The following is a 55,769-nucleotide window of genomic DNA, read 5'->3' as shown; positions in this document are numbered from 1 at the left end:
CGCCGGCGGATTTCGTGCTGCACAACAGCCTGTTCCTGATCGCGCACTTCCACAACGTCATCATCGGCGGCGTGCTGTTCGGACTGTTCGCCGGCATTGCCTACTGGTGGCCCAAGGCCTTCGGGTTCAAGCTCGACCCGTTCTGGGGCAAGGTCTCGTTCTGGTGCTGGGTGGTCGGCTTCTGGTTCGCCTTCATGCCGCTTTACATCCTCGGCCTGATGGGCGTGACGCGCCGCATGCGTGTGTTCGACGATCCCTCGCTGCAGATCTGGTTTGTCATCGCCGCGTTCGGCGCGGTGCTGATTGCCTGCGGCATTGCCGCCTTCCTGGTCCAGATATTCGTCTCCATCCGAAGGCGCGAGGCCCTGGCCGATCCGACCGGTGATCCCTGGGACGGCCGCACACTCGAATGGTCGACTTCTTCGCCGCCGCCTGCCTACAATTTCGCCTTCACGCCTGTCATTCGCGACAACGACGCCTGGTGGGACATGAAGCAGGCCGGCTACGTCAGGCCGCTCGCCGGCTTCAGGCCGATCCACATGCCAAGCAACACCGGCACCGGCATCATCCTGGCGGCGTTCAGCGTCGCGCTCGGTTTCGGCCTGATCTGGTACATCTGGTGGCTGGCGGCGCTGAGCTTCGTCTGCCTCATAGCCACGGCGATCGGTCATACCTTCAACTATCATCGCGACTTCCACATACCGGCGGCCGAGGTCACGCGGACGGAGCAGGCGAGGACGACGCTCCTCGCCGCTCAGGGTTAGGGTTTGAGCATGGCAATGACAGCAACCACCGCCGGCACCGGACCGGTCTTTCACCTCGAAGAAGAGCATGCGCACGCCGAGGGCGGGTCCACCATGCTCGGCTTCTGGCTCTACCTGATGAGCGACTGCCTGATCTTCGCCATGCTGTTTGCCGCCTATGGCGTGCTCGGCGGCAACTACGCGGCCGGGCCGGCGCCGAAGGACCTGTTCGACCTCGACCTGGTGGCGGTCAACACCGCCATGCTGCTTTTTTCCTCGATCACCTACGGCTTTGCCATGCTGACCATGGACAAGGGCCGCGTGGCCGCGACGCAAGCCTGGCTTGCCGTGACCGGCCTGTTCGGCCTGGCGTTCCTGTCCATCGAGCTCTACGAATTCGCCCACATGATCCATGAAGGCGCCACGCCGCAGCGCAGCGCCTTCCTGTCGTCCTTTTTCACGCTGGTCGGCACGCACGGCCTGCATGTCACCTTCGGCACCGTCTGGCTGGTGACGCTGATGGTGCAGGTCGCGCGATTTGGCCTCATCGAAGCGAACCGCCGCCGGCTGATGTGCCTCAGCATGTTCTGGCACTTCCTCGACGTCGTCTGGATCGGCGTCTTCACCTTCGTCTATCTGATGGGAATGTTGCGATGAGCGCTCATGATCATGCCGAGGGTCACGGCCTCGGCGGAGCAGCACACGGATCGTTCCGGGGCTATCTGACCGGCTTCGTCCTGTCGGTGATCCTGACCGCCATTCCATTCTGGCTGGTCATGACCGGCGCCATCGACGACAAGCAGGCCACGGCCATCGTCATCATGGCCTTCGCGGTCGTGCAGATCGTGGTCCACATGGTCTTCTTCCTGCATATGAACACCACCTCGGAAGGCGGATGGTCGATGCTGGCTCTGATCTTCACGCTGATCCTGGTCGTCATCGTGCTGACCGGGTCGCTCTGGGTGATGTACCATCTCAATGCCAACATGATGCCTGGGCTGCACGACATGCGCGAAATGCCATGAGCCCGGTCCCGGGCTCGGGGAGGACCATCATCGAAGCGACCGGGCGGGCCGGCATCGGTCCGCGTCCCGCCCCGCAGAGGGACGCCGGCCGGTCGTCCGCGTGGCGCTTTGTCCTTGTGCTGCTCGGGCTTGTCGGCGTGCTGGTGTTTGTCGGGCTTGGCATATGGCAGCTGGAAAGGCGGGCCTGGAAGCTCGACCTGATCGCACGTGTCGACCAGCGCGTTCATGCGCCGGCTGTCGATGCGCCTGGCCCGGAAGGCTGGAACGGCATCACCGCGGCCGGTTACGAATACCGCCATGTGCGATTGGCGGGGCGCTTTCTGGGCGGCGCCAACACGCTGGTGCAGGCGGTGACGGAGCTTGGCGGCGGCTATTGGGTGCTGACGCCGATGCGCACCGACCGTGGCTTCGTTGTGCTGGTCAACCGCGGTTTCATTCCCCTGGAGCGCAAGGCGGAGTACGAACAGGAGGGCCGCGGTCCAACCGAGCCGGCCGCCGTAGAGGGGCTGTTGCGCATGAGCGAGCCCGACGGCGGCTTCCTGCGCACGAACGACGCCAAGGGCAATCGCTGGTATTCGCGGGACGTCGCCGCCATCGGAACCGCACGCGGCCTGACGGACGCCGCTCCCTATTTCGTCGATGCGGGAGCGTCCCGCGTCGATAGCTGGCCGCGCGGCGGCCTGACGGTCGTGACTTTCCGAAACAGTCACCTGGTCTATGCTTTGACCTGGTTCGCGCTCGCTGCCATGCTCGCCATTGCCCTGGCCAGGCCGATCATCGGCCGCCGCCAACGGCAAGGACCTGCGAGATGAGCGTTCCCACGCAAGCGCTTCGTCATGACAAATCCCCGATGGCGGCATCCCTTGCCGGCAAGAACGGGGCGGTGTCGCATGCCGATGCGACGAACAGGAAGAACCTGTTCCTGCTGATCCAACTGCGTTGGCTGGCGGTGGCGGGCCAGGTGCTCACCATTCTGGCGACGGAATACTGGTTCGGTATTCCGCTGCCGCTGGCGCAGATGGCCGGCGTGGTGCTTTTCCTGGTGGGCCTCAACATCTTCAGCCTGCTGGTCCTGCGCGGTACCAGTCCTATCAGCAACACCCAACTCTTCGTCGCGCTCATCTTCGACATGGCGGCACTGACGACGCAGCTTTACCTGAGCGGCGGCGCGTCCAATCCGTTCGTATCGCTCTATCTCTTGCAGATCACCCTTGGCGCGGCGCTGCTGACGCCGGCGTTCACCTGGACCCTTGTGGCGGCTGCGTCTGCCTGCTTCGTGTTCCTCATCTTCTTCTTCCAGCCGATCGTGATCCCGCATCATGGCGGCAGCGATCTCCTGTCCCTGCACATCAGGGGCATGTTCATCTGCTTCGTGCTGGCGGCCGGACTGATCGTCATCTTCATGACGCGCATCAACCGTAATCTGCGCGAGCGCGACGCCTATCTCGCCGACCTGCGCCAGCGATCGGCCGAGGAGGACCACATCGTACGCATGGGCCTGCTGGCCTCTGGCGCCGCGCACGAACTCGGCACGCCGCTCGCCACGATATCGGTCATCCTGTCCGACTGGCGCCAGATGCGCACCCTTGCGCGCAACCGCGAACTGGCGGCCGACGTGGCCGAAATGCGGGCGCAGATCGAGCGCTGCAAACGCATCGTGTCCGGCATCTTGATGTCTTCCGGCCAGGCGAGAGGCGAGGGAACGATACGCACGACCATTCGCGGTTTCCTCGACGGTCTGGTCGAGGAGTGGCGCATCAGTCGCCAGCCGTTCAAGCTGGAATACAAGAACGATTTCGACCCGGACGAGCCGATCGTGTCCGACACGGCGCTGAAGCAGGTCATCTTCAACGTCTTCGACAACGCCCAGGAAGCATCGCAGGACTGGGTCGGCGTCACTGCCGAGCGGCACGGCGACAAGCTGATGATCTCCGTGCGTGATCGCGGTCCGGGTTTCGACGAGGCTATTCTGGCGGCACTTGGCCAACCCTATATGTCGAGCAAGGGGCGGCCAGGCGGCGGCCTTGGCCTGTTCCTCGTCATGAACGTGGTCCGGAAACTGGGAGGCGATTTTTCGGCGCTCAACCTGGAGCAGGGCGCCTGTGTCACCCTTTCGTTGCCGCTGGCGGCACTGACCGATGGAGATGATCGTGAGGCCTGATCGATCCCTGTTTATCGTCGAGGACGACGCGACTTTCGCGAAAACGCTGAAGCGCTCCTTCGAAAAGCGCGACTACGACGTCGTCGTCTGCCACGACAGGGAAGCATTGCTCAGCGCCCTCGAGACGACTGTTCCGGCTTACGCCGTCGTCGATCTCAAGCTCGGCGCCGGCGGCTCCGGGCTGGAGTGCGTCAAGCTGCTCGGCGCCCGCGACGCTTCGACGAGGATCGTCGTGCTGACCGGGTTTGCCAGCATCGCCACGGCTGTCGAGGCGATTAAGCTCGGCGCGAGCCATTACCTGGCGAAGCCCGCCAACACCGATGACATCGAAGCCGCCTTCGGCCGTGCCGAGGGCGATGTGTCGGTACCGCTTTCCTCCCGGCCCACCTCGATCAAGAACCTCGAATGGGAGCGCATCCACGAGACGCTGGTCGAAACCGGCTTCAACATCTCCGAAACGGCGCGCCGGCTCGGCCTGCACCGACGCACTCTGGCCCGCAAGCTCGAGAAGCGTGTGGTGAGATAGCAGAGCGCCGTTGCGCTCGTGACCGGCCAAGCCGGTCTGGCCCATCGACCGCCCTCGCGGGCATTCAATGCTTCCTTGCGCGGCCTCGGACACCTATCTTAGAATCGCGGAACCAGAACAGGCAAAAACGTGGCGCAACGATCGGGCAGTGCTGATCTTCCCCTTCACGGCGGGCGTGTGCCGAAATGGCTGGGCGATCGCATGACGCGTCTCGGCGCGGTCATGTGCGAGGCGATCATCCATCACTATGGCCGCAATGAATTGCTGCGGCGCCTGGCGCATCCGTTTTGGTTCCAGTCCTTCGGCGCCGTGATGGGCATGGACTGGCATTCGTCGGGCATCACGACCAGCGTCGTCGGCGCCTTGAAACGCGGTCTCACGCCGCTGTCGGGCGAACTCGGCATTCATGTCTGCGGCGGCCGTGGCGCGCATTCGCGCAAAACGCCGCATGAACTTGCCGCCATCGGCGAGCGTATCGGCTTCGACGGCGTGCGCCTGGCAACCGCCAGCCGGCTTGTCGCCAAGGTGGACAGCGCCGCCGTTCAGGACGGTTTCGACCTCTATTTGCACGGCTTCATCGTCACCGACGACAGCGATTGGGTGGTGGTGCAGCAAGGCATGAACGGCGACAGCAAGCTGGCGCGGCGCTATCATTGGCTGTCCGAAGGTCTGAAGAGTTTCGTCGACCAGCCGCATGCCGCCATCGAGGGCGCCAACCAGGGCGAGATCGTCAACCTGACCGACCGGCGCGCGGAAGCCTCGCGCCAGGGCCAGTTGGACCTGCTCCAGGACCTTGGGCCGGATCGCATCCTGCGGGAACTCGCTGTGCTGGAGTCTGGCACCGCACCGGCTCCGGAGCAGCCGCTGTTGCCGCATCTGGTCATGCCGGCTCACCATGATGTGCGCGAAAGCGATGTCGTGATGCGTCGCCTGCATGGAAACATGGCGGCTGCCGCCGAACGCGGCCCGGCGGATTTTTCCGAGCTTCTTCTGGTTCCCGGCGTGGGCGCCCGCACGGTGCGCGCATTGGCCCTCGTTGCCGAAGTGGTGCACGGCGCGCCGTGCCGTTTTTCGGATCCAGGCCGCTTTTCACTGGCGCATGGCGGCAAGGACAGGCATCCGTTTCCTGTTCCGCTCAAGGTCTATGACGAGACGATCGGCGTGCTGAAATCCGCCGTGCAAAAGGCCAGGCTTGGTCGTGAAGAGGAAATCGGCGCATTGAGGCGGCTTGACGATCAGTCGCGCCAGGTCGAGCGCTACGTCACCGGCCCCAGCCTCAAGGAAATCGTCGCCGGAGAATTCGACCAGTCGCATCTGCTCGGCGGCCGCAGTGTCTTTGGCTGGGAACCGGCACCGGATGAGGCTCCCGCGGAGCCGAGCCGTAAGGCGCGGTAATGTGAGGCAGAGAGCGATCCCGGGCGCCCAGCCCGCCGGCGTTGCCCGGGGGCTGGGATGGACGGATCGACCGGCGATCCGTTTGCGTTGATCGAAGATTCGAGCAAAGAGCCTTCAGGCGACGACGCCGCCTTGGCCAACCTTGGTCCCCGCCATCCAGGGCATCGATGCCGAGACGTCCTCGAGGATCTTGGCCGACCGGGCGAAACCGGCAAAAGCATCGCGCGCCAACGGCACAGGGGCGTCCCCGTCATAGGCCCGCTGACACGCGCGCACGGCGGTTTCGAAAATCGGCCCTCTTCGCTCCTGAGGCCACTTGTGTAGAAACTCGAATGCGTCTTCCAGGCAGCTTATCTCTTCGATCATGAAATGCCCGTTCCTGACCAGAACGGGCCGGTCGAACGCCTTGTCGTTCATGGGTGTCTCCATCTCCAACGGGATAAACCTCTGCTAGGCTGCTTCCGGCTCCGGCAGGGAAAATGCTCCACCGCCGTTCGTTCTGGGCGGTATCGCGGCGCAGACCGGGCTCGGAGGCGGATCGTCGTCGTCGTCGCGTCGCACCCGGGCTATCCAACGGGACCAGTCCCTTCGACGGCCAGGAGAAACCCGCCGTAATGGAGGCGCAGCCCGACGCGGCGGAAGCCGTTGCTCGTCTCCGTCAAGCGCGTTCAGCGCGCGAAGCAACTCGTCCACGTCGATCACGGAACCGTCGTCCAGCCGGCGCAGCGACGGAGCATCTTCGATCGCATGCGCGTCGGAGGCCCATGAGGCGAGCAACGCACGCTTGGCTTCAAGAGTCATGGTCGGGTGGTTGAGAGCCTCGACGAGCTTTTTCGGCAGCGGCCAAACGCCGATGCAAGTCGGCATTCTCGGATCAGGTTGAAAGAAGATATCTTCGCTTGTCATCTCCGTTCTCCGCAATCAGGGCCTCCCGGTCTTGCCGGGAGGCGGGACCGCAGACTGTTTCGATGTGTCAGGCAGCCTTGCGCGGCATCTCCTGGCTTATCGACCTTGAATTCTGACCCTCGGCCTGGCCATCACCGATCTGGATGCGGCGCGGCTTGAGCGCCTCCGGTACCTCGCGCACGAGATCAATGGCGAGCAAACCGCAATTGAGCGTCGCGGCTTCGACCCTTACATGATCGGCCAGCCTGAAAGTCTGTTTGAAATTGCCGATGGCTAGGCCTTGGTGAAGCAGTTGCCTCTGCTCCTGATCGGGCTTCTTGCGTCCGGTGACAGACAGCTCGGCGCCGTTCTGCACGAGTTCGATCTCGTTCAGGTCGTACCCGGCTACCGCCATGGTGATGCGGTAGTCGTTCTCACTCTTCTTTTCGATATTGTAGGGGGGCCAGTCCGGACCGACGCCATTGTCGAGCATGTTGAAAAGACGGTCAAACCCGACCGTCGTGCGGTAAAGGGGTGCATAGTCCACGTTTCTCATAACCATATCCTCCGAAAAGCAACATGGATCACCGACGTCGCGGCCTGTCGCGACGCCTGTTTTGCCGAGCCTTAGCCTCGACGCGAAGCGATTTGGGAATGTGTAAAAACCTCTTCAAGAGGGGGCCCGGGAATTTTTTTCGCCCTCTTTCGCCTAAGGGCCCGCGGGCAGATCCTGAGCGATCGACACGCTCATGCCACGCGACGGTAGCTGTAGCGATCCCGGATGAATTTGTTGAAGAAGCGGCCTTTAGAGGAGGCCTTCCTGAAGGCGGCATAGATTGCCGGCGCGACATCCGCATAGTCATAGCGGTAGCCGCTCGGAACGAACCACACGGAGAGCGTCCTGGTCGCGGCATCGTATTGCGTGTTTCGGATCGCGGTCGACGGCATGGTGGCACCTGACGGCTCAGCCACATAAACCCGCCGGGCATGGTCCGGTTCCGTGCTGCCTGAAGTCGCTACGCCAGTCGGCAAGCCGCCGCCGCTTCCTAAACTACCACGCCGCCACGGCGTTCCGTTGCGCCGTGTCCAAAGGCGGGCAAAGCGTGATTCCTGTATTGCCTTGCGGTCTGGCATGCACCATCTAGGGACAATGTCGCCGCTCAAACCGAAAACAGCCGGGGGTGGGCTCGCTCCTCAGTACGATCTGTTCGATACCGCTCAAGATGATCTGCCGGAGGGTTTCGCATACCAGCCCGGACTGATCACGCCGAAAGAGGAAATCGAACTCGTCCAGCATCTTGAAGGACTGCCTTTCAAGGCCTTCGACTTCCACGGCCATCAGGCGAACCGGCGTGTCGTCGGTTTTGGACTTCGCTACGATTATGACCGGCGCGAAGTCGTCGAGGCACCGCCGATACCTGATTTTCTGTTGCCCTTGCGCGAGCAGGTCGCGGCCTTCGCGGGCCGGCCAGCCGAGGCCTTCGCGCAGGTCCTGATCAACGAATACCGGCCTGGCGCCGGTATCGGCTGGCACCGCGACAAGCCTCATTTCGAAGACGTCGCGGGCGTTTCCCTGCTGGCGCCCTGCGATTTTCGCCTTCGATGCAAAAATGGGTCTGGATGGGACCGCCGGACCATCATTGTCGAGCCGAGATCGGCCTATCTCATGACGGGGCCTTCGCGGTCGCAATGGGAGCACAGCATTCCGCCGCTAGCCGAACACCGCTATTCGATTACCTTGCGGACCTTGCGGTCCTAGAACCCAAGCGCTGGGAAGGCTGTCCGGGGCATGGCTCAACCCGGCCCGAATGTAACGGGGCGGGTTGAGCCATTTCATCTAGGTCAGTATCAGCACGATCTTGTACGTATCCGGATCGACGATGACGATCCGGCCGTCGGCGAGAACGAAATAATCGTAGGCCTCGTACGCCGGGACAATCTTTACGATGCGAGCCGGCAAACGATGCAGCCTGATCTTGTGCCGCGGAACTTCGATGCCGACCGAAACGTCGAAGTCGACGTTGGCTACGGGCTCGACCTTGGTTTCCCTGATCACCTGAGTGATCTTGGTCTTCTGTTCGACGGTCACATTGTTGATGGAAGCCGTCGAGGTCTTGTCCTGTGTGGAGTTCTTGCCCTGAGCCTGCTGATCGGTCTGGATCTTGGTCTTGTCCTGGGCCTGCTGGTCGGTCTTGGTGCCGGCCTTGCCCTGGGCCTGCTGGTCAGTCTGGATCTTGGTCTTGTCCTGGGCCTGCTGGTCGGTCTTGGTGCCGGCCTTGCCCTGGGCCTGCTGATCGGTCTGGATCTTGGTCTTGTCCTGGGCCTGCTGGTCCGTCTTGGTGCCGGCCTTGCCCTGGGCCTGCTGATCGGTCTGGATCTTGGCCTTGTCCTGGGCCTGCTGGTCAGTCTTGGACTTGGTGCCCTGTGCCTGATCCTTCATCTTGGAGCCGCTTTGGCAGTTGGTCGTGCCGGAAGCGCAGTTTGTGTCCGTCCCTGACTGTGTCTGAGCCATCGCCGTCCCACAGCCGAGCCCGACCGCAAGCATGCTGGTAATGAGAACATGTTTCATTGGAAACCTCCTTCGGAGAGTTCGTCCCTTCCCGGGGGAGAACTTCCGCCAAAAAAGTTTGTTCCGAACAGACTGCGTTAATGCACGACCCGATCGCCCTTGGCTGTCCGCCCGAGTCGCCCCGGCCTTCCTTCTCGCTCAGGCGGATAGCAAGGGATCGCGACCGCGAAAATCATCGGTGAGTGGCTCTATTTCACGCCGATGCCGGCGGTGAGGCCGCCATCTATTTTGTAGTCGGCGCCGGTGCAGAAGCTGGCCTTGGACGAGCATAGGAACGCGATGAACTCCGCCACCTCTTCCGGCTCGCCGATGCGGCCAAGCGGATGGGCCGCGCCGAAGCGCCTGTAGGCCTCTTCGACATCGGCGTCGCTGCCGCCGTCGCCGCGCGCGGCCTTCTCCAGGATCGGTGTGCGGATCGAACCCGGGCTCACCGAATTGACCCTGATGCCGAATGCCGCATAGTCGAGTGCCAGCGAACGCGTCAGCGTGTGGATGGCGCCCTTGGTCGTGGCATAGGCGGCGACGTTCTGCTGGCAGGCGAAGCCCTGCACCGAAGCGACATTGACGATGGCGCCGCCGCCCCGCTTGATCATTTCGGGAATGCCGAAATGGGCGGTCAGATAGATCGAGCCGACATTGACGGTCATTGCCCGGTTCCAGGTTTCCCAGTCGGTTGTCGTCGCCGTTCCATAGGGATGCACCGCCGCCGAGTTGACGATCACGTCGATGCCGCCGAATTTCGCGACGCCGGCTGCGACCGCCTCGCGCACCTGCTCGGAAACCGAGACATCCACGGTCTGCACCAGAGCGCTCGCTCCGGCCTTGGCGAGGCTTTCCTGCATGGCGGCGTTGGCCGCCTTGTCGATGCCGCAGGCGACGATCGCGGCGCCACCTTGCGCCAGCCGTTTCGCGGTGGCGAGCGCGATGCCGGTCGTGCCGGTGATCAGCGCAACCTTGTTCTCGAAATCAAGCATGGGGCAATTCCTTGGAAGATGGGATGTCTGAGTGCGGCGCCACCGGCGCGGTGCGTGCATTTTCGAGATCGTCGGGAACGAAGCGCAAGCCGAAGTCGAGATGCCGGCTCATCAGGTAGCTATAGGCGATGCGGTCACGCGCGCGCAGCGCCGCGATGATCTCGCCATGGGCGCGGCGGGTTTCGCCAAGCACCGGCCGGATGGATTTGCCGACGGTCATGATGTGCAGGATGACCGGCGACAGGAACCGGTAGGTCTGCATCAGCATGCGGTTGCCGGCGAGCTTCATCAGCGCAAGGTGGAAATCGAAATCGCGCTGTGCCGCTTCCTGAACGTCGCTGGCGGTCTCGATCAGCCCGTTGACCTCGTCCAGGGCGTCGAGTTCGGCAATGCTGGCATTGAGGATGATGTGGTCGCCGATGCTCACCTCGATGATGCGGCGAAAGCCCTGCACGTCGTGAAAGGACGTCTTCGATATGTCCATTTGCGCGGCGAAGAAGTTCTGGATGGCGACGTTCTGTCGGTCGGCCAGCACCGCGCCGACACGCGGCTTAGGGTCGATCAGGCCATAGGTGCGGATGGTGCGCAGCGCTTCGCGAATCGTGTTGCGGCTGGCGCCGAACAATTCGCCCAGTTCCCGTTCCGTAGGCAGGACATCGCCGACGGATAGCGCGCGATTGCGGATCAGGTCGAGTATCTGCCGCACCGTCTGGTCGACCGCCGAGCGGCTGCTTCCTGCTTCGTCCGACGCCTCCACCGGCTCGTGGCTTGCCTGCTCCAACAGCTAAATTCCTCGCCATTTGTTGGGCCAGAGTTACAGTTTGGCCACGGGAAATCAACTACATGGGGCTAAACGGGTTGTATTGACACTAACATGGTCCAACAATATCGTCCCCGCCAAACAGTGAGGAGACTTCATGGAACAGTGTTGGCGCTGGTACGGTCCCGATGATCCGGTGACGCTTGAGCATGTCAAGCAGGCCGGCGCTACGGGCGTGGTTTCAGCGCTTCACCAGATCTATGACGGCAGGGCCTGGCCCGAGGCCGACTTGCTCGAGCGCAAGCGCATCATCGAGGCGGCCGGGCTGACGTGGTCGGTTGTCGAGAGCATCCCGGTCCACAATTCCTTCAAGATCGGCGCGCCGGAGCGCGATCGCTATGCCGGCTACTATCGCGACAGCATCCGCGCACTCGCCAAAGCCGGCATCCAGACGATCTGCTACAATTTCATGCCCGTGGTGGATTGGACGCGCACCGACCTGGCTTACCGGCTGCCGACGACCGGCTACGCCTTGCGTTTCGACGCCATCGACTTCGCCGCCTACGATCTCTTCGTCCTGCAGCGCGAGAATGGCGCGGCCAGCTACACGCCGGCGCGTATCGCCGAGGCCGAGCAGCGGCTGAAGGTGCTGACGCCGGAGCGGATCGACCAGATCGAACGCAACCTGATCGCCGGCCTGCCGGCGACGGAGCGCAGCTACAACAGGGACAGTTTCCGCGAGGCTCTCGCGGAATACGATGCGATCGGCCCGAAGGAACTGCGCGACAACCTCGCCTGGTTCCTGCGCGAGATCATTCCGGCCGCCGAAGAGGCGGGGGTGCGCATGTGCATCCATCCGGACGATCCGCCGTTCTCGCTCTATGGCCTGCCACGCGTCGTCTCGACGGCCGACGATGCGCGTTTCATCCTCAAGGCGGTCGACAGCGTGGCGAATGGTTTGACGTTCTGCACCGGCTCCTACGGCACGCGCGCCGACAACGACATTGTCGCGATGGTCGAGGAATTCGCCGACCGCATTCATTTCGTCCATCTGCGCAACATCACCATCGAGGAGGACGGCTCGTTTTACGAGGCCGAGCATCTCGAGGGTGGGACCGACATGGCGAACGTCATCCTCACCTTGATGCGGGAAGAGGCTCGCCGCCGCGCGAAAGGCCGCGGCGACTGGCAAATCCCGATGCGACCGGATCACGGGCATCTGCTTGCCGACGACATCGGCAAGCAAAGGATCAACCCGGGTTATTCGCTCATCGGCCGGCTGAAGGGCCTCGCCGAGCTGCGCGGCATCATGCGCGCGGTGGAGCGGTTCGGGCTGGCCTGAGCCGCCGAAAGACAAGCTGTCGTCTGCGATCTTCCGCTGGGATGTCGCGACAAGTCATGCCGAGCGCTTCGCTTCGCCCGGCATCCTGACTGGCTACGAGCACAGGCGGCCCCGACGAGTGGTCAACGATTTCATTGATCTGGCCCGCAAACTTTCAAGACCGGTCGTGTAGTGCTCATCATGCTTGGCCAGCGTCCCATGAGAGCGGGCGACTTTCGCGCTACGGGGACCATGAAAAGGATAACCCGTTGACGATCTTCCCTTTCACCGAAGCCACCCCAATCCAGTTTCAGGCGCCGCTGCCGAAGACGTCGGATGTGGTGATTGTCGGCGGCGGCATCGTCGGCGTGACCGCGGCATTGTTCCTGGCCCGGCGCAACATAGCGGTGACTTTGCTGGAGAAGGGGCGCATCGCCGCGGAGCAGTCATCGCGCAATTGGGGCTGGATCCGCCAGCAGGGCCGCGACGCGGACGAACTGCCCATCGTTATCGAAGCGCAGCGTCTCTGGCGGCAACTGGCCGGGGAGTGCGGCGAGGACATAGGCTTGGCGCAGACAGGCGTTACCTATCTCGCGCGCACCGACAAGGAGATGGCTGATTTCGCCAAGTTCCTGAAGATCGCCGAGGCCCATGACGTCGACACGCGTCTTCTCGACCGGGGTGAGACCGCCAGGCTGATCCCGACCATGGCGCGCTCTTTCAAGGGCGCCATGACCACGCCGTCGGACATGCGTGCCGAGCCTTGGGTCGCCGTGCCTGCGCTTGCCCGCCTGGCCGTTCGCCAGGGCGTCACCATCATCGAGAACTGTGCCGCACGCATGCTCGACATCTCAGCCGGGCGCATCGGAGGCGTCTGGACCGAGCAGGGCCGCATCGCCACATCGAACGTGCTTGTCGCCAGCGGCGCCTGGACGTCGCTGTTCCTGCGGGCGCACGGCGTTTCAATCCCGCAGCTCAGTGTCCGGACCACCGTTGCAGCGACCGCACCGATGCCGGAAATCCACGCGGGTGCCGCCGCGGACGAACACATCGCGTTTCGGCGCAGGCAAGATGGCGGCTACACGCTGGCCGCGGGAGGCAGTCACGTGCTCTATGTCGGGCCGGACGCTTTTCGCCACGCACCGAAATATCTGCCTGCCCTGAAGGCAGATCCATTTGGCACGCGTTACCTGCCGGCCGCGCCACGCGCATACCCGGACAGCTGGTCCACCCCACGCAAATGGGACGCCGACAAGGAAAGCCCATTCGAGCGGATGCGCGTTCTCAATCCTGCCCCTGAGACCAGGGCGCTTCGCGCCATCGACGTGGGCTTTCGGAAACTCTTCCCGCAATTCGGGGCGGTACCGATCAGGGCAAGCTGGGCCGGCATGATCGATGCGATGCCGGATGTCGTGCCGGTGGTCGATCGCGCCGCGGCGGTTCCGGGTCTCGTCATCGCGACAGGGATGAGCGGCCACGGCTTTGGCATAGGTCCTGGAATAGGCCGCGTCCTGTCCGACTTGATCCAGGGCAACGAGACCGGACACAATCTGCAAAGGTTTCGCCTATCCCGTTTCAGCGACGGCAGCCCCATCCAGATGGGACCGTCGCTTTAGACCTCGCCTGCCGTCAACCTTGCCTGCCGGAAGCCGATAGGCTCGTCATCGAGACGGCTAGGCCCTCGCGGTTCCGAACCGGAGCGTGTGAGTCAGCTGAACAGGAACGAATGGCATTTTTCGCAAATCCGGCTGATTTTGGAAAATCGTTCGTCGTATCCGCGGAAGGATCGGTTCAAAAAGGGAAAATCCGTTCGGTGTTCTCCTCCCATTTCGCTGAACGGTGTTCCCCTCTGAAGGTTATGGCCTTCTTTTGGCCGGGCCGTTTGGCGCCCGGCCATTTTTCTTTCCGCCCTGCGCGTTGCCGGTGCGCCGCTGATCCGGCAGACTTCGATAGGTATCAGTCGTTGCAATCAGTGGAAGAAGGAGAGGTCTTATGACATCCAACGTCGCCGTCATTGCCGGGGCGGGCTCCGGCTTGAGCGCCTCGCTCGCGCGCCTTCTCGCCAGGGAGGGGTTTCACGTCGTGCTGGCCGCCCGAAACATCGAGAAGCTCCATGCATTGCAGGCGCAAACCGGCGCGTTGGCCGTGGCGACGGATGTCTCGGATCCAGCGTCGGTGGAGCGTCTGTTCGATGTCGCCGACCAGGCTGGTCCGCTTTCCCTGGTGGTTTTCAACGCCAGCGGCCGCGCCCGTGGTCCGATCGACGAACTCGATCCCGAGGCGGTCCGTCAGTCGCTGCTGGTGGGGGCCTATGGCGGGTTCCTGGTCGGCCAGCAGGCGGCCCGCCGGCTGATCGCGCAAGGGGCAGGGTCGATCCTCTTCACCGGAGCAACGGCAAGCGTGAAGGGGTTCGCCGGCTCCGCCGGTTTTGCGATGCCCAAATTCGCGTTGCGCGGTCTGGCCCAGTCGATGGCCCGTGAACTGGCGCCCAAGAACATCCACGTCGCGCATTTCATCATCGACGGGGCCATCGCCTCGGCCGCTTCCGGACAGGAGCCCGGGCCGTCGGATCGCCGGCTCTCGCCGGATGCTATCGCCGAGGCTTATCTTGCCATCCACCGCCAGCACCGCAGCGCCTGGACGTGGGAAATGGAGCTCAGGCCCTGGGTCGAAAACTTCTGACCGTGTCAGCCATCCATGCGAGCCTTGCATGGCTCGTGTGCACGGGCCTTGAGGAGAGTCGACATCGTAGGAGGATGTCACTATATAGCGGCGGCTTCGATGGCTCGCGCCTTGAAGCGTAACGTCACAAGATGGCTGCAGCGGCAGCCGTGAAGATACGAAACGGACTGGAAGCCGTAAAAGGTAGAAGCAATTGCTCGGAGCGGGCAGATCCCGCCAACGGTACAGTCCTTCAGAATCAGAAAATGCCCTTAACCTCTCGATTTCCTTCGTCTCTGTGGACCCTGGTCGGCTTCGGCTTGCCGGCTGGCCGCGACTCGGCTGGAATGGGAGCATGCGTCCTTCGCGGGAAGCAGACGTTTATGATTACCAACCGGCCTTGCCGCCAGGGAACAGCAGCATGAGTGAACACGCGATCGAGTTCTTGCGGGGATGGATCGGCGAAAAGGTCCATTGCCAGTCCCACGCCAGAATCGAGAAGCAGGCCGAGACGCTGGCCAAGGAATGCGCGGCCAAGGCAGCCGAGGTCGGCATACCGCTGGAGGACATCCAGGAGGAAGTCGGCGATATCCAGGAATTGATCGCTTCCCGGCTCGAGGAAGCGGCCGAGGCCGACGAAGACCAGGCTCCCGGCAAAGCCGCGGAATAATTCCCGTAACCCTGTTGGAGACCCGCGGGCTTCGGCCCGCGTTTTCGTTTCAGCCGTCCCTCTCAGCCAAATTTTTCCCTAAGCCACGCTTTCGGCAGCGCAGGCACGAAATTGCCGTCGCGACCGGTCATATCGTGATTGGCGACAAGGGCGTTGAGGATCGATTCCTCCACCGTCTGGATCACCGCATCGAAGAACGGGTCGATGTCCACATCGGGAATGAAATCGGCGCTGGCGAGGCGGCCAGTCGGCCCCAGCGCCGCGGCAGGATTGGCCGTCGAGAAGGCGAGGAAGATGTCGCCCGAACTGTGATAGCCAAAGCCCCCGGTCATGGCGACGCCGAGCGGTACACGGCGGGCCAGCCGCTTCATCTGGTGTGGCAGGAAAGGCGCGTCGGTCGCGATCACGGCGATGATCGAGCCCTTTTCCGCGCGCGACGTGGCTTCGCGGATAGCCGGTTCGTTGAGTTCGGATTGAGCACGCAGGCCGCGAATGGTGAAATTGTGCCGCTTGCCGAAATTCGACTGTACAAAGGCGCCGACCGTGTAGGTGCGCCCTTGCCATGCGACGATGCGCGAGGCTGTGCCGGACCCCGCCTTGAAGCCGAAGGTGATCATGCCGGTGCCACCGCCGACGCTACCTTCCTCGATCGGTCCGCTGGCGGCGCCGTCAAGGGCTTGGGCGACGTGCTCTGACGTCAGGTGGTGGCCGTTGATGTCGTTGAGAAAGCCGTCATAGGTCTCCGCCGCCACCGGCAAGCCCCAGGCGCTGTCGATCGCGGCCGGCAGCACCTGGTTCATCCAGCGCAGCGTGCCGTCACGCGAAACGCCGCAGGAATGCGTGTTGGTGATGGTGATCGGGAAGTTGAAGGCGCCGGTTTCCTCGATAATATGCGAGCCGGTCAGCTCGCCATTGCCGTTCTGGCTGAAAATGCCGGCGAACACCGGCGTCGCCAACTCGGCACGCAACCTGGGCAGGATCGCGGTGACACCGGTGCGGACCGGTCCCTTGCCGACGACGAGCGCGCCATCGCCCGATATCAGCGTCGCATAACCGACCGCGACCCCGGACACGTCGGTGATCGCATTGAACGGCCCGGGCGTTCCGTCGAAGCCGATATTGAAGCCCCGCGCGCGCGGCTTGCCGGACGGCGTTGCCATATGGTGTGGATTGTCGGTCATGCTCTCAGAACAAGGATCCCTGATTGCCGGGTTCTCTAGCCTTTGCCGCCGGCCTGGCGGCGGGCTTTGGCCGCGCCGCGCCGCTGGTGGCCACCGCATCCGCCGTACCATCGGCGAACTCCAGCGAAAGCGCCATCCCCGACGTCACGTCGGCGGCCTGCTTGATGACGGCACCGTCGGCATCCTTCACCAGCGCGAAGCCGCGCGCGAGAACGGCCTTGTGCGAAAGCGTCGCCATCAGCCGGTCGGCCTGGACGATGCGGCCGCGTAGCCGCTCCAGCCTGAGCAGCATCGCCTGGCCGCCGCGTCTCGTCAAAGCCGTCAGCAAATCCCTCTGCACACGTTGCCGCCGGGCTGTCGGCTCGATCGTGATGCGGCCCTGCAGCAAAGCCAGTTGCTGCCTGTGACGCTGCAACGACGCCTTGGCGCATTTCGGCAACTGATCGGCGGCACGATTGAGCTCTGCGCGCCGGCTTTTCGCCAGGGTGCGCAGTGCGCCCTGCGCCCGCAAAAGATTGCGGTCATTGGTGCGCCGTGCCTCGGCAATCCGCTGAGACAGCATTGCCGGCGTCAGTTTTACGGCGAAAAATCGTGCCCGCTTGCGCTCGGTGGAAACCATCAGGCCACGACCGAGCCTCGACGTCGCCTCGTCCAGGCGCCGCCGCGGCAGCGCCAGCAATTGGTCGGGTGAGGGCAGCGCGCGCGCCGCCGCACGGGCTGCCTGTCGCTTGCGTTCGAAATTGCGCAGCACAGCGGCCTTGAGCCGCGCGCCGAGACTGGCCAGCGTCGCCTCGAGGTCAGCCTTGACCGGCACGGCGATCTCGGCCGCGCCCGTCGGTGTCGGCGCCCGCACATCCGCGACAAGGTCGATCAGCGTCCAGTCGGTTTCGTGCCCCACAGCCGAAATCACCGGAATGCCCGAGGCGGCGACGGCGCGGGCGAGTGCCTCGTCGTTGAAGCCCCACAGATCCTCCAGGCTGCCGCCGCCGCGTGCGACGATCAGCAGGTCCGGGCGCTGGATGCCGCCATCCCATGCCAGTGCGTTGAAGCCGGTAACGGCATTGGTCACTTCCGCGCTCGCGGTATCGCCCTGCACGCGCACCGGCCAGACAAGCACGTGCAGCGGAAAGCGGTCCTTGATGCGGTGGATGATGTCGCGGATGACGGATCCGGTCGGCGAGGTGACGACCCCGATGACGCGCGGCATGAACGGCAGCCGGCGCTTGCGGCCGGCATCGAAAAGCCCTTCCGCCTGCAGCCGGCGCTTGCGTTCCTCCAGCAGCGCCATCAGCGCGCCGGCTCCGGCCGGCTCCAGATTGTCGATGACGATCTGGTAGTTGGATTTGCCGGGATAGGTGGTGAGCTTGCCTGTGGCGATGACCTCCATCCCTTCCTCGGGACGGAATTTCAGCCGGCTCATCGTGCCCTTCCACACCACGGCGTCGAGCCGGGCGCGATCGTCCTTCAGCGCGAAATAGGCATGGCCGGAGGAGTGTGGGCCGCGGTAGCCGGAGATTTCGCCGCGCACCCGCACATTGCCGAAGACGTCCTCGACCGTGCGCTTCAGCGCGCCCGATATTTCGCTCACCGTGTATTCGGTGGCGTTGGTGCGTGATTCGGATGCTGCTTCGCTCATCGGCCGATTGGGGGTTGGTTGGGCGCCGGCGTCAAGGCGTCCTCTCGGACGGCCTTGGATCTCCCTACCAGCCCGGCAGGATCTGGTTCGGCCTTGGCCGCTTCATCTTGGCGAAGGCTAGGGCGGCGAAGTCGAACGTCCCCGTTTCCTCGCCAAGCGGGATCGAGATGTTGTCCAGGCTTTCCGAAATATGCCGGGCAAGCGCATCGACGATCTCCGGCCGCGAGGTCTGGCCGCGCATGATGCCGATGCGGCAGTCGGGCAGGGCGCCAAAGCCGTCGGCTTCGCCCAGCACCCTCATGCCTGGCCTGAGCGCGCATTCCGGCAGCACCGAGATCGCCAGGCCGGACAGCACGGCCGCGGCGATCACGGTCGCCGAGAAGCTGGTGAACAGGATGCGATAGTCGCGGTTCTGCTGGTCCAGCACGTCGACGGCGGCGCGCCGCCAGATGCAGTTCGGCCGGCCGAAGGCCATCGGCAGGGTTTCCTGCTCGTGCGTCGCGTGGTTGGCCGAGGTGACCCACAGCAGCGGTTCGCGCCGCACCACTTCCGATTGGCCGCGCACATCGTTGTGCGTCACCAGCGCGAGGTCGAGATTGCCGCGCTTGATATGCTCGACCAGCCCCGGCGTCGGCTCGCAGATGACGGTCAGTTCGACGCGCGGATTGGAGCGCGTGAACCGTGCCATGATCTCGGGCAGGAAACGGTCGGCATAGTCGTCCGGCGTGCCGATGCGGATCGTGCCTTCGAGCCGCTGGTCGTCGAATGCAGCGAGCGTTTCGCGGTTGAGATAGAGCAGCCGCCTTGCGTAGGAGAGCAGCTTGTCGCCTTCCTCCGTCAGCCTGTTGCTGCGCCCCTCCTTCTCGAACAGCGGCTTGCCGATCCGTTCCTCCAGCCGGCGCATCTGCATCGACACCGCCGACTGGGTGCGGTGCACTTCTTCGGCCGCGCGCGTGAAGCTGCCGGTGTCGGCAATCGAGATGAAGGTCTGCAACTGATCCAGATCAAGCGGCGCTTTCATCGGTCCAATCCATCACTAGTGTTGATGCCTAGGATTAGAAACATTCGTTGGATTAATCAATCGGCCGATGGCAAATTGGCATTGTCCACATGAAAGGCATGTGAATCGAAGCCGGAACGGCCGCTGTCGCCAGCGCCGACCGTCGGGTTTCGTCCGTTCGAGTCTGAAGGAGACCGACATGACCACGATCGATTTCGCCACCGAGACCTCGCGCATCACCTCGCGTCCGGCCGTTGCGACGCGCGTGGCCAACACGGTCTCAAACGCCTACCGCGCCTGGAAAAACCGCCGCGCCTTCTACCGCCTTGGCGAGATGTCGGACGCCGAGCTGGCCGATATCGGCCTGACGCGCGCCGACCTGCATGTCGCAATCGACGTGCCGTTTGGGCGCGACCCGACGGCGATCCTGCGTGAGATCGCCAGCGATCGTGTGGAAACGATCGAGGATATCGCCCGCAAGGTGGCCTGATTGATTCAGTTGCGGTCCCGTTGAACCTTTTTGCGGTTCGGCGCGACCAAGGTTCATGCAGGCTCCCCACTCCCTGCCGGTTCCCCGCCGGCCTGCCTGCACGCTGCCCGGTCCTCCCAAGGACCGGGCTTTTCTTTTAAGGGCTTCTGAAGGCCGGGCGGCTATCGCCGGTCCATGTCGCGCTTGAACTGGTCGAAGATGGTTTCCATGCCCTTCTGGTACTCGTCACGCTGCTGGGCGCCGGTCTCGAACATCTTGCCGAAAATGTCGTCGAAGGGGCTCCTTGGTCGCCCGCTCGGATTGGCCTGCTGCTGTGGTGCCTGGCGTTGCTGCGGCTGCGGCGCTTGAGGTTGTGGCGCCGGCTGTCCGCCGGGCAGGCCTCCACCTTGCCGCAGCATCTCCTCGAAGATTTTCCCTAGCGGGTTGTCGCCGTAGGGGCTCTGTGGCTGCTGGGGCTGGGGCCGGCTTTGTGGTTGCTGCGCCGAGCCGCCGCCGAACATGTCCTGCAAGGCCTTGCCGAGTGGGTTGTCGCCGTAAGGATTGGGAGCCGGCTGCGGCTGGCTTTGCGGTTGCGCCGAGCCGCCGCCGAACATGTCCTGCAAGACCTTGCCGAGCGGGTTGTCCATGGGGTTCTGAGGCGGCGGCGCCTGACGCTGTTGCGGCGCCTGCATGCCGCTTTGCCGCATCATTTGCTCGATGATCTCGCCAAGTGGATTGTTGCCGCCACCACCAAGACAAGCCGCGGCCTGCATCTGATTTGTCGTCTGCTTGAACAGTCCGCCCATCACCATCGACGCGATCGCGGGCAGCATCTGCTGCAGCACCTGCTGGCTGACGCCGCTCGCCTGCGCTGCCTGGCTGGCCACGGCGCGCGACAAATCCTTCGAACCGAACAGATGTCCCAGAATGCCGTTGCCCTCGTCTACGCCTTGCGGCGAGAAGGCGCGCGTCGCGTCCTCGAAATACTTGGCGTGCTGGCCGCTCGCCATCGCCGTCATGAAGGCCCCGAGCCCATAGGGGTCGGCGGTGTTGCGTTGCAACCCTTGTGAAAAGGCCGGCAGCAGCGCGGCGACCGCCGCCTGCGTCTGCTGCAGCGAAAGCCCGTATTGCTGGGCAAGCACCTGCATGCCGTTGCCGTTCTGGGCCTGCGTGAGCATGTCGAACAAGGTGGGCATCGGCTTCTCCTCCGGGAAATCCTCGGAAAAGAGCCTAATTCGTTTCAAGGCCCGATTGAAGCGGCTTTTGCCGCTCGCTAGCGCCCGGGGTTAGTAGGCATATTCCATGAATACGGGCTCGATCGAGCCGCCCCAGCGCGTGTGATAGGCCGACAGCATCTCCTCGGCGCTGGTGGTGCCACGCGCCACGACCTCGTCGAGCGTGTTGAGGAACGAGGTTTCATCGTAGCCGTCGCGGTTCTTCCTGCCGCGGTTCTTCAGCCCAGTGCGCGAAATGGCCATGACGTCGCGCGCGATCTCGCGCAGCGTCGTGTTGCGGAACGGCGCGGAAATGCCGAGTTCGGGCACGGTGTTGCGCATGGCCAGCACTTCCTTGTAGCTCCAACTCGACGTCAACGCCTCGGCCGCGTCGAGCGCCGCCTCGTCGTAGAGCAGCCCGACCCAGAAGGCCGGCAGCGCGCAGATGCGCCGCCAGGGGCCGCCATCGGCGCCGCGCATTTCCAGGAACCGCTTCAGCCGCACGTCCGGAAACAGCGTCGACAGATGGTTCGCCCAATCGCCCATGGTCGGCAGCCCGTCCGGCACCTCGTTGCGCGCGGCTCCGGCCATGAACTGGCGGAAGGTGATATGCGTCATGTCGTGGTAGCGGCCGTCGCGGATGACGAAATACATCGGCACGTCGAGCGCCCATTCGACATAATCGGCGAAACCGAAATCGGGTGAGAAGCAGAATTCGAGCAGCCCCGAGCGCTGGTTGTCGGTGTCGCGCCAGATATCGCCGCGCCAGCTCTGCAGCCCGTTCGGACGGCTGTCTGTGAAGGGCGAGTTGGCGAACAGCGCGGTCGACAGCGGCTGCAGTTTCAGCGACACCTGCATCTTGCGGCGCATGTCGGCCTCGCTCTCGAAGTCGAGGTTAACCTGGATCGTGCAGGTGCGGTACATCATGTCGAGGCCCTTGGTGCCGACCTTGGGCATGTAGCGCGTCATGATCTCATAGCGCGACTTCGGCATTTTCGGTGTTTCTGCCAGCGACCATTTCGGGCTGCCGCCGAGGCCGAGGAAGCGGATGCCCATCGGCTCGGCGATCTCGCGCACCTGCGCCAGGTGGGCATTGCCCTCTCGGCAGGTCTGGTGGATCGTTTCCAGCGGCGCGCCGGAGAGCTCGAACTGGCCGCCGGGCTCGAGCGAAATCGCCCCCTGGCCCGTCGGCTCGACCAGGCCGATGATGCGGCCGTCGTCCATGATCGGATCCCAGCCCAGCTTGTTCTGCATGCCTTCAAGGATGGCGCGGATGCCGCGCTCGCCGCCGTACGGCACCGGCGCATTGCCATCGACATAGAACGGGAATTTCTCGTGCTCGGTGCCGATGCGCCATTTTTCGCGCGGCTTGTTGCCCTCGGCCAGGTGCTCGACGAGTTCGTCCATGCCTTCGATGGGCCGGAAATCGGTTGTGTCGCGCGCCATTTTCAAGCCCCCAAAGGCGGTTGAACCCACCGCCGGCGCTAAATGGACGAAATGTCAGTAGCCGATCAAGCGAAAAATCCTGAGCCACAGGTCAAGAGGAATTGAAGGCCACGGCCGGCAAGCACCTCTTGCAAGAGACGATGTCCTACCAGTCGCCAATTGTTGCCTGCATCACCGCAAGTGCTGCCACGGCAGCCGTGTCGGCACGCAGGATACGTGGCCCGAGCGGAATGGCGGTCACGAAGGGGAGCGCCCGCAGCATCTTGCGCTCCTCGTCGGAAAAGCCGCCCTCGGGCCCGACCAGCAGGGCGAGCTTCTTCTCCTTTACCGCCTGCAAGGCAGGCAGTGGGTTGTTGGTCGAAGCGTCCTCGTCGCAGAAGATCAGCCGCCTTTCCTTGTCCCAGCCGGTCAGCAGGCGCTCGAATTTTTCCGCCTCGCGAACCTCCGGCACCGCCAGGATGCCGCATTGTTCGGCGGCCTCGACGACATTGGCACGCAGGCGGTCGAGCGACGGCTTTGCCACCTGCGTATGCTGGGTGATGACCGGCTGCAGGATGCCGGCGCCCATCTCGACTGCCTTCTGCACGAGATAGTCGAGCCGGCCCTGCTTCAGCGGCGCGAAGCAGTAGATGAGATCGGGCAGCGGCGGCTGCGGTCTTTGCAGCGCCAGTACCTTCAGCCGAACCGACCGCTTTGATTTTGCTGAAATAGCCGCCGACCATTCGCCGTCGCGGCTATTGAAGACAAGGATCTCGGCGCCTTCGGCCAACCGCAGCACATGCAGGAGATAATGGCTCTGCTGCTGGCCGGGTTCGAACTCGATGTCTGGTCCGAGGTCATCGGGCACGAACAGGCGTTGCATCTTGTAGTTGGCGCGCATCGCCGAGGAATGGGCGAGGCGGCCGCCGGCGTCAAGCCTTGGCGGAAGGATGCCACATGGGTTGAAAGCCGTGACGCAGGACGGCAAGCGTCGTTCCCGGGGTCAGCAGCACAAGCGTCTCGTCCTCGAACCGGTCAAGCCCGGTTGGCGGGCCATATCCGGCAAAAGCCCATCGCAACGCCTTGCCATGGTGCAAGGCATAGGCGTTGCCGCAAGCTTCGATCATCGCGCCGTCGGGCAAGCGGGCAAGCGCGTCTATTGCGACCGCGGGCCGCTTGCCGCCGGAAGCCAGCCGTTCCTTGTGCAGTCGCTTGTCGACCTGTGGCGCGCGGGGTTCGGCAATGCCGAAGGCCTGGCCGAAGCGGTCGACAAAATCCCTGGCGCGTTCGCGCTGGCAAAAGAAGCAGGGCCGATGCCCGGCCGCGAGCGCCGTCACCTCGTCGAGAAAGAACAATTCGGTCCAGCCGGCCTTGCCGCCCAAGTCGTCGTCAGTCCGGCGGTTGCGGCCCATCGGCTCGCGCCGCACATCGCGGAATTGGCACACGCAGATGATCCAGGCCTGCAGCGCCCAGCGCTTTTTCAGGAGAGTCCTTGTCGCGGGGTCGTGGATGATGCCGCGATTGCCGGTGAACAGACCGCGCTCCGGCACGGCATGGATGGCCCCGAACGGATCGACACGGTTCTGCAGTGGCATAGTTTTCTCCCCATGCTCGCATCTTGGCTGAAATGCCGGCGCCATGATATCGCTCGCGGCACCATTTTCATGTCAGCAGGATTTTCGATGCGTGTGCTGGTAGTCCAGAACTACGACAATACCGGGCTCGGCCAGGTTGGCGCGGCACTGGCGGAAGCGGGTGCCGATCTCGACCTGCGCCTCCCCTACAAGGGCGATCCGCTGCCCCGGGACGCCACCGGCCATGATGCCATGGTGGTGCTCGGAGGCGGCCAGAACGCCCTGGCCGACGAAGAATATCCTTATTTCCCGGCGCTGCTCGAACTGACCCGCGATTTCGCCGGCAAGGACCGCGCGGTGCTCGGCATCTGCCTCGGCAGCCAACTCGTCGCCCGTGCCTTTGGCGGCGAGAACCGCATCGGCGGCGCCAACGAATTCGGCTGGCGCGGTGTGTCGCTGACGCCGGATGGCAGGGCCGATCCGGTGCTGGCTGAATTGCCGGAAAAGTTCCCGATCTTCCAGTGGCACGACGACACGTTCGAGCTGCCGGAAGATGCCGTACGGCTCGCCGGCAACGATGTCGCTGAAAACCAGGCGTTTCGCGTCGGCCGCGCCGTCTACGGCTTCCAGTTCCATTTTGAGGCCGACCGGCCGATGGTCAAGGACTGGAGTTCCTCCTTCGCGCCGACCATTGCCGCGCGCCATCCCGACTGGGCCGGCAAGCTCGACGGCGAAATGGCCCGCAACGGTCCTGACGCCGATGCTGCGGGTCTCGCCATCGCCCGTGCCTGGGTGGCGACGATCTGAGCATCCGCCCTCCGTGCCATGGCGCGTGACATAATTGGCACGCGGCCACGAATCCGTCTTGGGAAAACCGTTTTCATCCTTGGCTTGTGCCCGGCGGCCGTTCTAGAAGGCCCGCGCCCTACGCGGGCTGTGCAACCGGGATGAACCTTTTGTGTGACCCGTGCGACACACCATCGATACGAAACACGCCTAGAAGCGCGAAATTGTCGAAACTTTGAGGCGTATTTTCAGTTTCAACGCATTGGTAACCGCCTCGTGCACAGATGCAGGAAGCTCAACAAGAGATGACCTCCGTGAAAGCAGCGTTTCTGTCCTTTGCCATGCTGTCCGCCATCGTGCTTTGCGGCCTGGGTATCTATGCCGCCGATGCGGCCAACAACCACAACGCCGTCGACGGCTACGGCGTCACCGCGTCACTGCGCTGAGCCAAGGCATCTCCGCGCCTCGGGCGCCGGGATACTCAAGGCTCCTTTATCGACATTTCCAATATGCGTTTGTCCACGCCGTCCACCACGAGCGCGGTAAGCATGCCTGACTGCCAGGCAAGGGTGTCGACATTGACGCGGTTGGCCATCACTTCCGCCTCCGGGACCGGTGTGTGGCCGTGCACCACGACCTTGGCGAAGAGGCCGGTGTGATCGTGGAAGTCGTCACGGATCCAGACCAGGTCCTGCGGGTTCTGATTCTCCAGCGCAATGCCCGGCCTGATGCCGGCATGGCAGAAGAAGAAGTCGCCCGACGTCACCGAGAACGGCAACGACCGCAGGAAATCGACGTGGCTTCGCGGCACGGCTTCGAGCAAGGCTTGATGGCCCTTGCGCATGGCTGATTCCGCCTTGCCGAACCAGACGCCGCTGCCATTGTTGATCGTCACCCCATAGGATTGCGCGGTCTGGATGCCGCCAAAGCGGATGAAGAGCCCTACGGGATCGGGGGTCTTGAGAAAGTCGAGAAGGCCGATGTCGTGGTTGCCGGCCAGCATTATGTTGCGCGGATCGCGTGCGCGCGCCTCGATCAGGAAGTCGATGACGCCCTTGGAGTCCGGCCCGCGATCGACATAGTCGCCAAGATGGATGATGCGCCAGTCCGCGACCAGGTCCCTCGCGATCTCGGCCTCGATCTGGCCGTGCATGGCGGCCAGCAGGTCGAGCCGGCCATGCACGTCGCCGATCGCGTAGAGACGCACGCCGTCCGGCCCGTGTGCGTCGAGGAAATGAATGCCGGGTTCCGCCAAGGTCTCGATATCTCCGTGGTCAGACGTCACGGACTTAGCGTCGGAGCTGCTCCTTGCCCATGTCGGTGACCAGACGCTTTCCGCACAGCGCCAGCGTGATGTCCATCTCCTTGCGGATGATTTCCAACGCTTTGGTAACCCCTTCCTTGCCGAGCGCGCCCAGCCCGTAAAGAAATGGCCGACCTATATAGGTGCCCTTGGCGCCCAGGCAGAGCGCTTTCAACACATCCTGGCCGGAGCGGATACCGCCATCCATATGCACCTCTATGCTGTCGCCGACCGCATCGGCGATTTCCTCCAGCACCATGATCGACGATGACGCGCCGTCGAGCTGGCGCCCGCCATGGTTGGAAACGATGATCGCATCGGCGCCGGTCTTGGCCGCCATCAGCGCGTCCTCCTTATCGAGGATGCCCTTGAGGATCAGCTTGCCGCCCCAGCGCTCCTTGATCCAGGCGACGTCCTTCCACGACAGTTGCGGATCGAACTGCTCCGTCGTCCATGACGACAGCGAAGCCACGTCGCCGACACCCTTGGCATGCCCGACGATGTTGCGGAAGGTACGGCGCTTGGTGCCAGCCATGCCCATCCACCAGCCAGGCCTCACCGCGATGTTGGCTATGTTGGCCAACGTCATCTTGGGCGGCGCAGAAAGCCCGTTGCGGACATCCTTGTGACGCTGGCCGAGGATCTGCAGGTCGAGCGTCAGCACCAGCGCCGAGCATTTCGCCGCTTTCGCCCGGTCGATCAGATTGAGCACGAAATCCTTGTCGCGCAGCACATAGAGCTGGAACCAGAAGGGCTTCTTCGTCACCGAGGCGACATCCTCGATCGAACAGATGCTCATCGTCGAGAGCGTGAACGGCACACCGAATTCTTCGGCCGCCTGCGCTGCCAGCATCTCGCCGTCGGCATGCTGCATGCCGGTCAGGCCGGTTGGCGCCAGCGCCACCGGCATCGACACTTTCTGGCCGATCATCGTTGACTCCAGCGAGCGGTCGCTCATGTCGACCAGCACGCGCTGTCGGAACTTGATCTTCTGGAAATCCTCCTCGTTGGCCCGGTAAGTGCTCTCGGTCCAGGCACCGGAGTCGGCATAGTCGAAGAACATCTTGGGCACGCGCCGGCGCGCGAGATCCTTGAGGTCTGCGATGGTGAGAATGTCGCTCATGATGGTCCCCGCTTGATCGAATTATCTAGGAGCGTCTGCGCGCTGGTTCGCTGTCGCCCGCTTCCGAGCGCTGCCGCAGCCTCAGCCGCGAGACGCGCTGCCAGTCGCCGCTGCGTTCGGCTTCCGCCATCGAACGCTCGACATAGGTCATGTGGTCCATCGCCGCCTGGCGGGCACCGGCGGGATCGCCGGCCTTGACGGCGGCATGGATCGCCCGGTGCTGCGCCAGCAGCGCTTCTCGCGCGCCGGGCACGGTGAAGACCAGAAGCCGGTTCTGGAACACGCCTTCCGACAAGAGCCGATAGCAGGAACGCAGCGTGTGCAGGAGCAGGATGTTGTGCGCGCATTCGCAGATCGCATGATGGAACTCGACATCGATCTCGGCCTCGTCGTCGAAGTCGCCGGTGCGATGCGCCTCGTCCATGCGCGCCATGATGCGGTCGAGCAGGGCAAGGTCCTCCGGTGTGGCACGCCGCGCCGCGTATTCCGCCGCTATCCCTTCGATCTCGCGGCGGTATTCCAGATAGTCGGCCACCGCCTTGCGATGTGTCGAGATCAGGTCCGCCACCGGCTTGGTGAACAGTTGGCCGATGATGTCGGCGACGTGCGTGCCGCCGCCCGGACGGGTCGACAGCAGGCCGCGCCCTTCGAGCGCCTTCAGTGCGTCGCGCAGGATTGGCCGCGAGACCTCGAACTGGCGTGCCAGTTCGCGCTCGCCCGGCAACCGGTCGCCGGTGCGCAGCACACCTTCGAGAATGAGGCTCTCGATCTGCTGCACCACCTCGTCGGCGGTGCGCGAATGCTCGATCCTGGAGAAAATGTCGCTCAAAGGAAGCGCCTGAGGAATGGAATGATGACGCGCAGATTAAAGCCACTGTCGCCAACTGGTCAAATTATTTATCCAATTCGTCCAATTCGGTCGATTTTCGCGCCGCGCCAGCAGATCGCCTTCCGCTAAACTTTGCTGTTTACGTCCCTTGCCGATTGCCGCAAGACGACGCCATTGCACGAAGGTCGAAACCAGGGGGACCAGACGTGTCGGACGAGACGTCCAATCTTGAATTCCAGCCGCGCAGCCAGGGTAGCGTCATGGGCTTTCCGGCGCATGAAGGCCGGCCCGGCGCGCTCGGCGAGGTTCATGCCCGTCCGCATCCGCTGGTCGAGAAACCGCGCGTGCTCGTCCAGCTCTCCTTCATGACCGAAGGAGGTTCGTCGGTCGACCATGCCGTGCTTTCGGAACTGTCGCGCCGCCTCGGCATCGCCGCCCCCGAACGTCATGCCCGCCACCACGCCATGAAATGGGGCAAGGGCACGCTGCGCTGGGAGCGGCATACGGAGTTTTCGACCTATCTCTGGGAAGGGCCGTTGATCGAGAATGGCCGGGGGCAAGAGGATTCGCCCTTCGGCAATGGCTTTTCGCCGCCGGGAACCGTCATCTCGGGCATCCGGCTCGAGATCCGTAAATGGACGCAGGCAGCCGAGCGGCTGGTCGCCGGTTTCGACCCGACCAGCCTGTGTTACTCGCTGGTCGAGCGCGGCAACGCGGCCATCGTCACCGACTTCCGCCAGGACGGCGACGGCATGACCCGCATGCTGGTGCTCGACCGCGGTTTGACCCCGGCCAGCACCGGTGCGCTATCGCAGCGGCTGATCGATATCGAGACCTACCGCACACTTGCCATGCTCGGCCTGCCGCTGGCGCTCACCTTGTCCGGCCGCGCCCGCCGCATCGAGGATCGCCTGGCCCAGACGACGCTGGAAATGAAGGTCACTGAGACCCGCGACAGCCAAACCTTGCTCGCCGACCTGACGGAACTTGCCGCCGAACTGGAGGCTGACGCCGCTTCCAGCCTCTACCGCTTCGGCGCCAGCCGCGCTTATGACGGCATCGTCACGGAAAGGCTGGAGGCGTTGGATGAGGAGCCCGTGCAGGGCTACGACACCTGGGCGGGCTTTCTGCTGCGGCGCATGGCGCCAGCCATGCGCACCTGTCGCTCGGTCGAGGAGCGCCAGGCCAATCTGTCACGCAAGCTGACGCGTGCCACCACGCTGCTGCGCACCTGGGTCGACGTCGAGGTCGAGAAGCAGAACCGCGACCTGCTCGCCTCGATGAACAACCGCGCCCGCCTGCAATTGCGCCTGCAGCAGACCGTCGAAGGCCTTTCGGTCGCCGCCGTGTCCTATTACGTCGTCGGTCTCATCGGCTATGTCGCCAAGGGCGCGTCGGTCTTTGGCCATGCCTTCGCGCCGGAGGTCGTCACCGCCGCATCGGTGCCGGTCGCCATCCTCCTGGTCTGGTGGGGCGTGCGCAGGGTGCGACGGATGCACTCCGAGCCGGCGAAACATCCGGGCGAATAGTCCGCCACAACGCTTCGGGGGCATGGATGCGCAGCGGCAGATTGCCGCTGCGGAAGCTTTGCCTGCATCCGCCGCCCGGACCTTACCAAAGCAAGGTTTGCAACAACGGTCGCTAGCTGGTAAATCATTTTTACCAGTCGAGTGGAGGAAGTGCCGATGTCCGGCCTTGCCATGCCCAAGCCAGACGCCGAGACGCTGCGCCGGCGTAACGAAATCGTCGCCGACATGCGCATCATCGTGCCGGGCGAGGGTGTGGTCGACGCGGCCAATGAGATGCGTGCCTTCGAAAGCGACGGCCTGACCGCCTACCGGCAAGTGCCGCTGGTCGTGGTGTTGCCCGAGACGGTGGCGCAGGTTTCGCGCGTGCTGAAATACTGCAACGACCGCAACATCCGTGTCGTACCGCGGGGCTCGGGCACGTCCCTGTCGGGCGGCGCACTGCCGCTGGAGGACGCGGTGCTGCTCGTCATGAGCCGGTTCAACCGTATCCTCGGGATCGATTTTCCCAACCGGATCGTCGTCGCCCAGCCGGGCGTCACCAATCTCGGCATTTCCATCGCCGTCGAGCAGGAGGGCTTTTACTATGCTCCCGATCCATCCTCCCAGATCGCCTGCTCGATCGGCGGCAACGTGGCGGAGAACTCCGGCGGCGTGCACTGCCTGAAATACGGCCTTACCGCCAACAATGTGCTGGGCATCGAGATGGTGCTGATGAATGGCGAGGTGGTGCGGCTCGGCGGCGGCCACCTCGACGCGGAAGGCTATGACCTGCTCGGCGTCATGACCGGCTCGGAAGGTCTGCTCGGCGTCGTCACCGAGGTCACCGTGCGCATCCTGAAGAAGCCGGAGACGGCGCGCGCGCTGCTGATCGGCTTTCCAACCAGCGAGCAGGGCGGCCAATGCGTCGCCGACATCATCGGCGCCGGCATCATTCCAGGCGGCATGGAAATGATGGATCGTCCGGCGATCCATGCCGCGGAGGATTTCGTCCACGCCGGTTATCCGCTGGACGTCGAGGCGCTGCTGATCGTCGAACTCGACGGGCCGGCAGTCGAGGTCGATCATCTCATCATCGCGGTCGAGGCGATCGCCATCCGCAACGGCTCGACCACCTGCCGCATTTCGCAGTCCGAACAGGAGCGCCTGAGTTTCTGGGCCGGCCGCAAGGCGGCCTTCCCGGCGGTCGGCCGCATCTCGCCTGATTACTACTGCATGGATGGCACCATCCCGCGCAAGGAACTGCCGCGGGTGCTGCACGGCATGCGTGAACTCTCCGAGAAATATGGGCTCGGCGTCGCCAATGTCTTCCACGCCGGCGATGGCAATCTGCACCCGCTCATCCTCTACGATGCCAATGTGCCGGGCGAACTCGACAAGGCCGAAAGCTTCGGCGCCGATATCTTGCGGCTCTGCGTCAAGGTCGGTGGCGTGCTCACCGGCGAGCATGGCGTCGGGGTCGAGAAGCGCGACCTGATGCCCGAAATGTTCAACCAGGTCGACCTCGACCAGCAAATGCGTGTCAAATGCGCCTTCGACCCCAACCATCTGCTCAATCCCGGAAAAGTGTTCCCGCAACTGCGCCGTTGCGCCGAACTGGGGCGCATGCACGTGCATCGCGGGCAGGTGGCGTTTCCCGACATTCCGAGGTTTTGAGGTGACGGCGTCTCAGAACAGGGGTTCCTCGCCCCCGCAAAGCAGGGGAGAGGTGGCTCGGACGCAGCCCGAGACGGCGAGAAGCCAGGTGCGAACATGACCACCTTCACCCCCCTTACTCCAGATGAAGTCCTCTCCACCGTTGCCTGGGCGGCGGCGGAAGAGTCGCCGCTGGAAGTCCTCGGCCACGGCTCCAAGCGCGGCATTGGCCGTCCGTTGCAGACCGAGCACACGCTCGACCTGTCGAAACTTTCGGGCGTGACCCTCTACGAACCCGCCGAACTGGTGCTGTCGGCCAAATCAGGCACGCCTCTGGCCGAAATCGAAGGGCTGCTGGCTGAAAATGGCCAGCAGCTCGCTTTCGAGCCGATGGATTACGGACCGCTGCTCGGCGGCGAGCCGGGCAAGGGCACCATCGGCGGCGTGCTCGGCGCCAATCTGTCCGGTCCGCGCCGGCTGAAGGCGGGCGCCGCGCGCGACCATATCCTTGGCATCAACGTCGTCTCCGGACGGGGTGAAGCCTTCAAGTCGGGCGGCCGCGTGGTCAAGAACGTCACCGGTTATGATCTCTCCAAGCTGATGGCCAACAGCTGGGGCACACTGGCCGTGTTCACCGACGTCACCTTCAAGGTTCTGCCGGCAGCCGAGACCGAAGTCACGCTCGCAGTCCGTGGCCTGCTAGACGATGCCGCAGCAAGTGCCATGGCATTGGCGCTTGGGTCCAGCGCGGAAGTGTCGAGTGCCGCCCATCTGCCGGAGCGCATCGCCGCGCGCGTTGCCGGCGGCACGCTTGGCAGTGAAGCCGCCACGCTGCTGCGCGTCGAAGGCTTTGGTCCTTCCGTCGCTTACCGCATCGCCGCGTTGAGGGCACTGCTCGGCAAGGCCGGGCCACTGGAAGAGATTGCCGGTGAGACCTCCAAGGCAATCTGGCGCGACGTGCGCGATATCAGGCCCTTCGCCGACGGCAGCGAGAAGCCGGTCTGGCGGGTCTCGATGACACCTGTCCAGGGCCATCAGATGGTCCTGACCCTGCGCATGCAGGCTGCCGTCAGCGCCTTCTATGACTGGCAGGGTGGGCTGGTGTGGCTGCGCATGGAGGAGGGCGACCCGGAAGCCGGTTTGTTGCGCGGGCTCCTGAAGAAGCATGGCGGCGGCCATGCGACGCTGGTGCGCGCGGCCCCTGCCCATCGCGCCGCGCTGCCGGTGTTCGAGCCGCAGGCGCCGGCGCTTGCCGCGCTCGGCCAGCGGCTGAAACAGGAATTCGACCCGAAGAACATCCTCAATCCCGGCCGCATGGCTTAGGACATCAGAAATGCAGACCAATTTTTCGCTTGCCCAGCTTGCCGATCCGCATGTAGCCGAGTCCGAAAAGATCCTGCGCAAATGCGTGCATTGCGGCTTCTGCACCGCCACCTGCCCGACCTATGTGACGCTTGGCAATGAGCTCGACTCGCCACGCGGGCGCATCTATCTCATCAAGGACATGCTGGAGAACGGCCGTCCCGCCGACAAGGAGATCGTCACCCATATCGACCGCTGCCTGTCCTGCCTCGCCTGCATGACCACATGTCCGTCGGGCGTGAACTACATGCATCTTGTCGATCACGCTCGTGCGCACATCCAGGAAACCTACAAGCGTCCGCTGCTCGATCGCCTGACCCGCGCCATGCTGGCCTTCGTGCTGCCTTATCCCCAGCGTTTCCGCGCCGCGCTCAAACTGGCGAAACTGGGCAAGCCGTTCATTGGCTTGTTCGAGAAGCTCCCGGCGCTGAAGCCGCTCGGCGCGATGCTCAGGCTCGCCCCGGCATCGATCCCAGAGGCTTCGCCAATGGCCTTGCCGGGCGTTCACGCCGGGCAGGGAACGAAAAAAGGCCGTGTCGCCATCCTCACCGGCTGCGCGCAATCGGTGCTCGATCCCGCCATCAACGATGCGACCATCTCGCTGCTGACGCGGCTCGGCATCGAGGTGGTGGTGCCGCCGGGCGAGGGCTGCTGCGGCGCACTGGTCCATCACATGGGACGGGAAGAGGCAGCGCTTGCCTCGGCCAGGCAAAATGTCGATGCCTGGACGCGCGCCATCGACCAGGGCGGGCTCGACGCCATCATCATCACCGCGTCGGGCTGCGGCACGACGATCAAGGATTACGGCTTCATGCTGCGCCTCGATCCAGGCTATGCCGACAAGGCCGCACAGGTCTCGGCGCTGGCCAAGGATATCACCGAATATCTGGCTAGCCTCGATCTGCCCGAGCCGGTGCGCAAGCCGGGCATGGTCGTTGCCTATCATTCCGCCTGCTCCATGCAGCACGGCCAGAAGATAACGCGCCAACCGAAGGAGTTGCTCGCCAAGGCCGGTTTCATCGTCCGCGAGCCGCGCGAGGGCCATCTGTGCTGTGGTTCGGCCGGCACCTACAACATCCTGCAATCCGAGATTTCGGCCAAACTCCGCGACCGCAAGGTGAGAAACATCGAGGCGACGGGCGCCTCGGTCGTCGCCACCGGCAATATCGGCTGCATCACGCAGATCGCCTCCGCCGCCAGCATGCCTGTGGTGCACACGATCAAATTGCTCGACTGGGCCTATGGCGGGCCGAGACCTACAGGTGTTGGGGAGGACAGCCCGATCGCGGCGGAATAGGCGTCCGTTCCGGCGCTACTCCGCCGCAAGCCTGTCCGACGTGCCGTAGGTTGCCTCGTAGAGCGCGCGCTGCCGGCTGAGCGCCACCATGGTGTTGCGCAACAGGATCGCCACCGTGATCGGGCCGACGCCGCCTGGCACCGGCGTGATCCAGGAGGCGACCTCGCGTACGCTTTCGGTATCGACGTCACCGACGATGCGGCTCGCCCCGTCAGGCCCGATTTCCGAATTGATGCCGATGTCGATGACGGCGGCACCCGGCTTCACCATGTCGGCCTTGATCAGCCTGGGCTTGCCGACGGCGACGAACAGGGCGTCGGCGCGCCGCGCATGAGCGGCGACCGAGCGCGTCATGTGATGGCAGACAGTGACTGTCGCGCCCTCGCTCATCAACAGGAAGGCGATCGGCTTGCCGACGATTTCCGAATGGCCGACGACGACCACTTCCAGCCCCTTGAGGTCGAGGCCGGTTTCCTTGAGCAACTCGACCGAGGCCGCCGCCGTGCAGGGCGCGAGGTCGAGCTGGTTGTAGACGATGTTGCCGATCGAGGCCGGGTGCATGCCCTCGACGTCCTTCAGCGGATGCACGGCCGCCTGCAGCGTCTTGATCGGGATATGCGCGGGAACCGGCCGCTGGATGATGATGCCGGTTACGCGGGGATCGGCGTTCAGCCCGTGGATGGCTGCTTCCAACTCACCCGACGTGATGGTGGCGGGAAAACGCCGCTCCTCGAAATCGATGCCGGCGAGCTGGGCCTTGGCGCGCTGGTTGCGCACATAGACATCGACCGCGTCGGTATCGCCGACGGTGATCGAGATCAGCTTGGGCGGAAAACCCTCGGCCTTGGCAATGGCCGCATCCTCGCGCACGGCGGCGATGATGCGCTGGGCAACCGGGCCGCCCTTGAGATAGCGGCTGTCGTCGGACAGGGACATAGTTCGAACCTTTGGTGGGGAGATTGTGCAGTGCAATAGCAGAGCATGGCCCGGAAATCAGCCCTGAAAACGAAACACCGTGCCTCCGGGGCGACCTGTCGCACCATGAAACGAAAAGGGCAGCCCGGTTACCCGTGCTGCCCTCTCGTGACTGGCCGTATCCCCACACGGCCCGTCCCCCGTTAACTCGTTGCCAGTCTAAGCACGTCTTCCAACAGCGCGCTAGGGCTTGAGGGCAACAGCGCGCCAAAACCTTCTCAGCACTGCTTAACCAGCTGATTCGCCGTCACTATATCACTTCGACCGTGGTTCCGACATTGACCCGTTCATAAAGGTCGACGACGTCCTCGTTGCGCATGCGGATGCAGCCTGACGACACCGCGCCACCGATCGTCCATGGCTGGTTGGTGCCGTGGATGCGGTATTCAGTCGTGCCAATATAGAGCGCACGGGCGCCGAGCGGGTTTTCGATGCCGCCGGCCAGATAGGTCGGCAGGTAGCGGCCCTTGGCCGCCTCGCGTTTGATCATCTCGGACGGCGGACGCCAGTCCGGCCAGATTCGCTTGTTGGTGATCTTGTGCGTGCCCGACCATTCAAAGCCCGGCTTGCCGGTGCCGACGCCGTAGCGCCGCGCCTTGCCGTTCTTTTCGACCAGATAGAGGAAATTCTGCGTCGTATCGATCACGATGGTGCCTGGCTTCTGCCCACCGTCATAGGCGACTTCCTGCGGCAGGTAGATCGGGTTGATCTGCGGGCGCATGAGCATGCGTTTGCCCGGCGCCTGCACGGCCGCCGTCTGCACCCGGTCGGGCTGTGCTTGCGGCTGTGCGTAGCGCGGGCGTTGCTGTACGACTGAACGGTTCTGCCGCACGATGCCGGGCGCATGGCCAAGCTGCAGCACCCAGGGTGCGGATAGATCGGGGCTCACCATTACCGGCGGCCTGTCGGCATAGCGGTCCTGGGCATTGGAAGGCGTGACGCCGGCGGCAAGGACAGCCATGGCGCCGAGCAAGGGAAACAGAACTCTATTCATCGGGAACGCACCTTGATCCTCGGATACAACCGGGTGGCAACGCTCCCGGGTTCAGCGATCATTGGCGTGCTAGCAGCAACCGAAACATGAATCGGAATGCGTAAAATGCCGCCCAGTCGGTAAACCTTTTGGTGTGGTTACCGCCTGGTTCAGGAATCTGGTAAAGCCACGGTAAAACAGCGCAAAAGCACGTTAACGAATGGATTTTTGGTATGGAAAAGGAAAACACCGGCCTGCTCTCCGGTCCCGACGGTATCGTGCGCTGCTTCTGGCACGGCAATCTGCCCGACTATCTGCACTATCATGATCATGAATGGGGCCGGCCGGTGGCCGACGACCGCAGACTGTTCGAAAAGATCTGCCTTGAAGGGTTTCAGTCGGGCCTGTCGTGGCTGACCATCCTGCGCAAGCGGGAGAATTTTCGCGAGGCCTTCGCCGGCTTCGACTTCGACAAGGTCGCGGCCTTCACGGAGCGGGACGTCGAGCGCCTGCTCGGCAATGCCGGCATCATCCGCCATCGCGGCAAGATCGTCTCGACCATCAACAACGCCAAACGCGCCCGCGAGATGGCCGACGAGTTCGGCTCGCTGGCCGCCTGGTTCTGGAAGTTCGAGCCTGGCAAGGACGAGCGGCCTGAAACCGTCGACCTCGCCCATCTGCGCGCCAACCCGACCACCGCGGTTTCCGTGCGGATTTCGAAGGACCTGAAGAAGCGCGGTTGGACCTTCGTCGGCCCGACCACAGTCTACGCCTTCATGCAGGCTATGGGCCTGGTCAACGACCATCTCGTGGGATGTGTGTGCCGCAACGAGGTCGAGAAGGAACGCAAGGCATTCAAGCGGCCGAAATAGCGCTTCAAGTCCCGTGAGCAGGCTGCCGCCTATCAGGTGCCGGCGGCTCCGGACAGGTAAAGCCCGGCGACGATGGCGGCCACGATGGCGAGGGCCGGATAAATCACCAGCAGGCCGGTCACCAGCGCATCCCGCATGGCGGGGCTGGCGCCTTCGCCGGGCTCGAACGGACCGGCTGCCTGGCTTGTCATCTTGTGAGTGTGGGTGTCGGCCGGGCGCAGATGTGCGTGCAGGCCGCTTGCGCCGCCATCGCCGATGTCGAATTTCCGCGCCACAGCCATGGCCCGATCCCCTTGTTTCGGCCTGTTTATCGTCCGCGATTGTGTCGGCGGAATGCCGCGCTTATGGCGGAATTGGTTCATTTTCGCAGTGGTTTGTTGCTGTGAGGCGAGGCTTCGCATGGCCTTGCCGCACCAAGCGTCATCGTTTAGGACACGCGCGTTGTGAAAATCGCATCATGTTGTGAAAATCGCAGCATTACCGACCTGCCATCGCCACAAACACTGAGCAAGCACCCATGGCCGACAAATCGGAAAAGACGAAAGCGCGGCTGCCGCGCGGGTTTGCCGACCGCAGCGCCGAGGACATCCGCGCCGTCGAGAAGATGATGGCGACGATCCGCTCGGTCTATGAACTCTATGGCTTCGAACCCGCCGACCAACCGCTGATCGAATATACGGACGCGCTCGGAAAATTCCTGCCCGACCAGGACCGGCCGAACGAAGGCGTGTTCTCCTTCCAGGACGATGACGACCAGTGGCTGTCGCTGCGCTACGACCTGACCGCGCCGACGGCGCGTTTCGTCGCCGAGAATTTCGAGCGCCTGCCCAAACCCTACCGCAGCTACCGTTCCGGCTGGGTGTTCCGCAACGAAAAGCCCGGCCCCGGCCGCTTCCGCCAGTTCATGCAGTTCGACGCCGACACAATCGGCACGCCGGGCGTCGCCGCCGACGCCGAGATGGCGATGATGATGGCCGACGTCATGGAGGCGCTCGGCATCAAGCGCGGCGACTACGTCATCCGCGTCAACAGCCGCAAGGTGCTGGACGGCGTGCTCGAGGCGATCGGCCTTGGTGGTGATGAGAATGCCGGCCGTCGGCTGACGGTGCTGCGCGCCATCGACAAGCTCGACAAGCTCGGCCCGGAAGGGGTCCGGCTTCTGCTTGGCCCGGGGCGTTGGGACGGCGGCAAGGAAGGCGAGGGCGACTTCGCCAAGGGCGCCGGGCTGAATGACACGCAAGCCGAGGCCGTTCTTCTGGCGACCGCGCGAAATGCGCAGGCTGGCCAGGACGCCAGCGTCAGCGGGAATGCGGTCTACCAGGAGGGCGTTGGTGAACTCGCGACGATCGAGGCCCTGGTCAGGGCCGCCGGATATGTCGAGGACCGCATCGCCATGGATCGATCCGTTGTGCGTGGTCTCGAATACTACACCGGCCCGGTCTTCGAGGCCGAGCTGCTGGCCGAAATCCCCAACGAGGACGGCCAGATCGTGCGCTTCGGTTCGGTCGGCGGCGGCGGGCGCTATGACGGGTTGGTCTCACGCTTCCGTGGCGAACCGGTTCCGGCAACCGGCTTTTCCATCGGCGTCTCCAGGCTGATGACGGCGCTGAAGAACCTCGGCAAGCTCGACAGCGCCGACGTCATCGCGCCGGTTGTCGTGCTGGTCATGGACAGGGACACGGAAAGCCTCGGCCGCTACCAGAAGATGGTCTCGCAATTGCGCGCCGCCGGCATTCGCTCCGAAATGTATCTCGGCGGCGCCGGCATGAAGGCGCAGCTCAAATATGCCGACCGCCGCGGTTGTCCGGTCGCCGTTATCCAGGGCGGCGACGAGCGCGCCAAGGGCGAGGTGCAGATCAAGGACCTGATCGAAGGCGCGCGCATGTCGGCCGAAATCACCGACAACGCCGAGTGGCGCGCGGCAAGGCCGGCGCAGGTGACAGTCGCTGAGGGCGAACTGGTCGCCGAGGTGAAGAAGATCCTGGCGGCGCAGGCCGAGGAGAGGGCCAAGTGACGAGCACCGCGCGGCCTCTTCCTTCTCCCCATGTGGGAGAAGGTGGCCTCGCGAAGCGAGGTCGGATGAGGGGTGTTCCATGGAACGCAAGCGCCTCATTCCGTCACGCACCCCTCATCCGTCTCGGCGCTGCGCGCCAATCCACCTTCTCCCACAAGGGGAAAAGGGAAGGCTGCGCTTCATGACCTCCCGCTACCCCGCAATATCGACCGACATCATCACCCTCTTCGCAACCCGCAACACGCATGCGGTCGAAGTCGCGGTGCTGCAGCCGGCCGATCCGTTCCTCGACATGGCCGGCGAGGATCTGCGCCGGCGCATTTTCCTGACCGAGAGCGAGACCGGGCAGACGCTTTGCCTGCGACCCGAATTCACCATTCCCGTCTGCCTGGACCACATAGCCAGCCAGGCCGACACGCCGCGCCGCTACTCCTATCTCGGCGAAGTGTTTCGCCAGCGCCGCGAGGGCGGCAACGAGTTCTTCCAGGCCGGCATCGAGGATCTCGGCGACCGCGACACGGCCGAAGCCGACGCCCGTTCGGTGGCTGACGCCCATGCGTTGCTGTCGCTGGTGCTGCCCGGCCAGTCGCTGGCGGTCACGCTCGGCGACCAGGGCATCTTCGAGGCGGTGCTGGCGGCCCTCGGCCTGCCGCGCGGCTGGCGCATGCGGCTGGCCCGTGCCTTCGGCTCGGCGCCGATGCTGGAGGCGGCACTCGCCGATCTCGCCAACCCGCCACGCAACGGCCAACTCTCCGGCCCGGTCGCGGCGCTTGTCCTCGATGGTGATCTGGACGGCCTCTCCCGGCACATTGCCGGTGGAATGGAGGAGGCCGGCTTGTCGGCATCCGCCGGGCGCGCGCCATCGGATATTGCGCGGCGGCTGATCGAGAAAGCCGAGTTGCGCAGCGTGCGGCTGTCGGACGAGGCCTTCGCGGCGCTGAAGGGTTTCCTGGCGATCGACGTGCCGCTCGATGGCGCGGCCCAGGCGTTGGAAACCTTCGCCGCCGGCGCCGGACTTTCGCTGGGTGCGGCGCTGGAAAAATTCGCGGCTCGCGCCAGGGCGATCGAGGCGCATGGATTGCCCTCGGCAAAGATCCGCTATGATGCCGCCTTCGGCAGGCCGCTCGATTATTACACCGGTGTCGTCTTCGAAATAGCAGTGCAAGGTGGCGACCGCCCCCTGGCCGGTGGCGGCCGGTACGACAGGTTGCTGACACTGCTTGGCGCCAGGACCGCGATCCCAGGTGTCGGCTTTTCGGTGTGGCTCGACCGCATCGAGGCGTTGCGGGAGAAGGCACCATGATCACGCTGGCCGTTCCCTCGAAAGGCCGGCTGAAAGAGCAGGCGCTGGAGGTGCTGGCCAGGGCCGGCCTCGCCGTCAGCCTGCCAGGCGACGAGCGTAAGTATCATGCCCGCGTCGATGGCCTGGACAATGTCGAGGTCGCCTTCCTGTCGGCCTCCGAAATCTCGGGCGAGATAGGCCAGGGTGCGGTCGACCTCGGCATCACCGGCGAAGACCTTGTGCGGGAAAATCTCGCCGACTGGGAGGCGCGGTCCGAAATCGTTGCCCGTCTCGGCTTCGGCCATGCCGATGTCGTGGTGGCGGTGCCCGAGATCTGGCTCGATGTCGACACCATGGCCGATCTCGACGACGTCGCCGCCGATTTCCGCCAGCGCCATGGCCGGCGGCTCAGGATCGCCACCAAATACTGGCGGCTGACGCAGCAGTTCTTTTCGCTCAAGCACGGCATCCAGGTCTATCGCATCGTCGAGAGCCTCGGCGCCACCGAAGGTGCGCCGGCGGCAGGGCTTGCCGATGTCATCGTCGACATCACGTCGTCAGGCTCGACGCTGCGCGCCAACCACCTCAAGGTGCTGGGCGATGGCGTGGTCCTGAAGTCGCAAGCCTGCCTGGTCGCATCGAGGAAGACACGTGCGGCGGCCGACGAAGCCGTCCTGCGCGACATCGCCGCGAAAATTGCTGCCGCGGTCGCGTAGCGATCCTTCGGGAGACGGCTCCAGTACCATCGACGGGATTTCCAGCATCCCGGCAGGCTGATAGGCTTGGTCCGTGCTGGGAGGAAACAGCGATGCCGGTCAATCTCGATGAGCTGAAGAACGCCACCAATCTGCGTCGACGTGGCACGAGCGCCGGCGGCGTCTTTGTCGCGCCCGTGGACGGCAGGGCGCATGTCTCGGGCGATCGCGGCGTACCGCTTCTCGACAAGACGATCCCTGAGCTTTTCTCCGACACTGTGAGCAAATACGGCACGCTCGATGCCGCCGTCTTCGTTGGCCAGGACAAGCGCTTCACCTGGAGCGAACTGTCTGACACGGTGGATGCGCTGGCCGCCGGCTTCCTGGCCCTCGGCCTCCAGAAAGGCGACCGCGTCGGCATCTGGTCGCCTAACCGCTGGGAATGGCTGGTGACGCAGTTCGGCACCGCCCGCATCGGCCTAATCCTGGTCAACATCAATCCGGCCTACCGGTTGACCGAACTGGAATATGCGCTGAACAAGGTCGGCTGCAAGGCCCTGGTGACGGCGGCCAGCTTCAAGACCTCGGACTATCTCGGCATGATCGAGACGCTGGCACCGGAGATTGCCACGGCGGCACCGGGTCAGTTGAAGGCCGGGAAATTGCCTGCGCTCAGGATCGTCATCCGCATGGGCGAGGACAATTCGCCGGGCATGTTCAATTTCGGCGACGTGCTGGCCATGGCCGGCCGCGACGAGCATGACAGCCTCGATCGTATCTCGGAAGGGTTGAAGCCGGGCGAGGCGATCAACATCCAGTTCACGAGCGGAACAACGGGAGCGCCCAAGGGCGCGACGCTGACCCATTCGAACATCGTCAACAATGGCAATTTCGTCACATCTGCCATCAAGCTCACTGTCGACGACCGGCTCTGCATCCCGGTGCCGCTTTATCATTGCTTTGGCATGTCGATGGGCACGATGGGTTGTGTGTCGAAGGGAGCGACCATGGTTTTTCCCAGCGAGGGTTTCGATCCCGGCCTGACGCTGAAAGCCGTGTCGCAGGAGCGCTGCACAGGCCTCTATGGCGTGCCGACCATGTTCGTCGGCATGCTCGACCACGCGGATTTCTCGACATTCGATCTTTCCAGCCTGCGTACCGGCATCATGGCCGGTTCGCCATGCCCGATCGAGGTGATGAAGAAGGTGGTGTCGCTGATGCATATGTCGCAGGTGACCATCGCCTACGGCATGACCGAGACCAGCCCGGTCTCGTTCCAGAGCGGAGTCGACGATCCCCTGGAAAAGCGGGTCTCCACCGTCGGGCGCATCCACCCTCATGTCGAAGTCAAGGCGATCGACGCCGATGGCGCCACCGTTGCGGTCGGCGCGCCGGGCGAGCTCTGCACGCGCGGCTACTCGGTGATGAAGGGCTATTGGGACGACGACGAGAAGACCGGCGAGGCGATCGACAGCGACGGCTGGATGCACACCGGCGATCTCGCCACCATCGACGTCGAGGGCTATTGCAACATTGTCGGCCGCGTCAAGGACATGGTCATCCGCGGCGGCGAGAACGTCTATCCGCGCGAGGTCGAGGAATTCCTCTACCGGCATCCCAAGGTCAAGGAGGTGCAAGTGTTCGGCATCCCGGACGCCAAATATGGCGAGGAGCTGTGCGCCTGGATCGTGCTCAAGCCCGGCCAGATCGCCACCGAACAGGAGATAAAGGCCTACTGCGCCGGCCAGATCGCCCACTACAAGGTGCCGCGCCACATCCGCTTCCGCACCGAATTGCCCATGACGGTGACCGGCAAGCCGCAGAAATTCCTAATGCGCCAAGCCATGGTGGAAGAGCTGGGGCTGGTGACACAGAAGACGGCGTGACTGGCTCGGAGCGGGCCGGGAAGCCGCTGCCCCTATGAGCAGCGGCTGATATCGGCGCGATCATCGATCCTGGGCCAGAGCCACGGCATCGGGCCCGGCCGGGAAACGGAGCTCGCCCGATACATCGTTGGCCGCGCGCCAAACAGCCTCGGCCACGTCGGTTTCCTTCGTGACCATTGCCGGCTGCGCGAACGCCGCGAAGATCGGCTTTGCAAATGACGCATACGCCTCGGGGATCAGATCGGCGATGCGCACGTCCGAATTCGCTGCAAAACGAGTGGTCGGGGCATAGCCGGGCTCGACCAGTTTGACGCGCACGTCGAAGGCGTCAAGTTCATGGGCCAGCGAACCGGTGAACCCCTCGATGGCCATCTTGCTGGCGGTATAGGCGGCGGCCAGCGGCATCGGCGCGAGCGTCACGCTCGAGGTTACGTTGACCACCACGCCCGACCGCCTGGCGCGGAACTGGGGGATCACGGCCTGCGTCATTGCCATCACGCCGAACGTGTTGGTTTCGAAGACCTTTCGGATGTGGGCCATCGGCGTGGCCTCGAAGGCGCCCACCACCCCGATCCCGGCATTGTTGACGAGCGCGTCGATCGGTCCGCTCGCTTCAAGCGCGGCCGCGATGCTGGCGGCATCGGTTACGTCGAGCGGCAGCATCCTCAGGCGATCCGATCGTGGCAAGATGCCGTCGCGCGGATTGCGCATCGTGGCGATGACGCTCCAGCCCTGGGAGTGGAAGTGGCGTGCGGTCTCCAGGCCGTAGCCGGACGAGCAGCCTGTGATCAGTACGGTTTTCATGAGCTATCCTCTTTTGCGTTGACGCCGGAGAATTAGCCGCCACAATCAGGACTATCATCAATCAACAGTCCACATTTTATCCGCAAGAGTCCAAAGAATGGTCGACCCTCTTTCAAGCGTGATCGAACTGCTGCGGCCGCGAGCCGTTTTTTCCAAGGGCATCAGCGGCGCCGGGCGCTGGGGGGTGCGTTATTCCGCGTTCGGTCAGCCGGGCTTCTGCGCGGTCCTGGAGGGCCGCTGCCGGCTCGTTGTCGATGGCGAGAGTCCCGTCTTGCTCGAGGAGGGGGACTTCGTGCTCCTGCCGGCAACGCCGGCATTCACCATGTCCAGCCTCGAACCGGCGGTGCCCAGGCACATCGACCCTCGTCTGGAGCCGGCGCCGGAGCAGGAGGTTCGCCATGGTCGCCCCGACGGTCCGCCCGATGTCCGCTTGCTGGGAGGCTATTTCGTCTTCGATTCCCCCGATGCGGACCTGCTGGTCTCCCTCCTGCCGGCCATGGTTCACGTGCGCGGCCACCGCCGCCTCACCGTGCTGGTGCATCTCGTCGGGGAGGAGGCTGGCGCGCAAAATGTAGGTCGGGACCTGGTGCTTGCGCGCCTGGTCGAAGTCCTGTTGATCGAGGCGCTGCGTGCCATGCAGGGCAAGGACGCATCGCCGGGCCTCTTGCGCGGACTTGGCGACGCCCGCATTGCCGGGGCGCTGCGGCGGATGCACAGCGGCCCCGAACAGTCCTGGACGGTGGCCGAACTTGCGCGTGAGGCCGGCATGTCACGATCGGCCTTCTTCGATCGCTTCATGCGCGCCGTTGGAGTGCGGCCCATGGAATATCTGCTCGCCTGGCGCATGGCCCTGGCAAAGGACCTGCTGCGCGACAGGGATGTCGCCCTTGACGAGGTTGCCAGGCGTGTGGGCTATGGCTCGGCAAGCACGTTCAGCATTGCGTTCAGCCGGCACGTTGGAAAACCGCCAGGCCGATACGCACGTGGCGATCGGACAGGAGCAGGCAGGCATGTCGCCTGACTCCTGGCAGTCGGGTCCTACGGAGGGATACCCGTCTTCATGGACGGCGCGTGATCGTCGAACGCGGTGCGCCGCGCGAGATGATCGCCAATCCGACTTCGCCGCGGACACGCGAGTTTTATCCAGGGTTCTGTAGCGACTGGTTTGACCCGGCCTTAGAGCGGTTCAGTGTTTGATGGAATCGCTGACCCGCTCTAACTCTTTGTTTTCACGCAATTCCGGACGGAAAACCGCTACGCACTTTTCCTGGAATTGCTTTACGCCGCCAGCACCGCCGCGCCGAGACCGCGGATGATCCTGGCAAGTTCCACGCATTCGCCGTGCCTGGCATTGTTGCGCCGCCAGGCAAGGCAGATCATGCGTTGCGGCATCGGCTCCTGGAACGGCACGATCTTCAGGTCGGGGATAGTGCCGGCTGGCCCCGCCGCCATTTCGGGGATGAGCGTGACGCCAAGCCCGTGCGCCACCATCTGCAGGAGCGTGGTCAGGCTTGTGGCGCCGTAGCTTGCCATCGCCACCGGCCGCACATTGCCGCAGATGGCGAGCGCCTGCTCGCGCAGGCAATGGCCTTCTTCCAGCAGCATCAGCCTTTCCAGTGCCGGGCTCTCCGGTGGAACCGGCGGCGAGGCAAAGGCCGGATCGCCTGACGGTACCGCGAGGAAGAACCGGTCGGGAAACAGCGCTTCGGCGACCAGTCCGGGATGGTCGAGCGGAAGCGCGGCGATGAAGGCGTCGAGTTTTCGCGACGCGGTGTCCTCGACGAGGGAGGTGGTGACCGCTTCGCGCAGTTCAAGCAGCAAGGCCGGGAAATGCTTCTTCAATTCGGGCAGCGCGCGCGGCAGAAGATAGGGCGCCACGGTCGGGATGATGCCCAGCCGGAAGCGCCCCTCCATCGCCGTGCGGCCGCGCCTGGCCGTCGTTTCCACGTCACGGATATCCGCCAGAATGCGCTCGATACGCGGCAACAGGGCTACCGCCTCGTCCGTCATGCGCACCGACTTGCCACCGCGTTCGAACAGCCGGCAGTTCAGCCGTTGCTCCATTTCGGCGATCTGGGAGGACAGCGCCGGCTGGCTGACACCGGCAAGTTTCGCCGCACGCCCGAAATGCAGCGTCTGCGCCAGCGCGTCGAAATATTGCATCTGGCGAACGGTCAATCCGATCATGCAGCCAAGCCTATCATAAGAAAATCCTATCGAAATAAACAGGAAAGGCAATTTGTTTTTATCGGTAATGTGGCCTAGTCTGGAATGGTTCCAGATTGGCGCTGGCCGCCCCCACAATCTCGGAAATCAATCGGCAGAATCAAACCTCGGCAAAATTGGAGTGAGAGATGGACGCGAAAACCGACGACAACAGCGCGGGCAAATGCCCTGTCGCGCATGGATCCGCCGGCCGGACCAACCGTGACTGGTGGCCGAACCAACTTGACCTCGGCGTTCTCCACCAGCAGTCGAACCTGTCGGACCCGATGGGCGAGGATTTCGACTATGCCAAGGAATTCGCAAGCCTCGATCTCGATGCGGTCATCAAGGACCTGCACCATGTGATGACGGACTCGCAGGACTGGTGGCCGGCTGACTTCGGCCACTACGGGCCGCTGTTCATCCGCATGGCCTGGCACAGCGCCGGCACCTACCGCATCGGCGACGGCCGCGGCGGCGCCGGAGCTGGCCAGCAGCGTTTCGCGCCGCTCAACAGCTGGCCGGACAACGCCAATCTCGACAAGGCGCGCCGCCTGCTGTGGCCGGTCAAGCAGAAATATGGCCGCAAGATCTCCTGGGCCGACCTGTTGATCCTCACCGGCAATGTTGCGCTGGAATCGATGGGCTTCAAGACCTTCGGCTTTGCCGGCGGCCGCGCCGACGTGTGGGAGCCGGAGCAGGATGTGGACTGGGGTTCGGAGGCCAAGTGGCTCGGCGACGAGCGTTACTCTGGCGACCGCGAGCTTCAGGGCCATCTCGGCGCCGTGCAGATGGGGCTGATCTACGTCAATCCGGAAGGGCCAAACGGCACGCCCGATCCGCTGGCTTCGGCCCGCGATATTCGTGAAACGTTTGGCCGCATGGCCATGAACGACGAGGAAACCGTGGCTCTGATCGCCGGTGGTCACACGTTCGGCAAGACCCATGGCGCCGGCGATGCCTCGCTGGTGGGTGCCGAGCCCGAAGGTGCCGGGATCGAGGCGCAGGGCCTCGGCTGGTCGAGCAAGTATGCGTCGGGTATTGCCGGCGACGCCATCACTTCGGGCCTCGAAGTCACCTGGACCACGACGCCGACCAAGTGGAGCAACAACTTCTTCGACAATCTGTTCAACTATGAATGGGAACTGACGAAGAGCCCAGCAGGCGCCCATCAGTGGACGCCGAAGGCCGGCGCTGGCGCCGGAACGGTGCCGGATGCGCACAATCCCTCGAAGCGTCACGCGCCGGCCATGCTGACCACCGACCTCGCGCTGCGGGCCGACCCGGCCTACGAACAGATCTCGCGGCGTTTCCACCAGCATCCGGATCAGTTCGCCGACGCCTTCGCCCGCGCCTGGTTCAAGCTGACCCACCGCGATATGGGGCCGGTCGTTCGCTATCTCGGCCCGTTGGTGCCGAAGGAAGAGCTGATCTGGCAGGACCCGATCCCGGCGGTCGACCATGAACTGGTCAGCGATCAGGACGTCGCATCGCTGAAGGCCAAGATACTGGCCTCGGGCCTGTCGGTATCCGAACTGGTCTCGATGGCCTGGGCCTCGGCTTCGACCTTCCGCAACTCCGACAAGCGTGGCGGCGCCAATGGCGCCCGCATCCGGCTGGCACCGCAAAAGGACTGGGAGGTCAACGAACCGGCCGAATTGTCGAAAGTGCTGACCAAGCTGGAGGACATACAGAAGGAGTTCAACGCATCACAGGCGGGCGAGAAAAAGATCTCGCTGGCGGACCTGATCGTTCTCGGCGGCGTCGCCGCGGTCGAGAAGGCCGCGAAGGATGGCGGCAACGATGTGAAGGTGCCGTTCACGCCCGGGCGCATGGACGCCTCGCAGGAGCAGACGGACGTCCACTCCTTCGCCGCGCTCGAGCCGAAGGTCGACGGCTTCCGCAATTATGTCAGGGGCAAGCAGCCCATGTCGGTCGAAGCCATGCTGGTCGACCGGGCACAGTTGCTGGGCCTGACCGCGCCGGAGCTGACGGTGCTGGTCGGCGGTCTGCGGGTGCTCGGCGCCAACACCGGCAAGTCCGGGCACGGCGTGTTCACCGACAGGCCGGGTGCGCTGACCAACGACTTCTTCGTCAATCTGCTCAGCATGAATACCATCTGGGATCCGGTTGCCGGTTCTGTTCCGGGGTCGCAAGAGGTGTACGAAGCGCGCGACCGCAAGACCAGGGCAGTCAGGTGGACCGGTACCCGGGCCGACCTGATCTTCGGCTCGCACGCACAGCTGCGTGCCCTGGCCGAGGTCTACGCATCGGCGGATGCCAGGGCGAAATTCGCCAGGGATTTCGTTGCGGCATGGACCAAGGTGATGAACGCGGATCGCTTCGAGATCGCTGCCTGATCCGGACATAAGGACGTACAAGGAAGGCGCGGGCCACGGCCCGCGCCTTTCGTGTTCAGGCTCTGGAAATCAATCCTTCTCGAAGACACGCGCCTTGGCGACGACGCCGGCAATGGCGCCGCCGATCAGCGGTGCGACGATGAACAGCCAGAGCTGGCTGAGTGCGGCGCCTCCCGTAAACAGCGCCGGGCCGATCGAGCGGGCCGGGTTGACCGAGGTGCCGGTGACCGGGATCATGGCGAAGTGGATGCCCGCCAGCGTCAGGCCTATGACCAGACCGGCAAACGCCGTCGAGTGCTTTTCGGCGGTAACGCCAAGGATGACCGTGACGAAGGTGAAGGTGCCGATCAGCTCCCACAGGAACGCCGAGCTCATGCCCCACTTCGCCTCGTCCCAGCCGTTGGCGCCGAAGCCGCCGGTGTGGCCGCCGGTCTGGCCCGAAACGATGATCCACAGCGCCAGCGAGGCGATGATGGCGCCGATGACCTGCGCGATCCAGTAGGGGATGACGTCCTTGGCCGGCAGCCGGCCGGCAAGGAAGACACCGAGCGTCACCGCCGGATTGAGATGCGCGCCTGAAATCGGGCCGATCGCATAGGCCGCCGCGATGAGGCCGATACCGAATGCCAGGCCGATGCCTTCCTGGCCGAGCGGCAAGGCGCCGCCGAAGCCGCCCGTCACCACCGACGCCGTGCCGATGAACACCAACAGAAATGTGCCTAGAACTTCCGCCAGATAAGTCTTCATTGCCCTCTCCTCGTGACGATCCGCCGGTCCACGTTTTCCGCGCCGCGAATCATGGCGGCAAGAGTATTCCCAACCGAAAAACTTGGAAAGCAGAGCTGTAGCGCCACGACCGTCCTTGCGGCCGCCATTTTTGAACATTAGAGACCTTTCATCTATTGATCGATCTGCTTTCGCGGGTCAGGGAACTTACTGGTTGGCAAGGTCCGCCGGGGCCTGGCCGGAGGACCTCGCCGGTGCCCGATGGAGCGCGGGGTTCAATCCGGACCGGAAAGGCTCTAAGAGCAGGCCCTGGGATCATGTGCTCGATTTTGATGGAATGACGAATGCGACTGGGCGGACGGCTGGCTGCGGCCATCGAAGTGCTGGAAGACATTGGCCGGCGTCACCGGCCGGTGGCCGACGCGCTGAAGGACTGGGGCCTGTCACATCGCTTCGCCGGCGGCGGTGATCGCGCCGCGATCGGCAACATCGTCTACGATGCGCTGCGCCACAAGCGCTCCGCAGGCTGGTTGCTGGGCGAAGACACGCCGCGTGCCATCGGCTTCGGGGCGCTGCTGCTCGAATGGAGCCAGACTGGGCAGTCGCTCAACGCCGCGCTGGAAGGCGACAAGTTCGCACCGCCGCTGCTAAGCGCCACCGAACTCCAGGCAATCGCGGACCGCCGGCTTGCCGACGCGCCGCCCGCGGTTCGCGCCGACATACCCGATTGGTGCGAACCGCTTTTCGAGCGGGCCTTTGGCGAGGCATGGGTCGAGGAGGGCGCCGCCCTGGCCACGCGTCCGCCGCTCGACATCCGGGTCAATACGCTGCAGGCCGATCGCGCCAAAGTCCTGGCTGAACTGGAGCAGACCGGTGCCAGCGCCGCGCGGATCGCGCCCTATGGTATCCGCATCCCGCCGATCGACGGTGACGGCCGACATCCCAACGTGCAGGCTGAGCCGGCCTTCCAGAAGGGCTGGTTCGAGGTCCAGGACGAGGGGTCGCAGATCGCGGCCGCACTTGCCGGCGCGACGGCTGGCATGCAGGTACTCGACTTCTGCGCGGGCGCCGGCGGCAAGACGCTGGCGCTGTCGGCGGCAATGGAAAATTACGGCCAGATCTTCGCCCACGATGCGGAAAAGGCGCGGCTGGCGCCAATCTTCGACCGCATCCGCCGCTCGGAAAACCGCAATGTGCAGGTCGCCACCAAGCCGGCCGAGCTTGCCCCGCTGGCAAGTCATATGGACATCGTGCTGGTCGATGCACCCTGCACCGGCAGCGGCACCTGGCGGCGTCGCCCCGACGCCAAATGGCGGCTGACGCAGAGACAGCTCGATGCCCGCAAGGGCGAGCAGGCGGCGATCCTCGATGCCGCCAGAACCTACGTCAAACCCGGTGGCCTGCTGGTCTACATCACCTGCTCGGTGTTCGACGAGGAAAACGGCGAACAGGTCGCCGCGTTTCGCGAGCGGCACGGCGGTTTTTCCCCGGTCGATCATCGCCAGCTCTGGGACAGCCGCTTTCCAGACCATGCGGCGGCGATGCGGCTCGGTGCGCTGGGCGGCATTTCGCTCTCGCCGGCTCTGAGCGGAACCGACGGATTTTATTTCTGTGCGCTGCGCCGGGCGAACTGACGCCGCGGACAGGGACCCCGCGGCGCCGCAATTGCAGATGCGGAATCGCGCTGCCATGAGGTGAATGCTTGCAAAGATATCCATCGCTTTTGCTGTTCCTGGTCGTGGTTTTGGGCGGGGACCTGCTGATCGGCTACGCCACGTTGCCGGGTGCCTGGTATGCATCACTGGCCAAGCCTCCTTTCAACCCGCCCAACTGGGTTTTCGCCCCCGCCTGGACACTGCTCTATGTGCTGATCGCCATTGCCGGCTGGCGGACATGGTTAGGGGACCCGGCGGGCACCGCCATGAAGGTCTGGGGCGCTCAGCTCGTCCTGAATTTCCTGTGGTCGCCAACCTTCTTCGGCGCGAGAATGATGGGGCTTGCCCTGGTCGTCATCGTGCTACTTCTCGCCAGCATTGCGCTGTTCATCGCGAGCGTCTGGAATCGCGATCGGCCATCCGGCTGGCTGTTCGCGCCATATGCGGCATGGGTGACGTTCGCAACTCTGCTCAACGCCTCGCTTCTCTGGTTGAACTAAGACGCTTCGGTTCGTTTTTGTTGCAGTGCAGCAAAAGCATTTGCCTGTCACTCATGCCTCTGCGATAAGCTTTTCCGGCAAAAGTGAAGGCTATGGCGATGGCAGCAAAGATCGTACCGGCTCCAGACTATGAGGATCGCGTCAGGGCGTCCTTCGCGCGCCAGCAGGCGATGGCGACGATCGGCGCCGAACTGACATTGGTGACCCCCGGCATCATCGAGATCGAGATGCCTTATTCGGCAGCGTTGACCCAGCAGCACGGCTTCCTTCATGCGGGTGTCATTTCGACCGCGCTGGACTCGGCCTGCGGTTATGCCGCGTTCTCGCTGATGCCGGAGAATTCGGGCGTGCTGACCATCGAATTCAAGGTCAATTTGCTGGCGCCGGGCAGGGGCGAGCGTTTCCTGTTCCGTGGCTCGGTGACCAAACCCGGCCGCACCATCATCGTCGCCGATGGCCAGGCCTACGCCTTCGCGGCCGACGGCGAGGCCAAGCTGATCGCCACCATGACCGGCACGATGATGACGATGGTCGGCCGTGACGGGATTGCCGGGTGAGTAGCCGGTTCGCCGCATGCGAGTTCATCGTGCCGGTGGCACGATGAAAGGGTACGAACCGGAGAACTGCCGAAGGCGGCGTGCCCCGGTTGCTCACTTAAGATCGAGTAGCACAAGCAGGAGGAGATAGTCATGACCGCCAACGTTGTGCGCATAGGCGGCAAGGACGTCCTCTTCGTCATGGCGGCGCGGGCCGAATATGGCCCGCATCTGCAGCGGCTGTTCACCCCCCTGATGACGGGGGTCGGCCCAGTCGAGGCTGGCGTCCGGCTCGGCGCCGAACTGTCATGGCTGAAATCGGAGACAGCACTGCCGGACCTTGTCGTTTCGCTCGGCTCGGCTGGCAGCCGGACCCTGGAGCAGACCGAAATCTACCAGGCTGTGTCGGTGAGCTATCGCGACATCGATGCCTCGCCGCTCGGTTTCGAAAAAGGCGCGACGCCGTTTCTCGATCTTCCGGTGACTGTATCGCTGCCGTTGCGTATTCCCGAAATCCGGGAGGCGACGCTGTCGACTGGCGGCGCTATCATTACCGGTGCGGCCTACGAAGCGATCACAGCCGACATGGTCGACATGGAGACCTTCGCCTGCTTGCGTGCCTGCCAGCTTTTCGACATCCCTCTCATCGGGCTGCGTGGCATTTCGGACGGCGCGGCTGAGCTAAGGCACGTCGGCGACTGGACCGAATATCTGCACGTCATCGACGAAAAGCTGGCCGCCGCCGTCATCAGCCTCGAACGGGCGATCGGCTCCGGCCTGCTCCGGCCGGATTCACGCCGTGACGAGGCGATACCGCTCTGAAAGTCAGGCGACGCAACCCATTGCGCAGACTCATTTCTTTCTCTAAAGGCTCGCCATGACGACAGCCAATCACCCCGACACCGTCCTGATTGTCGATTTCGGCAGCCAGTTTACCCAGCTCATCGCCCGCCGCATCCGTGAGGCCGGCGTGTTTTCCGAGATCGTGCCGTTCCAGTCGGCCGAGGCGGCATTCAAGCGCATCAATCCGAAGGCGGTGATCCTCTCGGGTGGTCCCGCCTCGACGTCGGACATCGGCAGCCCACGCGCGCCGCAGATCGTCTTCGACGCCGGGGTGCCGGTGCTTGGCATCTGCTACGGGCAGATGGCCATGTGCGTGCAGATGGGTGGCGTCGCCGAAAGCTCCAACCACCGTGAATTCGGCCGCGCCTTCGTCGAGATCGAGAAGGAGAGCCCGCTGTTCGAGGGCCTGTGGGCCACCGGCCAGCGCCATCAGGTTTGGATGAGCCATGGCGACCGCGTCATCGCCTTGCCGCCGGGCTTCGAGGTCTTCGGCAAATCGGAAAGCTCGCCCTTCGCCATCTTCGGCAATGTCGAGCGCAGGATGTACGGCATCATGTTCCACCCCGAGGTGGTGCACACGCCCGATGGCGCGAGGCTGCTCAGGAATTTCGTCCACAACATCGCCGGCATCGAGGGCGACTGGACGATGCGCGCCTATCGCGAGCACGCGGTCGAGGCGATCCGCAAGCAGGTCGGCAAAGGCAAGGTCATATGCGCGCTGTCGGGCGGCGTGGATTCCTCGGTGGCGGCGCTGCTGATCCACGAGGCGGTCGGCGACCAGCTGACCTGCATCCTGGTCGACCACGGCCTGATGCGCAAGGACGAGGCCGCCGGCGTGGTGGCGATGTTCCGCCAACACTACAACCTGCCGCTGATTCTGGTCGATGCCTCCGACAAGTTCATCACGGCACTCGAAGGCGAGGCCGATCCGGAGAAGAAGCGCAAGACCATCGGCCGGCTGTTCATCGAGGTCTTCGAGGACGAGGCCAGGAAACTCGGCGGCGCCGATTTCCTGGCGCAGGGCACGCTCTATCCCGACGTTATCGAGAGCGTTTCCTTCACCGGCGGCCCGTCGGTGACCATCAAGTCACACCACAATGTCGGTGGCCTGCCCGAGCGCATGAACATGCAACTGGTCGAGCCGCTGCGCGAACTGTTCAAGGACGAGGTGAGGGCGCTCGGCAAGGAACTCGGCCTGCCCGAAAGCTTCATCGGCCGCCATCCCTTCCCGGGTCCCGGCCTCGCCATCCGCTGCCCGGGCGGCATCACGCGCGAAAAGCTGGAGATCCTGCGCGAGGCCGACGCCATCTATCTCGACGAGATCCGCAAGGCCGGCCTCTACGACGCCATCTGGCAGGCCTTCGCCGTGCTTTTGCCGGTGCAGACCGTCGGCGTGATGGGCGACGGCCGCACCTACGAATTCGTCTGCGCCCTGCGCGCCGTCACTTCGGTCGACGGCATGACCGCAGATTTCTACCACTACGACATGGCCTTCCTAGGCGCCGCCGCCACCCGCATCATCAACGAAGTGCGGGGCATCAACCGCGTCGTCTATGACGTCACGTCGAAGCCGCCCGGAACAATCGAGTGGGAATGAGGGGGCCCCGGACGTTGGAGTAGGAAAGGATAGCACTGCCACTCACAGCGGCAGGCTCACTTCATCTGGATAAACCCATTAGGGGGCCCAACGGACGCTACGATTAGCCGACCCGCCGAAACTCCTCCTTAAGTGGCTGCCCGTTGGTGAGCATACCTTGCTGTTTGAGCATGTCCCCGCGCACTTCTGCCGTAAACGATTGGTCCTTGCCGATGAGATCGGCAATCCGTTCGCTCGCGAATTCCATCCGCTCGGTATACGCATTTCCATATCGAACTCTCTGCTGGACTGCCGGAAAACAAGGGTCGAGCTGACGTTTCGCCGCGCCGGTAATCCGGACATCCGGGCCTAAAGCCCCAGGCCGGTCAGGAAAACATCGATCTGCCGCTCGAAACGGGGCCGGTCGAAATCCACCAGTGCCACGCGCCAGATGCCTTGCACGTAGGTGGCAATGATCGATGCGTTGGTCTGCGGATCGAACGTGGCCGGCAGCACACCTTTATCCCGATCCTGGCTCAGCCGCTCGGCAAGGCTCGCCTGGAATTTTTCCTCACGGTCTTCCACGAGCTGCCGCAAGTCAGGTTCCGACAGCACCTCCTCCGACGCCATCGCCGCCGACATGCAGAGGCGGGACGGTGTCTGCGGATCGTCCAGGCAGTCGAGCACGACGCCGAACAGCGCGCGAATTCCCTGGCTGGCCGTGGGCGCAGACATCAGCGCCTGGGCGCGCTTGCGGCCCTCCGTCTTCTCATAACGCTCCACACATGCCAGATAGAGCTGCTTCTTGCCCTTGAGGGTGTTGTAAAACGAGCCTTCGCCAATCCCCATAACCTTCAGGAGATCGCGTAGCCCGGTCCCGGCGTAGCCGTGCTTCCAGAACAGCCGCATCGCCTTGTCCAGAGCCCGCTCGTAGTCGAAAGCAATCGTTCGTGCCATGGGGTCATTATAGCGTTGTTGTAGCGATCGATAAAGAATTTTGTTGACAGGCCGGCGCGCGCGGGTTCATATTTGTAGCGGTCGTTACAAATATGAACCCGTCACCAACTTCTGGAACCACCCTGTTAGGAGAAAAAGCATGACCAAGATCAACGTGCCGACCCGCGATGAGGTATCGCCTGTCAATCAGGCGCTCTTCGACAAGCTGAAGGCGAGCCTCGGCACCGTGCCGAACCTGTATGCAACGTTCGCCCATTCCGAACATGCGCTAGGCAATTACCTCGCCTTCCAGAATGCGAAAAGCAGCATGACGGCCAAGGCTCGGGAAGTGATTAACCTGGTCGTAAGCCAGGTCAACGAATGCGAATACTGCCTCGCCGCACATACTTTCGTTGGAAAAATGGTCGGATTTTCGGATGCGCAGATTCTCGAAATCCGCCGCGGTCAAGCGAGCTTTGACGCGAAACTCGACGCATTGGCCCGCCTGGTGAAAGCCGTTGTGATCCAGCGCGGTCATGCCGATCAAGGGCTCGTCGATGCGTTCTTCGCGGCCGGCTGGACAAAGGAAAACCTCGTGGACACAATTGTCATCGTCGGCGATAAGACGGTGAGCAACTATCTTCATGCAGTAACCCGCGTGCCCGTCGACTTCCCGGCCGCGTCCAAACTGGTTGCGTAAGGATCGCACCGGTCGGAGCCGCCACCATGTGGCGCTCCGGCCGGCAAGTCGAGGGCGCCGAAGGTGAACCATTAAGGAAGGGCTCATAAGGCTTGGCGTACGATTTTTCCGAATTCTGAAACCATCCCATGTCTATCCTCCAGTGGTTGGAGGACGTTTGATGCAACTCGGGTTTGACCTG

At 63.9% G+C, this 55,769-nt stretch carries 56 protein-coding genes (1 of these 56 only partly in view); 32 read left to right on the top strand and 24 right to left on the bottom strand.

All coding sequences use genetic code 11. The annotated features are described in order from the left end of the window. The 7 genes from cyoB to LB556_RS25610 form a co-directional block, all read left to right on the top strand. A protein-coding gene (cyoB, locus tag LB556_RS25640; RefSeq protein ID WP_224570381.1) for a cytochrome o ubiquinol oxidase subunit I crosses the window boundary here: on the top strand, positions 1-764 show its final stretch. The gene continues 1,234 nt to the left of window position 1, outside the view; the window shows 764 of its 1,998 coding nt (coding positions 1,235-1,998); its start codon lies beyond the left edge, outside the window; it ends in the stop codon at positions 762-764. Between the two features lie 9 nt (positions 765-773). Continuing rightward, positions 774-1,400, top strand: a complete 627-nt coding sequence (gene cyoC / locus LB556_RS25635; protein ID WP_411908615.1) for a cytochrome o ubiquinol oxidase subunit III — start codon at positions 774-776, stop codon at positions 1,398-1,400. Further along, on the top strand, positions 1,397-1,768 hold the full coding sequence (gene cyoD, locus LB556_RS25630) for a cytochrome o ubiquinol oxidase subunit IV (protein ID WP_224570379.1): 372 nt from the start codon (positions 1,397-1,399) through the stop codon (positions 1,766-1,768). Before cyoC ends, cyoD begins: the two co-directional genes overlap by 4 nt. After that, on the top strand, positions 1,765-2,580 hold the full coding sequence (locus LB556_RS25625) for an SURF1 family protein (RefSeq protein WP_224570378.1): 816 nt from the start codon (positions 1,765-1,767) through the stop codon (positions 2,578-2,580). Before cyoD ends, LB556_RS25625 begins: the two co-directional genes overlap by 4 nt. Next, a complete protein-coding gene (locus tag LB556_RS25620; protein WP_224570377.1) occupies positions 2,577-3,929 on the top strand; it encodes an ATP-binding protein in 1,353 nt (450 codons plus the stop codon). Before LB556_RS25625 ends, LB556_RS25620 begins: the two co-directional genes overlap by 4 nt. After that, positions 3,919-4,455, top strand: a complete 537-nt coding sequence (locus tag LB556_RS25615; protein ID WP_224570376.1) for a response regulator transcription factor — start codon at positions 3,919-3,921, stop codon at positions 4,453-4,455. The genes LB556_RS25620 and LB556_RS25615 overlap by 11 nt, the downstream gene beginning before the upstream one ends. A gap of 129 nt (positions 4,456-4,584) precedes the next feature. Beyond that, positions 4,585-5,850: a DUF763 domain-containing protein gene (locus LB556_RS25610; protein ID WP_224570375.1), complete on the top strand. Its 1,266-nt coding sequence runs from the start codon at positions 4,585-4,587 to the stop codon at positions 5,848-5,850. Positions 5,851-5,964: 114 nt separating this feature from the next. Here LB556_RS25610 and LB556_RS25605 read toward each other — a convergent pair whose 3' ends face one another. The 4 genes from LB556_RS25605 to LB556_RS25590 all read right to left on the bottom strand — a co-directional run bounded on the left by LB556_RS25605 (position 5,965) and on the right by LB556_RS25590 (position 7,707). Continuing rightward, positions 5,965-6,267: a DUF982 domain-containing protein gene (locus LB556_RS25605; RefSeq protein WP_224570374.1), complete on the bottom strand. Its 303-nt coding sequence runs from the start codon at positions 6,265-6,267 to the stop codon at positions 5,965-5,967. 33 nt (positions 6,268-6,300) lie between these two features. Continuing rightward, positions 6,301-6,756, bottom strand: coding sequence for a hypothetical protein (locus LB556_RS25600; protein WP_224570373.1), 456 nt, complete (start codon positions 6,754-6,756; stop codon positions 6,301-6,303). Positions 6,757-6,823: 67 nt separating this feature from the next. Further along, positions 6,824-7,291 carry an Hsp20 family protein gene (locus LB556_RS25595; protein ID WP_224570372.1) on the bottom strand — a complete coding sequence of 156 codons (468 nt, stop codon included), beginning with the start codon at positions 7,289-7,291 and terminating at the stop codon, positions 6,824-6,826. Between the two features lie 191 nt (positions 7,292-7,482). Next, positions 7,483-7,707, bottom strand: a complete 225-nt coding sequence (locus tag LB556_RS25590; RefSeq protein WP_411908614.1) for a KTSC domain-containing protein — start codon at positions 7,705-7,707, stop codon at positions 7,483-7,485. Between the two features lie 178 nt (positions 7,708-7,885). On the opposite strand from LB556_RS25590, the gene LB556_RS25585 reads away from it, so the two are divergent. Continuing rightward, positions 7,886-8,494, top strand: coding sequence for an alpha-ketoglutarate-dependent dioxygenase AlkB (locus LB556_RS25585; protein ID WP_224570371.1), 609 nt, complete (start codon positions 7,886-7,888; stop codon positions 8,492-8,494). Between the two features lie 78 nt (positions 8,495-8,572). On the opposite strand, the gene LB556_RS25580 is transcribed toward LB556_RS25585, so the two are convergent. From LB556_RS25580 to LB556_RS25570, 3 genes are all read right to left on the bottom strand, one after another. Continuing rightward, entirely contained in the window at positions 8,573-9,304 is a 732-nt protein-coding gene (locus LB556_RS25580; protein ID WP_224570370.1) for a DUF1236 domain-containing protein, read from the bottom strand. Positions 9,305-9,492: 188 nt separating this feature from the next. Next, positions 9,493-10,278 (bottom strand): SDR family NAD(P)-dependent oxidoreductase, encoded by a 786-nt coding sequence (locus tag LB556_RS25575; RefSeq protein ID WP_224570369.1) that lies wholly within the window; start codon positions 10,276-10,278, stop codon positions 9,493-9,495. After that, positions 10,271-11,059 carry a FadR/GntR family transcriptional regulator gene (locus LB556_RS25570; RefSeq protein WP_224570368.1) on the bottom strand — a complete coding sequence of 263 codons (789 nt, stop codon included), beginning with the start codon at positions 11,057-11,059 and terminating at the stop codon, positions 10,271-10,273. Before LB556_RS25570 ends, LB556_RS25575 begins: the two co-directional genes overlap by 8 nt. 136 nt (positions 11,060-11,195) lie before the next feature. On the opposite strand from LB556_RS25570, the gene uxuA reads away from it, so the two are divergent. The 4 genes from uxuA (at position 11,196) to LB556_RS25550 (ending at position 15,690) form a co-directional block, all read left to right on the top strand. Further along, positions 11,196-12,380: a mannonate dehydratase gene (gene uxuA / locus LB556_RS25565; RefSeq protein WP_224570367.1), complete on the top strand. Its 1,185-nt coding sequence runs from the start codon at positions 11,196-11,198 to the stop codon at positions 12,378-12,380. Positions 12,381-12,628: 248 nt separating this feature from the next. Then, entirely contained in the window at positions 12,629-13,975 is a 1,347-nt protein-coding gene (locus LB556_RS25560) for an NAD(P)/FAD-dependent oxidoreductase (protein ID WP_224570366.1), read from the top strand. Between the two features lie 376 nt (positions 13,976-14,351). Continuing rightward, entirely contained in the window at positions 14,352-15,041 is a 690-nt protein-coding gene (locus tag LB556_RS25555; protein WP_224570365.1) for an SDR family NAD(P)-dependent oxidoreductase, read from the top strand. 400 nt (positions 15,042-15,441) lie between these two features. Next, positions 15,442-15,690, top strand: coding sequence for a hypothetical protein (locus LB556_RS25550; RefSeq protein ID WP_224570364.1), 249 nt, complete (start codon positions 15,442-15,444; stop codon positions 15,688-15,690). A gap of 62 nt (positions 15,691-15,752) precedes the next feature. On the opposite strand, the gene LB556_RS25545 is transcribed toward LB556_RS25550, so the two are convergent. The 3 genes from LB556_RS25545 to LB556_RS25535 all read right to left on the bottom strand — a co-directional run bounded on the left by LB556_RS25545 (position 15,753) and on the right by LB556_RS25535 (position 19,528). Then, entirely contained in the window at positions 15,753-16,871 is a 1,119-nt protein-coding gene (locus LB556_RS25545; protein ID WP_224570363.1) for a P1 family peptidase, read from the bottom strand. Positions 16,872-16,875: 4 nt separating this feature from the next. Next, positions 16,876-18,507, bottom strand: a complete 1,632-nt coding sequence (gene xseA / locus LB556_RS25540) for an exodeoxyribonuclease VII large subunit (protein WP_224570362.1) — start codon at positions 18,505-18,507, stop codon at positions 16,876-16,878. A gap of 64 nt (positions 18,508-18,571) precedes the next feature. Then, positions 18,572-19,528, bottom strand: a complete 957-nt coding sequence (locus LB556_RS25535; protein ID WP_224570361.1) for a LysR substrate-binding domain-containing protein — start codon at positions 19,526-19,528, stop codon at positions 18,572-18,574. Positions 19,529-19,706: 178 nt separating this feature from the next. Between LB556_RS25535 and LB556_RS25530 the strand changes: the two genes are divergently transcribed. Next, positions 19,707-19,997, top strand: a complete 291-nt coding sequence (locus LB556_RS25530) for a DUF1127 domain-containing protein (protein ID WP_224570360.1) — start codon at positions 19,707-19,709, stop codon at positions 19,995-19,997. Positions 19,998-20,158: 161 nt separating this feature from the next. On the opposite strand, the gene LB556_RS25525 is transcribed toward LB556_RS25530, so the two are convergent. The 4 genes from LB556_RS25525 to LB556_RS25510 all read right to left on the bottom strand — a co-directional run bounded on the left by LB556_RS25525 (position 20,159) and on the right by LB556_RS25510 (position 24,210). Further along, complete coding sequence (locus tag LB556_RS25525) at positions 20,159-21,172, bottom strand: DUF937 domain-containing protein (RefSeq protein WP_224570359.1); 1,014 nt, start codon at positions 21,170-21,172, stop codon at positions 20,159-20,161. A 90-nt stretch (positions 21,173-21,262) separates the two neighbouring features. After that, the gene (locus LB556_RS25520; protein ID WP_224570358.1) at positions 21,263-22,636 is read right to left on the bottom strand and encodes a glutamate--cysteine ligase; all 1,374 of its coding nucleotides are present in this window, start codon (positions 22,634-22,636) and stop codon (positions 21,263-21,265) included. 145 nt (positions 22,637-22,781) lie between these two features. Then, positions 22,782-23,516, bottom strand: coding sequence for a 16S rRNA (uracil(1498)-N(3))-methyltransferase (locus LB556_RS25515; RefSeq protein ID WP_224570396.1), 735 nt, complete (start codon positions 23,514-23,516; stop codon positions 22,782-22,784). A gap of 31 nt (positions 23,517-23,547) precedes the next feature. Continuing rightward, entirely contained in the window at positions 23,548-24,210 is a 663-nt protein-coding gene (locus LB556_RS25510) for a hypothetical protein (protein WP_224570357.1), read from the bottom strand. A gap of 87 nt (positions 24,211-24,297) precedes the next feature. Between LB556_RS25510 and LB556_RS25505 the strand changes: the two genes are divergently transcribed. Then, positions 24,298-24,996: a type 1 glutamine amidotransferase gene (locus LB556_RS25505; protein ID WP_224570356.1), complete on the top strand. Its 699-nt coding sequence runs from the start codon at positions 24,298-24,300 to the stop codon at positions 24,994-24,996. 284 nt (positions 24,997-25,280) lie between these two features. Then, the gene (locus tag LB556_RS25500; protein ID WP_224570401.1) at positions 25,281-25,421 is read left to right on the top strand and encodes a hypothetical protein; all 141 of its coding nucleotides are present in this window, start codon (positions 25,281-25,283) and stop codon (positions 25,419-25,421) included. 35 nt (positions 25,422-25,456) lie between these two features. Here LB556_RS25500 and LB556_RS25495 read toward each other — a convergent pair whose 3' ends face one another. Genes LB556_RS25495 through LB556_RS25485 form a run of 3 tightly spaced genes read right to left on the bottom strand, consistent with a single transcriptional unit; the run spans position 25,457 to position 28,230 of the window. Next, a complete protein-coding gene (locus LB556_RS25495; RefSeq protein WP_224570395.1) occupies positions 25,457-26,230 on the bottom strand; it encodes a metallophosphoesterase in 774 nt (257 codons plus the stop codon). Between the two features lie 34 nt (positions 26,231-26,264). After that, complete coding sequence (locus LB556_RS25490) at positions 26,265-27,401, bottom strand: alpha-hydroxy acid oxidase (protein WP_224570355.1); 1,137 nt, start codon at positions 27,399-27,401, stop codon at positions 26,265-26,267. A gap of 25 nt (positions 27,402-27,426) precedes the next feature. After that, on the bottom strand, positions 27,427-28,230 hold the full coding sequence (locus LB556_RS25485) for a FadR/GntR family transcriptional regulator (protein WP_224570354.1): 804 nt from the start codon (positions 28,228-28,230) through the stop codon (positions 27,427-27,429). A 206-nt stretch (positions 28,231-28,436) separates the two neighbouring features. On the opposite strand from LB556_RS25485, the gene LB556_RS25480 reads away from it, so the two are divergent. The 4 genes from LB556_RS25480 to glcF all read left to right on the top strand — a co-directional run bounded on the left by LB556_RS25480 (position 28,437) and on the right by glcF (position 34,050). After that, positions 28,437-29,759 (top strand): DUF3422 family protein, encoded by a 1,323-nt coding sequence (locus tag LB556_RS25480; protein ID WP_224570353.1) that lies wholly within the window; start codon positions 28,437-28,439, stop codon positions 29,757-29,759. A gap of 156 nt (positions 29,760-29,915) precedes the next feature. Continuing rightward, a complete protein-coding gene (locus LB556_RS25475; protein WP_224570352.1) occupies positions 29,916-31,412 on the top strand; it encodes an FAD-linked oxidase C-terminal domain-containing protein in 1,497 nt (498 codons plus the stop codon). 96 nt (positions 31,413-31,508) lie between these two features. After that, a complete protein-coding gene (locus LB556_RS25470; protein ID WP_224570351.1) occupies positions 31,509-32,714 on the top strand; it encodes an FAD-binding protein in 1,206 nt (401 codons plus the stop codon). A gap of 10 nt (positions 32,715-32,724) precedes the next feature. After that, the gene (glcF, locus tag LB556_RS25465) at positions 32,725-34,050 is read left to right on the top strand and encodes a glycolate oxidase subunit GlcF (RefSeq protein ID WP_224570350.1); all 1,326 of its coding nucleotides are present in this window, start codon (positions 32,725-32,727) and stop codon (positions 34,048-34,050) included. Positions 34,051-34,065: 15 nt separating this feature from the next. Here glcF and LB556_RS25460 read toward each other — a convergent pair whose 3' ends face one another. Together LB556_RS25460 and LB556_RS25455 are read right to left on the bottom strand one after the other, a co-directional pair. Continuing rightward, positions 34,066-34,986, bottom strand: coding sequence for a bifunctional 5,10-methylenetetrahydrofolate dehydrogenase/5,10-methenyltetrahydrofolate cyclohydrolase (locus LB556_RS25460; RefSeq protein WP_224570349.1), 921 nt, complete (start codon positions 34,984-34,986; stop codon positions 34,066-34,068). A gap of 289 nt (positions 34,987-35,275) precedes the next feature. Next, entirely contained in the window at positions 35,276-36,019 is a 744-nt protein-coding gene (locus tag LB556_RS25455) for a L,D-transpeptidase (RefSeq protein ID WP_224570348.1), read from the bottom strand. Between the two features lie 212 nt (positions 36,020-36,231). Here LB556_RS25455 and LB556_RS25450 point away from each other — a divergent pair, with 212 nt between their 5' ends. Beyond that, positions 36,232-36,870 carry a DNA-3-methyladenine glycosylase I gene (locus LB556_RS25450; protein ID WP_224570347.1) on the top strand — a complete coding sequence of 213 codons (639 nt, stop codon included), beginning with the start codon at positions 36,232-36,234 and terminating at the stop codon, positions 36,868-36,870. Between the two features lie 32 nt (positions 36,871-36,902). On the opposite strand, the gene LB556_RS25445 is transcribed toward LB556_RS25450, so the two are convergent. Further along, entirely contained in the window at positions 36,903-37,151 is a 249-nt protein-coding gene (locus tag LB556_RS25445; RefSeq protein ID WP_224570346.1) for a hypothetical protein, read from the bottom strand. A gap of 236 nt (positions 37,152-37,387) precedes the next feature. On the opposite strand from LB556_RS25445, the gene hisS reads away from it, so the two are divergent. The 4 genes from hisS (at position 37,388) to LB556_RS25425 (ending at position 42,747) form a co-directional block, all read left to right on the top strand. Beyond that, complete coding sequence (hisS, locus tag LB556_RS25440) at positions 37,388-38,884, top strand: histidine--tRNA ligase (RefSeq protein WP_224570345.1); 1,497 nt, start codon at positions 37,388-37,390, stop codon at positions 38,882-38,884. A 181-nt stretch (positions 38,885-39,065) separates the two neighbouring features. Beyond that, complete coding sequence (locus LB556_RS25435; protein ID WP_224570344.1) at positions 39,066-40,187, top strand: ATP phosphoribosyltransferase regulatory subunit; 1,122 nt, start codon at positions 39,066-39,068, stop codon at positions 40,185-40,187. Then, a complete protein-coding gene (gene hisG, locus LB556_RS25430) occupies positions 40,184-40,882 on the top strand; it encodes an ATP phosphoribosyltransferase (RefSeq protein WP_224570343.1) in 699 nt (232 codons plus the stop codon). The genes LB556_RS25435 and hisG overlap by 4 nt, the downstream gene beginning before the upstream one ends. A 92-nt stretch (positions 40,883-40,974) precedes the next feature. Beyond that, positions 40,975-42,747, top strand: coding sequence for an AMP-binding protein (locus LB556_RS25425; RefSeq protein ID WP_224570342.1), 1,773 nt, complete (start codon positions 40,975-40,977; stop codon positions 42,745-42,747). A gap of 60 nt (positions 42,748-42,807) precedes the next feature. On the opposite strand, the gene LB556_RS25420 is transcribed toward LB556_RS25425, so the two are convergent. Beyond that, positions 42,808-43,551 (bottom strand): SDR family oxidoreductase, encoded by a 744-nt coding sequence (locus tag LB556_RS25420; RefSeq protein WP_224570341.1) that lies wholly within the window; start codon positions 43,549-43,551, stop codon positions 42,808-42,810. A 97-nt stretch (positions 43,552-43,648) separates the two neighbouring features. Between LB556_RS25420 and LB556_RS25415 the strand changes: the two genes are divergently transcribed. Beyond that, positions 43,649-44,572, top strand: coding sequence for an AraC family transcriptional regulator (locus LB556_RS25415; RefSeq protein ID WP_224570340.1), 924 nt, complete (start codon positions 43,649-43,651; stop codon positions 44,570-44,572). Positions 44,573-44,829: 257 nt separating this feature from the next. Here LB556_RS25415 and LB556_RS25410 read toward each other — a convergent pair whose 3' ends face one another. Beyond that, entirely contained in the window at positions 44,830-45,738 is a 909-nt protein-coding gene (locus LB556_RS25410) for a hydrogen peroxide-inducible genes activator (protein ID WP_224570339.1), read from the bottom strand. 167 nt (positions 45,739-45,905) lie between these two features. On the opposite strand from LB556_RS25410, the gene katG reads away from it, so the two are divergent. Next, positions 45,906-48,116 carry a catalase/peroxidase HPI gene (katG, locus tag LB556_RS25405; protein WP_224570338.1) on the top strand — a complete coding sequence of 737 codons (2,211 nt, stop codon included), beginning with the start codon at positions 45,906-45,908 and terminating at the stop codon, positions 48,114-48,116. A gap of 69 nt (positions 48,117-48,185) precedes the next feature. Here katG and LB556_RS25400 read toward each other — a convergent pair whose 3' ends face one another. Beyond that, a complete protein-coding gene (locus LB556_RS25400) occupies positions 48,186-48,863 on the bottom strand; it encodes an MIP family channel protein (protein WP_224570337.1) in 678 nt (225 codons plus the stop codon). Between the two features lie 323 nt (positions 48,864-49,186). On the opposite strand from LB556_RS25400, the gene LB556_RS25395 reads away from it, so the two are divergent. The 5 genes from LB556_RS25395 to guaA all read left to right on the top strand — a co-directional run bounded on the left by LB556_RS25395 (position 49,187) and on the right by guaA (position 53,973). Next, positions 49,187-50,476 (top strand): RsmB/NOP family class I SAM-dependent RNA methyltransferase, encoded by a 1,290-nt coding sequence (locus LB556_RS25395; RefSeq protein WP_224570336.1) that lies wholly within the window; start codon positions 49,187-49,189, stop codon positions 50,474-50,476. A 68-nt stretch (positions 50,477-50,544) separates the two neighbouring features. Next, positions 50,545-50,997: a TspO/MBR family protein gene (locus LB556_RS25390; RefSeq protein WP_224570335.1), complete on the top strand. Its 453-nt coding sequence runs from the start codon at positions 50,545-50,547 to the stop codon at positions 50,995-50,997. A 98-nt stretch (positions 50,998-51,095) separates the two neighbouring features. After that, the gene (locus LB556_RS25385) at positions 51,096-51,554 is read left to right on the top strand and encodes a PaaI family thioesterase (RefSeq protein WP_027146613.1); all 459 of its coding nucleotides are present in this window, start codon (positions 51,096-51,098) and stop codon (positions 51,552-51,554) included. A gap of 132 nt (positions 51,555-51,686) precedes the next feature. Then, the gene (locus LB556_RS25380; RefSeq protein ID WP_224570334.1) at positions 51,687-52,355 is read left to right on the top strand and encodes a 5'-methylthioadenosine/S-adenosylhomocysteine nucleosidase; all 669 of its coding nucleotides are present in this window, start codon (positions 51,687-51,689) and stop codon (positions 52,353-52,355) included. A gap of 55 nt (positions 52,356-52,410) precedes the next feature. Beyond that, positions 52,411-53,973 carry a glutamine-hydrolyzing GMP synthase gene (gene guaA, locus LB556_RS25375; protein WP_224570333.1) on the top strand — a complete coding sequence of 521 codons (1,563 nt, stop codon included), beginning with the start codon at positions 52,411-52,413 and terminating at the stop codon, positions 53,971-53,973. A 348-nt stretch (positions 53,974-54,321) separates the two neighbouring features. On the opposite strand, the gene LB556_RS25370 is transcribed toward guaA, so the two are convergent. Next, positions 54,322-54,909 (bottom strand): TetR/AcrR family transcriptional regulator, encoded by a 588-nt coding sequence (locus tag LB556_RS25370; protein WP_224570332.1) that lies wholly within the window; start codon positions 54,907-54,909, stop codon positions 54,322-54,324. A gap of 139 nt (positions 54,910-55,048) precedes the next feature. On the opposite strand from LB556_RS25370, the gene LB556_RS25365 reads away from it, so the two are divergent. Continuing rightward, positions 55,049-55,588: a carboxymuconolactone decarboxylase family protein gene (locus tag LB556_RS25365; protein ID WP_224570331.1), complete on the top strand. Its 540-nt coding sequence runs from the start codon at positions 55,049-55,051 to the stop codon at positions 55,586-55,588. The last annotated feature ends 181 nt before the right edge of the window (positions 55,589-55,769 follow it).

The sequence above is a fragment of the Mesorhizobium sp. ES1-4 genome (assembly GCF_020164745.1).
In the GTDB taxonomy this organism is placed as follows: Bacteria; Pseudomonadota; Alphaproteobacteria; order Rhizobiales; family Rhizobiaceae; genus Mesorhizobium.
Note: the sequence above shows the minus strand (reverse complement) of the source record. Positions and strands in the feature narration are given on the sequence as shown.

Excerpts from the sequence above, each read along its gene's own strand:
- LB556_RS25460 (WP_224570349.1), bottom strand. The coding sequence starts at position 34,986 with ATGTCCCTGTCCGACGACAGCCGCTATCTCAAGGGCGGCCCGGTTGCC.
- hisG (WP_224570343.1), top strand. The coding sequence starts at position 40,184 with ATGATCACGCTGGCCGTTCCCTCGAAAGGCCGGCTGAAAGAGCAGGCG.
- LB556_RS25525 (WP_224570359.1), bottom strand. The coding sequence starts at position 21,172 with ATGCCCACCTTGTTCGACATGCTCACGCAGGCCCAGAACGGCAACGGC.
- LB556_RS25395 (WP_224570336.1), top strand. The coding sequence starts at position 49,187 with ATGCGACTGGGCGGACGGCTGGCTGCGGCCATCGAAGTGCTGGAAGAC.
- LB556_RS25415 (WP_224570340.1), top strand. The coding sequence starts at position 43,649 with ATGGTCGACCCTCTTTCAAGCGTGATCGAACTGCTGCGGCCGCGAGCC.
- LB556_RS25575 (WP_224570369.1), bottom strand. The coding sequence starts at position 10,278 with ATGCTTGATTTCGAGAACAAGGTTGCGCTGATCACCGGCACGACCGGC.
- LB556_RS25475 (WP_224570352.1), top strand. The coding sequence starts at position 29,916 with ATGTCCGGCCTTGCCATGCCCAAGCCAGACGCCGAGACGCTGCGCCGG.
- LB556_RS25370 (WP_224570332.1), bottom strand. The coding sequence starts at position 54,909 with ATGGCACGAACGATTGCTTTCGACTACGAGCGGGCTCTGGACAAGGCG.
- LB556_RS25530 (WP_224570360.1), top strand. The coding sequence starts at position 19,707 with ATGACCACGATCGATTTCGCCACCGAGACCTCGCGCATCACCTCGCGT.
- LB556_RS25625 (WP_224570378.1), top strand. The coding sequence starts at position 1,765 with ATGAGCCCGGTCCCGGGCTCGGGGAGGACCATCATCGAAGCGACCGGG.
- LB556_RS25515 (WP_224570396.1), bottom strand. The coding sequence starts at position 23,516 with ATGCGCGCCAACTACAAGATGCAACGCCTGTTCGTGCCCGATGACCTC.
- LB556_RS25510 (WP_224570357.1), bottom strand. The coding sequence starts at position 24,210 with ATGCCACTGCAGAACCGTGTCGATCCGTTCGGGGCCATCCATGCCGTG.
- cyoD (WP_224570379.1), top strand. The coding sequence starts at position 1,397 with ATGAGCGCTCATGATCATGCCGAGGGTCACGGCCTCGGCGGAGCAGCA.
- LB556_RS25595 (WP_224570372.1), bottom strand. The coding sequence starts at position 7,291 with ATGAGAAACGTGGACTATGCACCCCTTTACCGCACGACGGTCGGGTTT.
- LB556_RS25380 (WP_224570334.1), top strand. The coding sequence starts at position 51,687 with ATGACCGCCAACGTTGTGCGCATAGGCGGCAAGGACGTCCTCTTCGTC.
- LB556_RS25585 (WP_224570371.1), top strand. The coding sequence starts at position 7,886 with ATGTCGCCGCTCAAACCGAAAACAGCCGGGGGTGGGCTCGCTCCTCAG.
- LB556_RS25520 (WP_224570358.1), bottom strand. The coding sequence starts at position 22,636 with ATGGCGCGCGACACAACCGATTTCCGGCCCATCGAAGGCATGGACGAA.
- LB556_RS25550 (WP_224570364.1), top strand. The coding sequence starts at position 15,442 with ATGAGTGAACACGCGATCGAGTTCTTGCGGGGATGGATCGGCGAAAAG.
- LB556_RS25410 (WP_224570339.1), bottom strand. The coding sequence starts at position 45,738 with ATGATCGGATTGACCGTTCGCCAGATGCAATATTTCGACGCGCTGGCG.
- LB556_RS25600 (WP_224570373.1), bottom strand. The coding sequence starts at position 6,756 with ATGACAAGCGAAGATATCTTCTTTCAACCTGATCCGAGAATGCCGACT.
- cyoC (WP_411908615.1), top strand. The coding sequence starts at position 774 with ATGGCAATGACAGCAACCACCGCCGGCACCGGACCGGTCTTTCACCTC.
- LB556_RS25470 (WP_224570351.1), top strand. The coding sequence starts at position 31,509 with ATGACCACCTTCACCCCCCTTACTCCAGATGAAGTCCTCTCCACCGTT.
- LB556_RS25620 (WP_224570377.1), top strand. The coding sequence starts at position 2,577 with ATGAGCGTTCCCACGCAAGCGCTTCGTCATGACAAATCCCCGATGGCG.
- LB556_RS25365 (WP_224570331.1), top strand. The coding sequence starts at position 55,049 with ATGACCAAGATCAACGTGCCGACCCGCGATGAGGTATCGCCTGTCAAT.
- LB556_RS25535 (WP_224570361.1), bottom strand. The coding sequence starts at position 19,528 with ATGAAAGCGCCGCTTGATCTGGATCAGTTGCAGACCTTCATCTCGATT.
- LB556_RS25605 (WP_224570374.1), bottom strand. The coding sequence starts at position 6,267 with ATGAACGACAAGGCGTTCGACCGGCCCGTTCTGGTCAGGAACGGGCAT.
- LB556_RS25400 (WP_224570337.1), bottom strand. The coding sequence starts at position 48,863 with ATGAAGACTTATCTGGCGGAAGTTCTAGGCACATTTCTGTTGGTGTTC.
- hisS (WP_224570345.1), top strand. The coding sequence starts at position 37,388 with ATGGCCGACAAATCGGAAAAGACGAAAGCGCGGCTGCCGCGCGGGTTT.
- LB556_RS25455 (WP_224570348.1), bottom strand. The coding sequence starts at position 36,019 with ATGAATAGAGTTCTGTTTCCCTTGCTCGGCGCCATGGCTGTCCTTGCC.
- LB556_RS25420 (WP_224570341.1), bottom strand. The coding sequence starts at position 43,551 with ATGAAAACCGTACTGATCACAGGCTGCTCGTCCGGCTACGGCCTGGAG.
- LB556_RS25450 (WP_224570347.1), top strand. The coding sequence starts at position 36,232 with ATGGAAAAGGAAAACACCGGCCTGCTCTCCGGTCCCGACGGTATCGTG.
- LB556_RS25445 (WP_224570346.1), bottom strand. The coding sequence starts at position 37,151 with ATGGCTGTGGCGCGGAAATTCGACATCGGCGATGGCGGCGCAAGCGGC.
- LB556_RS25385 (WP_027146613.1), top strand. The coding sequence starts at position 51,096 with ATGGCAGCAAAGATCGTACCGGCTCCAGACTATGAGGATCGCGTCAGG.
- LB556_RS25580 (WP_224570370.1), bottom strand. The coding sequence starts at position 9,304 with ATGAAACATGTTCTCATTACCAGCATGCTTGCGGTCGGGCTCGGCTGT.
- LB556_RS25555 (WP_224570365.1), top strand. The coding sequence starts at position 14,352 with ATGACATCCAACGTCGCCGTCATTGCCGGGGCGGGCTCCGGCTTGAGC.
- LB556_RS25435 (WP_224570344.1), top strand. The coding sequence starts at position 39,066 with ATGACCTCCCGCTACCCCGCAATATCGACCGACATCATCACCCTCTTC.
- guaA (WP_224570333.1), top strand. The coding sequence starts at position 52,411 with ATGACGACAGCCAATCACCCCGACACCGTCCTGATTGTCGATTTCGGC.
- uxuA (WP_224570367.1), top strand. The coding sequence starts at position 11,196 with ATGGAACAGTGTTGGCGCTGGTACGGTCCCGATGATCCGGTGACGCTT.
- LB556_RS25505 (WP_224570356.1), top strand. The coding sequence starts at position 24,298 with ATGCGTGTGCTGGTAGTCCAGAACTACGACAATACCGGGCTCGGCCAG.
- LB556_RS25500 (WP_224570401.1), top strand. The coding sequence starts at position 25,281 with ATGACCTCCGTGAAAGCAGCGTTTCTGTCCTTTGCCATGCTGTCCGCC.
- katG (WP_224570338.1), top strand. The coding sequence starts at position 45,906 with ATGGACGCGAAAACCGACGACAACAGCGCGGGCAAATGCCCTGTCGCG.
- LB556_RS25545 (WP_224570363.1), bottom strand. The coding sequence starts at position 16,871 with ATGACCGACAATCCACACCATATGGCAACGCCGTCCGGCAAGCCGCGC.
- LB556_RS25490 (WP_224570355.1), bottom strand. The coding sequence starts at position 27,401 with ATGAGCGACATTCTCACCATCGCAGACCTCAAGGATCTCGCGCGCCGG.
- xseA (WP_224570362.1), bottom strand. The coding sequence starts at position 18,507 with ATGAGCGAAGCAGCATCCGAATCACGCACCAACGCCACCGAATACACG.
- LB556_RS25425 (WP_224570342.1), top strand. The coding sequence starts at position 40,975 with ATGCCGGTCAATCTCGATGAGCTGAAGAACGCCACCAATCTGCGTCGA.
- glcF (WP_224570350.1), top strand. The coding sequence starts at position 32,725 with ATGCAGACCAATTTTTCGCTTGCCCAGCTTGCCGATCCGCATGTAGCC.